General features: G+C 47.7%; 58 protein-coding genes and 1 riboswitch (2 of these 59 only partly in view). Of the genes, 37 read left to right on the forward strand and 21 right to left on the reverse strand.

The window, feature by feature from the left end:
• A protein-coding gene (locus LTAR_RS08925; protein WP_062421843.1) for an NADH:flavin oxidoreductase/NADH oxidase crosses the window boundary here: on the reverse strand, window positions 1-427 show its start. It extends 638 nt beyond the left edge of the window; 427 of the gene's 1065 nt are visible here — the first part of the coding sequence; its start codon is at window positions 425-427; its stop codon lies beyond the left edge, outside the window.
• A gap of 233 nt (window positions 428-660) precedes the next feature.
• Here LTAR_RS08925 and LTAR_RS08930 point away from each other — a divergent pair, with 233 nt between their 5' ends.
• Genes LTAR_RS08930 through LTAR_RS08940 form a run of 3 tightly spaced genes read left to right on the forward strand, consistent with a single transcriptional unit; the run spans window position 661 to window position 1859 of the window.
• Window positions 661-978, forward strand: coding sequence for a TIGR04076 family protein (locus LTAR_RS08930; RefSeq protein ID WP_062421844.1), 318 nt, complete (start codon window positions 661-663; stop codon window positions 976-978).
• Window positions 979-1016: 38 nt separating this feature from the next.
• Window positions 1017-1322: a DUF1330 domain-containing protein gene (locus LTAR_RS08935; protein WP_062421846.1), complete on the forward strand. Its 306-nt coding sequence runs from the start codon at window positions 1017-1019 to the stop codon at window positions 1320-1322.
• Window positions 1323-1346: 24 nt separating this feature from the next.
• Window positions 1347-1859 (forward strand): GNAT family N-acetyltransferase, encoded by a 513-nt coding sequence (locus LTAR_RS08940; RefSeq protein WP_062421848.1) that lies wholly within the window; start codon window positions 1347-1349, stop codon window positions 1857-1859.
• Between the two features lie 738 nt (window positions 1860-2597).
• Here the strand turns inward: LTAR_RS08940 and LTAR_RS17385 are convergent.
• Window positions 2598-2843, reverse strand: a complete 246-nt coding sequence (locus LTAR_RS17385; protein WP_236686595.1) for a hypothetical protein — start codon at window positions 2841-2843, stop codon at window positions 2598-2600.
• An 88-nt stretch (window positions 2844-2931) separates the two neighbouring features.
• On the opposite strand from LTAR_RS17385, the gene LTAR_RS08950 reads away from it, so the two are divergent.
• The gene (locus tag LTAR_RS08950; RefSeq protein WP_062421851.1) at window positions 2932-5622 is read left to right on the forward strand and encodes a right-handed parallel beta-helix repeat-containing protein; all 2691 of its coding nucleotides are present in this window, start codon (window positions 2932-2934) and stop codon (window positions 5620-5622) included.
• Between the two features lie 87 nt (window positions 5623-5709).
• On the opposite strand, the gene LTAR_RS08955 is transcribed toward LTAR_RS08950, so the two are convergent.
• On the reverse strand, window positions 5710-7635 hold the full coding sequence (locus LTAR_RS08955; protein WP_062421852.1) for an ABC transporter ATP-binding protein: 1926 nt from the start codon (window positions 7633-7635) through the stop codon (window positions 5710-5712).
• A 219-nt stretch (window positions 7636-7854) separates the two neighbouring features.
• Between LTAR_RS08955 and LTAR_RS08960 the strand changes: the two genes are divergently transcribed.
• The 4 genes from LTAR_RS08960 (at window position 7855) to LTAR_RS08975 (ending at window position 10731) form a co-directional block, all read left to right on the forward strand.
• Window positions 7855-8061 (forward strand): hypothetical protein, encoded by a 207-nt coding sequence (locus LTAR_RS08960; protein WP_062421854.1) that lies wholly within the window; start codon window positions 7855-7857, stop codon window positions 8059-8061.
• Between the two features lie 178 nt (window positions 8062-8239).
• Entirely contained in the window at window positions 8240-8812 is a 573-nt protein-coding gene (locus LTAR_RS08965) for a DUF2087 domain-containing protein (RefSeq protein WP_062421856.1), read from the forward strand.
• Window positions 8813-8921: 109 nt separating this feature from the next.
• Window positions 8922-9812, forward strand: coding sequence for a prenyltransferase (locus LTAR_RS08970; RefSeq protein ID WP_062421857.1), 891 nt, complete (start codon window positions 8922-8924; stop codon window positions 9810-9812).
• 22 nt (window positions 9813-9834) lie between these two features.
• Complete coding sequence (locus tag LTAR_RS08975; RefSeq protein ID WP_062421859.1) at window positions 9835-10731, forward strand: prenyltransferase; 897 nt, start codon at window positions 9835-9837, stop codon at window positions 10729-10731.
• Window positions 10732-10768: 37 nt separating this feature from the next.
• Here LTAR_RS08975 and LTAR_RS08980 read toward each other — a convergent pair whose 3' ends face one another.
• Window positions 10769-11218, reverse strand: a complete 450-nt coding sequence (locus LTAR_RS08980) for a C-GCAxxG-C-C family protein (protein WP_062421861.1) — start codon at window positions 11216-11218, stop codon at window positions 10769-10771.
• 104 nt (window positions 11219-11322) lie between these two features.
• Between LTAR_RS08980 and LTAR_RS08985 the strand changes: the two genes are divergently transcribed.
• From LTAR_RS08985 to LTAR_RS09005, 5 genes are all read left to right on the forward strand, one after another.
• Complete coding sequence (locus tag LTAR_RS08985; protein ID WP_062421862.1) at window positions 11323-12024, forward strand: hypothetical protein; 702 nt, start codon at window positions 11323-11325, stop codon at window positions 12022-12024.
• Window positions 12025-12109: 85 nt separating this feature from the next.
• Window positions 12110-15217, forward strand: a complete 3108-nt coding sequence (locus LTAR_RS08990) for a WD40 domain-containing protein (RefSeq protein WP_062421864.1) — start codon at window positions 12110-12112, stop codon at window positions 15215-15217.
• A 177-nt stretch (window positions 15218-15394) separates the two neighbouring features.
• Window positions 15395-17833 (forward strand): DUF3160 domain-containing protein, encoded by a 2439-nt coding sequence (locus LTAR_RS08995; protein WP_062421865.1) that lies wholly within the window; start codon window positions 15395-15397, stop codon window positions 17831-17833.
• A gap of 197 nt (window positions 17834-18030) precedes the next feature.
• Window positions 18031-18228: a hypothetical protein gene (locus tag LTAR_RS09000; protein WP_062421868.1), complete on the forward strand. Its 198-nt coding sequence runs from the start codon at window positions 18031-18033 to the stop codon at window positions 18226-18228.
• 127 nt (window positions 18229-18355) lie between these two features.
• Window positions 18356-19027, forward strand: a complete 672-nt coding sequence (locus LTAR_RS09005; RefSeq protein ID WP_062421869.1) for a hypothetical protein — start codon at window positions 18356-18358, stop codon at window positions 19025-19027.
• A 77-nt stretch (window positions 19028-19104) separates the two neighbouring features.
• Here LTAR_RS09005 and LTAR_RS09010 read toward each other — a convergent pair whose 3' ends face one another.
• A complete protein-coding gene (locus LTAR_RS09010) occupies window positions 19105-19623 on the reverse strand; it encodes a hypothetical protein (protein ID WP_062421871.1) in 519 nt (172 codons plus the stop codon).
• Between the two features lie 202 nt (window positions 19624-19825).
• Between LTAR_RS09010 and LTAR_RS09015 the strand changes: the two genes are divergently transcribed.
• Window positions 19826-20506 (forward strand): response regulator transcription factor, encoded by a 681-nt coding sequence (locus tag LTAR_RS09015; protein ID WP_236686596.1) that lies wholly within the window; start codon window positions 19826-19828, stop codon window positions 20504-20506.
• Entirely contained in the window at window positions 20503-21876 is a 1374-nt protein-coding gene (locus LTAR_RS09020; RefSeq protein WP_062421873.1) for a sensor histidine kinase, read from the forward strand. The genes LTAR_RS09015 and LTAR_RS09020 overlap by 4 nt, the downstream gene beginning before the upstream one ends.
• Window position 21877: 1 nt before the next feature.
• Here the strand turns inward: LTAR_RS09020 and LTAR_RS09025 are convergent, their stop codons facing one another.
• A complete protein-coding gene (locus LTAR_RS09025; protein WP_062421875.1) occupies window positions 21878-22918 on the reverse strand; it encodes a zinc-dependent alcohol dehydrogenase family protein in 1041 nt (346 codons plus the stop codon).
• Between the two features lie 143 nt (window positions 22919-23061).
• Here LTAR_RS09025 and LTAR_RS09030 point away from each other — a divergent pair, with 143 nt between their 5' ends.
• Window positions 23062-23694 (forward strand): HAD hydrolase-like protein, encoded by a 633-nt coding sequence (locus LTAR_RS09030; protein ID WP_062421876.1) that lies wholly within the window; start codon window positions 23062-23064, stop codon window positions 23692-23694.
• A 5-nt stretch (window positions 23695-23699) separates the two neighbouring features.
• Here LTAR_RS09030 and LTAR_RS09035 read toward each other — a convergent pair whose 3' ends face one another.
• Complete coding sequence (locus LTAR_RS09035) at window positions 23700-25742, reverse strand: diguanylate cyclase (protein WP_062421878.1); 2043 nt, start codon at window positions 25740-25742, stop codon at window positions 23700-23702.
• Window positions 25743-26125: 383 nt separating this feature from the next.
• Here LTAR_RS09035 and LTAR_RS09040 point away from each other — a divergent pair, with 383 nt between their 5' ends.
• Both LTAR_RS09040 and LTAR_RS09045 read left to right on the forward strand, forming a co-directional pair.
• Complete coding sequence (locus LTAR_RS09040; RefSeq protein WP_062421879.1) at window positions 26126-27085, forward strand: potassium channel beta subunit family protein; 960 nt, start codon at window positions 26126-26128, stop codon at window positions 27083-27085.
• A gap of 42 nt (window positions 27086-27127) precedes the next feature.
• On the forward strand, window positions 27128-27850 hold the full coding sequence (locus LTAR_RS09045) for a CDGSH iron-sulfur domain-containing protein (protein WP_062421881.1): 723 nt from the start codon (window positions 27128-27130) through the stop codon (window positions 27848-27850).
• A gap of 25 nt (window positions 27851-27875) precedes the next feature.
• On the opposite strand, the gene LTAR_RS09050 is transcribed toward LTAR_RS09045, so the two are convergent.
• Together LTAR_RS09050 and LTAR_RS09055 are read right to left on the reverse strand one after the other, a co-directional pair.
• On the reverse strand, window positions 27876-28319 hold the full coding sequence (locus LTAR_RS09050; protein ID WP_201775971.1) for an HIT family protein: 444 nt from the start codon (window positions 28317-28319) through the stop codon (window positions 27876-27878).
• Between the two features lie 117 nt (window positions 28320-28436).
• A complete protein-coding gene (locus LTAR_RS09055; RefSeq protein WP_139044474.1) occupies window positions 28437-29264 on the reverse strand; it encodes a hypothetical protein in 828 nt (275 codons plus the stop codon).
• 115 nt (window positions 29265-29379) lie between these two features.
• On the opposite strand from LTAR_RS09055, the gene LTAR_RS17515 reads away from it, so the two are divergent.
• Together LTAR_RS17515 and LTAR_RS09065 are read left to right on the forward strand one after the other, a co-directional pair.
• Window positions 29380-29889 (forward strand): LysM peptidoglycan-binding domain-containing protein, encoded by a 510-nt coding sequence (locus tag LTAR_RS17515; RefSeq protein ID WP_062421885.1) that lies wholly within the window; start codon window positions 29380-29382, stop codon window positions 29887-29889.
• A gap of 12 nt (window positions 29890-29901) precedes the next feature.
• Window positions 29902-30645, forward strand: coding sequence for a DAK2 domain-containing protein (locus LTAR_RS09065; RefSeq protein ID WP_062421887.1), 744 nt, complete (start codon window positions 29902-29904; stop codon window positions 30643-30645).
• A 49-nt stretch (window positions 30646-30694) separates the two neighbouring features.
• Here LTAR_RS09065 and LTAR_RS17025 read toward each other — a convergent pair whose 3' ends face one another.
• Window positions 30695-30883, reverse strand: a complete 189-nt coding sequence (locus LTAR_RS17025; RefSeq protein WP_139044476.1) for a hypothetical protein — start codon at window positions 30881-30883, stop codon at window positions 30695-30697.
• 133 nt (window positions 30884-31016) lie between these two features.
• Between LTAR_RS17025 and LTAR_RS09075 the strand changes: the two genes are divergently transcribed.
• Together LTAR_RS09075 and LTAR_RS09080 are read left to right on the forward strand one after the other, a co-directional pair.
• Window positions 31017-31706, forward strand: coding sequence for an AzlC family ABC transporter permease (locus tag LTAR_RS09075; RefSeq protein ID WP_062421890.1), 690 nt, complete (start codon window positions 31017-31019; stop codon window positions 31704-31706).
• Complete coding sequence (locus LTAR_RS09080; protein WP_062421891.1) at window positions 31694-32029, forward strand: AzlD domain-containing protein; 336 nt, start codon at window positions 31694-31696, stop codon at window positions 32027-32029. Before LTAR_RS09075 ends, LTAR_RS09080 begins: the two co-directional genes overlap by 13 nt.
• 203 nt (window positions 32030-32232) lie before the next feature.
• Here the strand turns inward: LTAR_RS09080 and LTAR_RS09085 are convergent, their stop codons facing one another.
• From LTAR_RS09085 to LTAR_RS09100, 4 genes are read right to left on the reverse strand one after another with little or no spacing between them, the layout of a single operon-like run.
• Window positions 32233-33093 carry a glycosyltransferase gene (locus tag LTAR_RS09085; protein WP_062421893.1) on the reverse strand — a complete coding sequence of 287 codons (861 nt, stop codon included), beginning with the start codon at window positions 33091-33093 and terminating at the stop codon, window positions 32233-32235.
• Between the two features lie 2 nt (window positions 33094-33095).
• Window positions 33096-34049, reverse strand: coding sequence for a hypothetical protein (locus LTAR_RS09090; protein WP_062421895.1), 954 nt, complete (start codon window positions 34047-34049; stop codon window positions 33096-33098).
• Window positions 34042-34944, reverse strand: a complete 903-nt coding sequence (locus LTAR_RS09095; protein WP_081419910.1) for a radical SAM protein — start codon at window positions 34942-34944, stop codon at window positions 34042-34044. Before LTAR_RS09095 ends, LTAR_RS09090 begins: the two co-directional genes overlap by 8 nt.
• Window positions 34916-35599 carry a hypothetical protein gene (locus tag LTAR_RS09100; protein WP_062421899.1) on the reverse strand — a complete coding sequence of 228 codons (684 nt, stop codon included), beginning with the start codon at window positions 35597-35599 and terminating at the stop codon, window positions 34916-34918. Before LTAR_RS09100 ends, LTAR_RS09095 begins: the two co-directional genes overlap by 29 nt.
• Window positions 35600-36068: 469 nt before the next feature.
• Window positions 36069-36206: riboswitch (FMN riboswitch) on the forward strand.
• A 73-nt stretch (window positions 36207-36279) separates the two neighbouring features.
• Here LTAR_RS09100 and LTAR_RS09105 point away from each other — a divergent pair.
• From LTAR_RS09105 to LTAR_RS09115, 3 genes are read left to right on the forward strand one after another with little or no spacing between them, the layout of a single operon-like run.
• Window positions 36280-37107 carry an ABC transporter permease gene (locus LTAR_RS09105; protein ID WP_062421900.1) on the forward strand — a complete coding sequence of 276 codons (828 nt, stop codon included), beginning with the start codon at window positions 36280-36282 and terminating at the stop codon, window positions 37105-37107.
• A gap of 12 nt (window positions 37108-37119) precedes the next feature.
• A complete protein-coding gene (locus tag LTAR_RS09110) occupies window positions 37120-38118 on the forward strand; it encodes an ABC transporter substrate-binding protein (protein WP_062421902.1) in 999 nt (332 codons plus the stop codon).
• A gap of 5 nt (window positions 38119-38123) precedes the next feature.
• On the forward strand, window positions 38124-38918 hold the full coding sequence (locus LTAR_RS09115) for an ABC transporter ATP-binding protein (protein WP_062421904.1): 795 nt from the start codon (window positions 38124-38126) through the stop codon (window positions 38916-38918).
• A gap of 360 nt (window positions 38919-39278) precedes the next feature.
• Here LTAR_RS09115 and LTAR_RS09120 read toward each other — a convergent pair whose 3' ends face one another.
• Window positions 39279-39737 carry a GNAT family N-acetyltransferase gene (locus tag LTAR_RS09120; RefSeq protein ID WP_062421905.1) on the reverse strand — a complete coding sequence of 153 codons (459 nt, stop codon included), beginning with the start codon at window positions 39735-39737 and terminating at the stop codon, window positions 39279-39281.
• Window positions 39738-39854: 117 nt separating this feature from the next.
• On the opposite strand from LTAR_RS09120, the gene LTAR_RS09125 reads away from it, so the two are divergent.
• Genes LTAR_RS09125 through LTAR_RS09140 form a run of 4 tightly spaced genes read left to right on the forward strand, consistent with a single transcriptional unit; the run spans window position 39855 to window position 44300 of the window.
• On the forward strand, window positions 39855-41027 hold the full coding sequence (locus tag LTAR_RS09125; RefSeq protein WP_062421907.1) for a DNA double-strand break repair nuclease NurA: 1173 nt from the start codon (window positions 39855-39857) through the stop codon (window positions 41025-41027).
• The gene (locus LTAR_RS09130; RefSeq protein WP_062421909.1) at window positions 41027-41647 is read left to right on the forward strand and encodes a hypothetical protein; all 621 of its coding nucleotides are present in this window, start codon (window positions 41027-41029) and stop codon (window positions 41645-41647) included. Before LTAR_RS09125 ends, LTAR_RS09130 begins: the two co-directional genes overlap by 1 nt.
• 14 nt (window positions 41648-41661) lie before the next feature.
• Window positions 41662-43395: a helicase HerA domain-containing protein gene (locus tag LTAR_RS09135; protein ID WP_062421910.1), complete on the forward strand. Its 1734-nt coding sequence runs from the start codon at window positions 41662-41664 to the stop codon at window positions 43393-43395.
• A 20-nt stretch (window positions 43396-43415) separates the two neighbouring features.
• Window positions 43416-44300 carry a CPBP family intramembrane glutamic endopeptidase gene (locus tag LTAR_RS09140; protein ID WP_081419911.1) on the forward strand — a complete coding sequence of 295 codons (885 nt, stop codon included), beginning with the start codon at window positions 43416-43418 and terminating at the stop codon, window positions 44298-44300.
• Window positions 44301-44457: 157 nt separating this feature from the next.
• Here the strand turns inward: LTAR_RS09140 and LTAR_RS09145 are convergent, their stop codons facing one another.
• The 4 genes from LTAR_RS09145 to LTAR_RS09160 all read right to left on the reverse strand — a co-directional run bounded on the left by LTAR_RS09145 (window position 44458) and on the right by LTAR_RS09160 (window position 48772).
• Window positions 44458-44919, reverse strand: a complete 462-nt coding sequence (locus tag LTAR_RS09145) for a divergent PAP2 family protein (RefSeq protein WP_062421913.1) — start codon at window positions 44917-44919, stop codon at window positions 44458-44460.
• Window positions 44916-45164, reverse strand: a complete 249-nt coding sequence (locus tag LTAR_RS09150; RefSeq protein ID WP_062421916.1) for an exodeoxyribonuclease VII small subunit — start codon at window positions 45162-45164, stop codon at window positions 44916-44918. The genes LTAR_RS09145 and LTAR_RS09150 overlap by 4 nt, the downstream gene beginning before the upstream one ends.
• A 9-nt stretch (window positions 45165-45173) precedes the next feature.
• Complete coding sequence (gene xseA, locus LTAR_RS09155) at window positions 45174-46394, reverse strand: exodeoxyribonuclease VII large subunit (protein WP_081419912.1); 1221 nt, start codon at window positions 46392-46394, stop codon at window positions 45174-45176.
• 125 nt (window positions 46395-46519) lie between these two features.
• A complete protein-coding gene (locus LTAR_RS09160; RefSeq protein ID WP_062421917.1) occupies window positions 46520-48772 on the reverse strand; it encodes an ATP-dependent helicase in 2253 nt (750 codons plus the stop codon).
• 43 nt (window positions 48773-48815) lie between these two features.
• On the opposite strand from LTAR_RS09160, the gene LTAR_RS09165 reads away from it, so the two are divergent.
• From LTAR_RS09165 to LTAR_RS09200, 8 genes are all read left to right on the forward strand, one after another.
• Window positions 48816-49838 carry a DNA polymerase III subunit gene (locus LTAR_RS09165; protein ID WP_062531886.1) on the forward strand — a complete coding sequence of 341 codons (1023 nt, stop codon included), beginning with the start codon at window positions 48816-48818 and terminating at the stop codon, window positions 49836-49838.
• A gap of 231 nt (window positions 49839-50069) precedes the next feature.
• Window positions 50070-51377: a DUF3048 domain-containing protein gene (locus tag LTAR_RS09170; protein WP_062421920.1), complete on the forward strand. Its 1308-nt coding sequence runs from the start codon at window positions 50070-50072 to the stop codon at window positions 51375-51377.
• Between the two features lie 13 nt (window positions 51378-51390).
• Window positions 51391-51918 carry a GrpB family protein gene (locus tag LTAR_RS09175; protein WP_062421921.1) on the forward strand — a complete coding sequence of 176 codons (528 nt, stop codon included), beginning with the start codon at window positions 51391-51393 and terminating at the stop codon, window positions 51916-51918.
• A 117-nt stretch (window positions 51919-52035) separates the two neighbouring features.
• Window positions 52036-53277, forward strand: a complete 1242-nt coding sequence (locus tag LTAR_RS09180) for a DUF3048 domain-containing protein (protein WP_062421922.1) — start codon at window positions 52036-52038, stop codon at window positions 53275-53277.
• 81 nt (window positions 53278-53358) lie between these two features.
• Complete coding sequence (locus LTAR_RS09185; RefSeq protein WP_062421924.1) at window positions 53359-53931, forward strand: DUF488 domain-containing protein; 573 nt, start codon at window positions 53359-53361, stop codon at window positions 53929-53931.
• A gap of 2 nt (window positions 53932-53933) precedes the next feature.
• Window positions 53934-54371, forward strand: a complete 438-nt coding sequence (locus tag LTAR_RS09190; protein ID WP_062421926.1) for a DUF488 domain-containing protein — start codon at window positions 53934-53936, stop codon at window positions 54369-54371.
• 21 nt (window positions 54372-54392) lie between these two features.
• Window positions 54393-55148 carry a dual OB domain-containing protein gene (locus LTAR_RS09195; protein WP_062421927.1) on the forward strand — a complete coding sequence of 252 codons (756 nt, stop codon included), beginning with the start codon at window positions 54393-54395 and terminating at the stop codon, window positions 55146-55148.
• Window positions 55149-55334: 186 nt separating this feature from the next.
• Window positions 55335-56090 carry an NBR1-Ig-like domain-containing protein gene (locus tag LTAR_RS09200; RefSeq protein ID WP_062421929.1) on the forward strand — a complete coding sequence of 252 codons (756 nt, stop codon included), beginning with the start codon at window positions 55335-55337 and terminating at the stop codon, window positions 56088-56090.
• 63 nt (window positions 56091-56153) lie between these two features.
• On the opposite strand, the gene LTAR_RS09205 is transcribed toward LTAR_RS09200, so the two are convergent.
• The gene (locus tag LTAR_RS09205) at window positions 56154-56723 is read right to left on the reverse strand and encodes a hypothetical protein (protein ID WP_062421930.1); all 570 of its coding nucleotides are present in this window, start codon (window positions 56721-56723) and stop codon (window positions 56154-56156) included.
• An 85-nt stretch (window positions 56724-56808) separates the two neighbouring features.
• On the reverse strand, window positions 56809-56976 hold the end of the coding sequence (locus LTAR_RS09210) for a M48 family metallopeptidase (protein ID WP_062421931.1). Its footprint extends 612 nt past the window's final position; only the last 168 of its 780 coding nucleotides appear in the window; its start codon lies off the right edge, out of view; its stop codon occupies window positions 56809-56811.

Raw genomic sequence — 56976 nt, forward strand, 5'->3', positions numbered from 1 at the left:
GATAATCATCGTTAAATGCGATTGGACTGGGTCCGGCCACCGGCCAACCGTCAGGTTCGTCCGGTTGGATGGGTGAACCGTTATGATCCCACGGTCGGTTGGTACTGGCTTTCCTTCCGGCATGGGCAATCTGTATACCGGGAACAGCGCCATTGCTTTTAATGGCACGGGTCACCCGGGTAAACGGTTCGATATGCGCATCCGACCAGATCCCCACGTCATGAGGCGTTATCCGTCCACGCGGTTCAACGGCTGTTGCCTCAGAAATGACCAAGCCGGCACCACCCACTGCCCGCGCTCCCAGATGAACTACCTGCCAATCATTTGAAAGGCCATCTTTGTAGCTGTACATGCACATCGGGGAAACACCGATCCGATTTCGGAGGGTAATACTACGAACGGTGAGAGGTTCAAAAAGATGGGCCATGTTTTTCTCCTTTTTCTGTATGCAAGTATATTCTCTGTAGAAATTCGTGTAATGGGTTTGTACAGACTCTGAACAAATAGAAAATGGAATACTCATTAGCATGAGATCCATTTTGTAAGCAAAAAACACATCGAGCACGATATAATCTTTGCAAGGTTCAGAAAAGAGCGGGTTGTATTTTGAATCTGTCACATTCCTTTTTTTAAACCTTCAATGTCCAATGGAATAACAAAATGAGTAAATGCAAAATAACCGTGCTGAAAACCATGTTTAACAAAGACCTGGTGGATGAATATGTTGAAAAGGAACGCAGGAAGACTCTGGGGCCCTGCGATGTGTTCAAAGAAGGGCAGGTGTTTATCGCTGATTCCGTCAGCGGAATGCCGCCAGGATTCTGCCCGTGGGCATGGGATGATATTTACAAGGTCATCACAGCATATTACGCGGGTGGCAATTTTGGGATGTGGTATGAAGGCGGCGATCACCTCATTGCCTGTTGTACAGATGGCACCCGACCGGTTGTGTTTAAGATCGAAAAACTGCTGGAATGACACTGCTGAAAATCTGACGTTCTGATTATGGAGTCTATATGTTAAAAGGTTACTGGATTGTTCGTATAGATGTAGATGATGATGAAAAATATAAAGACTATCTGGCAGCCAACGTTGAACCGATTAAAAGGTTCGGGGGGCGTCATATTGTACGGGCAGGCCGCTTTGTGAATCCTGAAGGCACCAGCCGGTCGCGTAATGTGGTGTTGGAATTTCCCAGTTACCAGGCGGCAATAGATTGCTATTATTCACCTGAATACCAGAGGGCTATTGAATTCCGCAAGCCGGTATCCAGCGGAGATTTGATTATTATTGAAGGGTATGAGTATCCTTCAACAGACTGAGTTTTTTTGTAAATTGAGGGAATAATGGAATTGAAATTGAAAAACTGTGTAATCCGGTCGTACCGACCGGAAGATGCCGGTTCTCTGGCCAAATATGCCAATAATCGAAATATCTCGAAAAATTTACGAGATGGGTTTCCTTATCCTTACACGTTAGAAAACGGCAAGGCGTTTATAGACCATGCTATGTCATTGAAACCTGAAACCAATTTTGCCATCTGCGTGGATGACCAGGTTGTCGGCGGGATCGGGTTTGTGCTGCATTCGGATATTGAACGAATCTCTGCCGAAATCGGGTACTGGTTGGGGGAGCCCTTCTGGGGTCAAGGCATTGTGACAGAGGCACTTGTGGCTGTTACTGAATATGCCATCAAGACACATAACCTGCACCGGGTTTTTGCCGTCCCATTTGCGCATAACAGGGCATCCGCCCGGGTTCTTGAAAAAGCCGGTTACCAATTGGAAGGCAGAATGCGCAGCAGCGCCATCAAAGATGGCGTGGTGATCGATCAATTCTTATATGCCTATGTGGTTTAAGCCCATCGCCTGAATTTTCGGTTTGAATAACCCTGTCGTAGGGGCGCACGGCCGTGCGCCCCTACGTTTGTTTTCGGGCTCCCTGACGTTAAGGCCGGGGCCAGGAAATCTGTAAAAATTCATGCATATCTGCTGGTAAGGCAAAGAGAGTCTTTCCGCGATGGTTTCATCCTGACCCTGTTGCAGGGCGCACGGCCGTGCGCCCCTACGTTTGTTTTCGGGCTCCCTGACGTTAAGGCCGGGAACAGGAAATCTGTAAAAATCCATGCATATCTGCCGGTAAGGCAAAGAAAGTCTTTCTGCGATGGTTTCATCCTGACCCTGTTGCAGGGCGCACAGCCGTGCGCCCCTACACTTGCTTGTTGGAACACATTGTCTAATTAGTAATGGCAGGTTTCAAACCCACCGTCCAGTTTTAACCTTCCGGATGATATCGCGGATGTTGTTTTTCCCCTACCTGGATTTATTTCACCAATATTGAAGAAATCCGGAGAGAACCTCTTATCAGGTGGATATTCAATCAAAAATGTGGAAAAACAAATCCAATATCTTCGACCGGGTTATAACTGGTAATCAATAAGTTTGACAACCTTTTCCTGTTATTTATAATGAAATTGTCATCCAGGGAACGAAGAGCATTGTATTGCTTCAGGTAGACATTACTCCTTTTCAACCCTATAAAGCCCTCAACATACTATTCCTGTTGAAAGCCAGGATCTGTCACCAATAATTGGTCGCTTACCCTGAATAACAGGGGTTGGTGGCAGGGAGCCAGTAGCGAAACCGGTCATGTAGATTGACCGGTTGTTTTTTATATGGAGGTACTGGACCTTCCCAGGCAAATTGATCCTTGGTGTTTGTAAGAATCAATCCCACCATCCCGAAAGCAAACAGGTTTCCCGAGGTGGGAAGGAGGTGATACAGGGCAAAAAAGTAAAGCCGGATTGCCAGCCGGCAGACAGGCCGCAGAAGTGTAAATGGCAATGCTGGAAAAAATGGCCTTTATAGGGTGAAAACTCCGATCTGGTTCCAGTTTTCTTGCATTGATTCATCTCAAACAGGAGGTTAATACATGGGCAAGAAAAAATGGTATGTGATCCTGTTTTATGTTGTATTTGTCTGCATCTATGCTCTGGGGCTTTCCATTCCCATAGGCATGGTGGTTTTGGCGGATGATACTGCTCCAGCTGACCCGGCCAGTGAGGAAGTCGCGCCGGAAGAACCACCTCCGGAGCAAGTTCCAGAAGATTCTCCAGCAGAAGGAAGTTCTGGAGAATCTTCTTCGTCTGGTACTGTGTATTATGAACCCGCACCGGTGATACAACCGCCTGTGGTTGTTGAACAGCCAGTGCAGCCTCCCGCATCGGTTGAACAACCTCCAGCGGACGTTCAACAAGAACCCGCCGCTCCGGTTCAGCCTGAGGTTGTGGTAACAGAACAGCCGGCAGCACTCGATCCGTCAGCCGCCACAACAACAGAATCCACCGCTGGTTCATCAGAGAAGCAAACAGGAACGGATGGTCAGGAGACCGGAAATGCTGAACCTGAAACCGGAGGTGCTCCTGTAATGGCGAGTCCTGTTATCCAGTCAGGATCAGTCCTCCCGGTTGATTCATTCCAACCCCCAATTAATGTCGAAGAAGTTGCTGAACTGTCTACAAAATCGCCGGTAGATTTGAGTGCAGCCCTGCCAGAAGGAACCAGCCTTGTGGTGCTGGATGAAACTGGAGAAAATCTTGCGCTGGGATCAACAGAAGCTGAAGCGGTTCTGACCACAGGTGATCCAATGTGGTGTCCGGGCCATGATGCCGCGGGGAGTGCCTCGTGCCATTCAGAAACCACCCTGGAAGCGATCATTCACTATGTCCAGAGCAGCCCGTCGAGAGGTTACGGAACGATCTATGTGCAGGATACCTATACATCTCCGACCCATAATACGATTAACATCGATCAGGGTTCGCATCCTATGACGATACTGAATTTGTTCATCATCGGCGGGGTAGATCTGGCTACGGGAAGTTCTACCTACGGGCAGGTGATTGGTACAACCACCCTGGCACAAAATATCTACATTGATGATATTTCTGGCTCGTTGTCCCTTTCGAACTTCATCCTTCAGCAATTCAGTACCAGCGGAAGTTCTGTTTATATATCTGATTCGAATCAAGTCACCTTAGACAATATGGCTATCAATAATCAGGGCTTGGGAAACGGTGTTCATATTGAAAACAGTAACAACGTTACCATCAAAAACTCAACCATTGATGATGAAGATGGCGGCCATGGCATTTATGCTCATAGTAATACGAACAATCTCCAAATAATCAACACTCATATCTATGAGTACGGCTATGAAGGTGGTATCTATCTGAATGATGTAGACAATGTTCTTTTGAAAGACCTGATTGTTGACTCCAATGGCAATACACCCTGTGTAAGCGGATGGCCCTGCTCCAGCGATGCCATTCGAGTTGTTAATGGCTCGAATCTTGAAGTGCGGAATGTGAATGCCAACAGTTCATCTTCAGGAGCCAGTGGTCTGGTGGCAAACGGCGTCAGCGGATATATTAATATCTTCAACAGTACATTTGACAATAACAATAATTTTGGCATTGATATCAATAGCCAGACTGCTGACGTTACTATCAAGAATACATCCACATCGCATAACTCTAATAACGGCAGTTCCTGGGGAATGTACGTGGAAGGAGCCAAGACCATTTCGCTCGATGGAGTCCACGCGGATCACAATGTAGACGGTGGTGCCTACTTAATTGCAAGTGATTGGATCAGCATTCTCAACTCTACGTTTTCAGACAATCCGAATTTCTATGGACTGGCTGCCTGGGCAATGAATCAGGGTATCACATTGAGCAACGTAACGGTGGACAACAACAATTTCGGCGGCTGGTTTAAAACTGCAACAGAATTATCCATCTCAAAAAGCCAGTTCAACGGAAATCATGACTATGGTATTCATGTAGAACCCGGTGCCGTCGGTGATATCACCCTGTACAAAGTGACTGCCTCTGAGAATGGAACCAATGGAGCTGAACTTCAAACTGCCGGCGATATTACCGTGACGTGCAGTGTCTTTTCGGCTAATGATTCTTACGGCCTTAATGCCGGGGCGGGTTCAACTGTCACGCTAAATTCCAATACCTTCAGTGCCAACGGTTCGGGAAGCATGAATATCTGGGATGGTGGTGTTGTCACGAATATGGATTATCCGTGCGGAACCAGCAGTGGCGGCGGTGATGACGATGGCGGTACGACAACAGTCACTCCGGTGGAATATATCGGAGTCATCCCATTTGTTTATCTTGGCCCTCCTGCCGGTGTTATTCCAGTAACCGGCGGTGAATTTGTGATGCTTTCCTGCACAGGGAACAGTACAATCCGCCTGCCTACCGGCGAAGAGACCATTTTCAACCAACCCATGTGCGGTTACATCGCCGGAATGGAATTGATTACTCAGGAGGAATTGCCTGCGCCCATTCCTGAACCCTGGATCTTCACAGATGGATTTACCCTCACATTGATGTTCAATAACGAAGTGGTTCTTGAGGCGTTTGCCGGTGCCACATACACGGTTACCTTCCCGCTCACAGAAGAACAAATTAATGACACCTTTCATATTCTGTTCTGGGACACCACCACCAATGATAACCTGGGCGGCTGGGTCGATCTTGGCGGAGAAAAAGAGGCTATGAAGTGGATCCGGACACACAACCGGACAGGTACATTTATCCTCGTCAAATGAATGTTTCAGGTCTATCAAACAAGTCCTCGCCTGAACACTGGCGGGGACTTGTTATAAAGATTTCTATATTATGTAAATTTCAGCAAACTAGACCTTTTTAAACTGGGTGTTGTACAGGTGTGTGTACAGGCCGTTCAGCGTAAGGAGCTCTTCGTGAGTCCCCTTTTCCACCACCTGACCGCGGTCTATCACGAGAATCTGGTCTGCCGCCAGAATGGTGCTCAGGCGGTGGGCAATGACGATGCTCGTTCGACGTGCCATTACGGTTTTCATGGCTTCCTGGATCAGAGCTTCAGATTCACTGTCCAGGCTGCTGGTGGCTTCATCAAGCACCAGAATGCGCGGATCTTTCAATAGTACACGTGCCAGAGCGATGCGTTGTTTCTCACCGCCGCTCAACCGGTAACCGCGTTCGCCTACTATGGTGTTGTACCCGTCCGGCAGGTTGGTTATGAAATCATGAATATTCGCTGTCCGGCAGGCAGCTTCCAATTCGGCCTGAGAGGCATTCATCCGGGCGTATTCAAGGTTGGTGCGAATGGAATCGTGAAATAAATACGTTTCCTGAGTTACCATACCGATCAAATTTGACAATGAATCCAGAGAGATATCGCGCAAATTGTACCCATCCAGAAAAATGCGGCCTTCAGTCGGGTCATATAAACGGGGGATCAGATAGGTCAGGGTTGTTTTGCCTGCTCCGCTGGGACCAACCAATGCTACAAGCTGACCTGGCTTCACATGAAAGCTGACGTGTTCCAGTGCATTTCCACGTGCCTGGTGATGTGCCGGGGTTTCTTCACTGACAGATTCGCCTGTGGGAGGTGGAGTTTCTGAAAATACTGCGGTGACAGCATCCATGCTGCCGTACCGGCGTACATCACTCAATACGTACTCATCACCAGCTTCGTACTTGAAGGTCACATCATCGAAGATGATTTCCCCATCTATTCTGGAAAGAACAACGGGATTTTTTGCTTCCGGTATGTCAACCGGCAGGTCAATGATTTCAAAAACCCGTTCAAAACTGACGATCGACGTGGCAAATTCCACAGGAGCATTGGATAAATTTTGCAACGCACTGTAAAGTATGCCCATATACGAGCCAAAAGCTACGATGGTTCCTACAGTAAAGGTGCCCTGAATTACGAAATAACCACCCAGGCCATAAACAAGGGCTGTTCCAACAGCACTTAAAAGACCAATGATCGATATAAACATGGAGCCTGTGTAAGACCGTTTTACACCCAGATCGGCCACATTTTTTGCTTTTCTGGATAGCCGGTCAATTTCTGTTTGACGCCTGCCGAACAATTTCACCAGCAAAGCCCCGCCGATATTTAATGTCTCATTCATCATGGCATTCATCTGGGCGTTGGCTTCCATTTGCTGATGGGCGATATTGCGGAGCCTGTCAGCCATTTTATTGGAGGCTACAATAAACAGCGGCATAATGATGATACTGATCAAAGTCAACCGCCATTCAAAAGTCAACATGATGATAAATACAACCACAGCCTGAATCAGATTGGTGATGATACCTACAAATGTATTGCTGATGGCATTCTGTGCCCCAACAACATCATTGTTAAGTCGACTCATCAATTCACCGACTTTGGTGTTTGTGAAGAACCGCAATGACATACGCTGCAGGCCGGAAAAGAGAGCCACCCGCAGATCATAGATAACACCTTCACCGACTCGGGCATTCAACCGTCGTTGGAATACACTCAAACCGGATTGGAGGGCCGGTAGAAACAGCAAGGCCAGAGATAACCAGATCAGGCGTTGAATATCTCGGTTGGGAATGGTTCGATCAATTAAATCACGCAATATCAGGGGAGAAAGCATGTAGATACCGGTGGTAGCCAGAATAACAAACAACATACCTGCCAGGTACCAGCTGTACGGTCGGGCATAACCCAGCACCCGTTTTAATAATGGCCAGGTGACTTTTGGCTTTTCGTCGGTTTCCCGTGTAAACCGGCCTAATCCCATACCATGATATGACATGTAATCCTCGTCTGACGCTTGAATTTCCTGCAGATTCCAGTAGACTAAAAGTAAGGATGATCGCCTGTTTCAAGAAAAGCGTCAATCCTTACCGGCCTGTACATTGTAGCAGGTCGGGAAAAATCCAGGTGGGTTTCAACCCCCGGTTCATATAGCTTCCATTGATCTGCCATCTCCGGGAGGTCTGATTCACACCAGACGTTCTGAAAGGAGAATACCATGATCAAACTGGATTTGTCTGTGGATGATATCCGTATCCTTGTGGATCTCCTCGATACGGCGATATCTGAGATTCGTATGGAGATCATGCAGACCGACAACCGCGATTACCGAAAGATGCTCCAGACGCGTGAAGCCATCCTGAAAAACCTGCATCTTGAATTGACTGAAAAACTTCCCGAGAAATTAATCAAAGAAATAGTGTAAGCTAAATTCCTTAAGCGGTATTCTGGTCTGATAACGATACCTGTCAACAGGCAGGAGGGTGAATGTGTATTACCCCCTCCTGCCTTAAATTTTGCCATATACTTTGCCACTTGACAAAATATAATATTACATATAGAATCAATTCGATAAACATCAATATGTATTCATAGAGGAAGAAATGACACAAGAAGATCAATTTGAAAAGTTGCTGGCTTTTTTCAAGGCCCTGGCAGATGAAAACCGTCTCAAAATCATCGGACTTCTGGCATCGAGATCTTATACGGTGGAAGACCTGGCGGATGCGTTGGGGCTCGGGGCTTCGACTACATCACACCACCTGGCTAAATTAGCTAAAGCCGGGCTTGTATCAGCCCGTACGGACGGTCATTATTACATCTATTCTCTGCAAACCGATGTGTTGAAAGACATGTCACGGCAGATGCTGCAGGAAGACGAGCTCCCGAAACTATCAGCACCGGTGAGTGAAGATGTTTTTGAACAGAAAGTTCTGGCCACATTCCTGGATTCAGAAGGACGAATCAAGGCTTTCCCCATGCAGGAAAAGAAATATCTGGTGATTCTGCGTCATGTGGTGAAATCTTTTGAAATGGGCAAGCGCTACACCGAAAAGCAGGTGAGTGAAACCCTGGCTGCCTTTAATGAAGATTTCGCTCTTTTAAGGCGGGACCTGGTGGATTATAAATTTATGGCTCGTGAAGGCGGCGGTCGTGAGTACTGGCGTCTTGAATAAACCCGACGTGCATCAGGTTGTTGCTGCGGGGTGTCCAATTCGATACAATAACGGATAATCGTATAACTGACGGTTATCCGTTTTGTTTTTCAGACGAAGGTAAAAACCATTGAAACCAATTATCATATCAGACCAACCGGCTCCACAAATGAAGGCCATCCGATTCATCAAGTACCTTCTGTTCAGTGCATCCATCATTCCGTGTCTTGAAGCGGCAGCCATAGCCGCAAAAGTGACACAGGTAAACATAAACTGGTTCCTGCTGGTTACGTTTGCTATCTTTATCGCGCAGGTAGGTGGTGATTACTTGTATTTCTATTTCACCCATTACCATACCGATCAGCGGGATGCCCATACGAAGATCTTTGCCGGTTGGAAGCCATTGTTTACCGATGTGTTGCTCAAACCGGAACACACCCTTTTTGCCGGTTTCGCCTGTCTGTTTGCGGCTCTGGTGATCGGTTTGTTCTTCTATGTGCAATTAGGCAACATGGTACTGGTTCTCGCGGCCGTTGGCGGGGCAGTGGCCATCTTTTTTACGCCGTTGATGTTACGGGGATTAAAAGAACCCGTTATCTTTGTCACTTTTGGTCCGTTGGTTGTGCTGGGTGCTTACTATGTCTTAACCAGGCACCTTTCCTGGCAGCCGGTTCTGGTCTCTCTGCCGGGAGCTTTTTTAGTGACACTGGTTGCTTACTTTAAAAGTGCCCGTTTTGATGTGCAGGATATGGGCAGCGGCCGGGTGGTGTTGAATGTTAATAGAAATACCATCTGGTGGCTGGCGGGGTTGGCCTACCTGACTTTAATTTGTCTGGCAGCCGCTCGTGTGGTACCGATCTGGTCTTTGCTGGCTTTGTTGACAGTTCCCTTTGCTTTTTTATTGTCTGTGAAAATCTCACACCAACAGAAAGTGGTAGATTACCTGTGGGCTACGGTATATAGCTTGATTGTTTATGTGGCTACCGGCCTGTTGATTTGTCTGGGGTTTTTAATTGTGTGAAAAATTTTAGGGAGTAACCTGAATGAAAGAATGGCTTTTAACCTGGATGAAAGCTGCCCGTGCCCCATTTCTGGTGGTGAGCCTGCTGCCAGCCCTGCTGGGGGGTGTTATGGCTGCCTCGCGCGGACCGATCAACATAGGTGTATTCATTGCGGCGGTTGTGGGTATCGTGATGGCCCATTCGGCTGCTGATTTTATTGACGACTACTTTGATTACAAGAAGGGCAACCTGGGTAACAAGGTTCAACAATTTCACGACAGTCCCCTGATTGATCAGCGAGTCACGTTGACTCAAGTATTAATCGCCACGGCGGTATGTCTTTTTGTTGCCCTGGCTGCGGGTATCTATGTGCTGATGCAAGCCGGGGTGGTGGTCTTGATTCTGGTTGCTATCGGTGCGTTTATCGTTTTTTTCTATACTTCACCCCCCATTATGTTAAATTACCGCGGACTCGGTGAAACCATGCTCTTTCTGGCCTTCGGCCCGATGATTCTGGTGGGTGTTGATGTCGTGTTGACTGGCCGGTTTAATGGAGAAACACTGCTTGTTTCTCTTCTCCCCGGTTTTTTCACCATGAATGTCGGCGTGGTTAGCAATACATTTGATTATCTGGACGATATCAAATCAGGTAAAAAGACCATCTCTGTACGCTTTGGCCAACCGGTAACCGTCCGGTTGATCGCCATCGATTCTGTCATAGCCTATCTGGCAGTCATTCTGGGTGTAATTCTCCAGCTTATTCCGGTCTGGACATTACTTGTTCTTGTGACCATACCACTGGCGATTAAAACCGTCAGGAATGTCAGCCAGTTTAATGATGAAGGCCGATACACCCCGGCCATGACCAGCGCCATTGCCCTTTCATCCATTGCCACAATTCTGTTAATTGCCGCATATGGAATTAAGCTCATGATTTAGTCATTCAATTATTCGGGAAGACCATCCAACCCCGGAATTATCTGGTGATCATCTTTTCCAGAATCTCAACACTATTCTGGATGCATCCATTACAAACCCGTGAAAAAATGCCCTTCTCTTTTGCAACTGTACGGGCTTCGGGATCGTTCATGTCAAACCCGAGGATATCATTGCAACGGATGGCTCCATTTCGCTCCTTGAATTCTTTCAAAAATTCCTGGTCAAGATCATAGACTTTTTCTTTAACCGTTTTATTGGCTTCGCCATCCATGCTGGAGACACCATTCTTCAAGCCGAGTACCATCACGCCACCTGAGAGCGCTCCGCAGACCTCACCGGAGCGGCCGATACCTCCACCCATGCCAAGCGCCATCTTCTGCCCGATGACCGGATCAACGCCAAGTTCTTCGCAAAAAACGCTGATGACAGACTGTGCGCAGCCAAATCCACTGTTATGCAAGGCAATGGCTTTCTCGACCCTGTTCATATTCTTATTCTCCTGTTGAAGTATTCATAAGGTTACCGGCTATTGTATCTAATTTTTGACTGAATTGGTTTTTATCCGGTACAATGACGGACGGAGTCAGCCTGATGGGCGCCTTCATACCGAAACTGGATGTAGCTTCTTTTTATCAACATTTTGATGTTCCGATAACCAGGGAAGATTGCGGAGCTCTCTGTTCACCGCATAACCCGAGCGGAAAACCTTTCTGTTGTGATATCTGCCGGGCAGTACCTGTCGCTTACAGGCAGGAATGGGACTACCTGTCTGCTAATACCGACCAGTGGCATGAGTGGCGGGGAGATGAGTGTACAGAAGAACCGGTCAATCCGAAAGAGATGCGGGCAGAAACCCCTGAACATTTGCTGTTACTGGCCTGCAAAGGTCCGCAGGCCTGCCAGCGGCAATACCGTGCCAGCAGCTGCCGGCAGTTCCCCTTTTTTCCTTATGTCACCGATAATTACCGGTTTATTGGTCTGGCTTATTACTGGGATTTTGAACCTACCTGCTGGATTATCAGTCACCTGGACCGGGTGACGGATGAATACCGGCGGGAATTTGTTAATACCTATGATGAAATTTTTAATATCTGGCCGGATGAATTTGAAAGTTATGCCGCCATGTCAGAAGAAATGAGGGATTTTTTCAAAGAACAGCATCGGCGTTTCCCGGTTTTACACCGCAATGGAAGAACTGTTCTGGTAAGTCCGGTCAGCGAAAGATTGCAATACATTTCTGTTGCCAGATTGCGCCGTTTTGGTCCGTATGATTCTAAAGAAGAGCAGCGATAGATTCTTAGTTAAGGTATTCATATACCCGTGTATATAATACTTGTACAATCGGTTGAACACGGGTGATTCAGGAGGTTTTTTCAATATGAACAAACGGTGGATGTTTCTCGCCTTAATTCTCTGTATGGCATTTAATTCGTTTGGATTTGCAGGCCATACCTATGAGAGCCAGGCAAATCTGGCAGAGACTGTGATTCCAACATCGGAAGAGACAGGTCAAACTCCACCGGCAGAAACCCCAACACCTGAAACGGTTTCATCAACTCCAACAGCGGAACAAACATTGACACCGGGCGATACATCTGCCCCTGTACAACCAACCACACCCGTAATGACTGCAGTTGTTCCAACCGAAGAGATCGCTCCAACGACCGCCCCGGAACAGGCGCAGGTGATCAATGCAGAAAACAGCTCCAAACTGACTCTCAAACGACAGGACGGAATCGGGTGGGGCTCCCTGCAGAAATTAATCGTTTCTCCTGATGGTAAAAACGTGTTGCTTTCGTATTCAACCCGTCTGACTCTGTTGAATCTGGGTGATCTTAGCACGATCTGGGAAGTGGACCCTGGCCGGATTCTTACGGATATCACATTCACCAAAGATGGCAGTCATCTGGTTTCCTGTTCTCCGGGTGGAACCGTTCAGATTATTGATGCCGCCACGGGGGCCATTTTGACCACCTCGATCCCGCAAAGGGAAGGCGTCAGGTCAATGGCATTATCAGATCATGGTGAATATTTCGCCATTCTGGATTACACCGGTATTTCCACAGTATGGAATATAAGCACCGGAAAACAGGTACAGGATAACAATGGCGCGGCCAATCCGGGTGGTATCAATGCTATTTTCATGTCTCCGGGCGGCGGAACACTGTTGATTGATGGCATCGACTCAAAAGTTCACAAACAGGTTCAGCAATGGAATGTGACCGACGGAAAGTTCAAAATTGGTTTGCTGGGTGTATTAAATGAAATGGTGAGATGGAAATTTTCACCTGATGCCAGGCGTATTTTTGGGATTAACACCCGCAGTTTGACGGCTCAACCAGCCAACACACTGGTCTCCTGGAATTCTGCCAATGGTGTATTACTCAAGACGTATGATTCAGTGGGGTTGATTACCGATTATAAAATCTCTCCCGATGGCACAACGCTATTGATAGCCACGGAGGATAACCAGATTCATGTGCTCGATGTTGAATCTGGCGGTAAAAAAGGAGTATTTGCAAAACATACCACACGAATTGCGGGTATGGATTTTACACCTGACAGTCAGGGGGTGGTTTCGTTGGGTGTGGATGGCAAATTGTATGAGTGGAATGTGGCCAACCAGAAAGCAGATTCAGAGCATGATCTCAAGTTTGCCACGCCACGAGATTCGATGATGTTTTCTTCGCAGGGACAGAGGGCGGCATTGCTATCCCCTGATCAAAAGAAACTGGGCGTCATGGATGTTGGAACCCTCTCAGGTGTGCAGATGATTGGTCCGGAGGAAATTTCACTGCGCATACCCGCCCTTTCTCCACGCGGCGATCTTGCGGCGGCCATAGACGCGCAGAATGGTTTGAATATCTGGGATGTTACCAGCGGTAAAAAATTACAGACCATACCGACCAAGACCCGGCAGCCTGTGAAAAAGATCAAGTTCTCCCCGGATGGGAAACTTGTGGCCACCCTAAGCGAAGGTCAAATATTTGTGTGGGACGCAGCCACCGGCAGCAAAGTCAGAGAAGTTGCCGGGCAGAACGATTTTGATTTTTCACCTGTCGAGAAGATTCTGGCATCAGACAGCACAGACAATCGTCTTTTCCTTACCAACCTGGATACCGGCAAGACGGTAACGGCTATCCCTGGCGACCATATCGATGCAATCAGTTATTCACCGGGTGGAGATCGGATCGCCATTGGTGGGCAGAAAGTGCAGGCCAAAGAGCGTGGTCTGGTTAACCTGATTTACCAGATCGATTTGACCAGCAAACAACGCATGCCCGTTGAGATGCCGGAATTGCTGGGAACTGTGAGCAGCATGGCCTATTCACCCAACATGGACCTGCTGGCTGCCAGTGATTCTCAGGGAAATATTTACCTTTGGAACTTGATGGATGGCAAACGGACAGCCTTTTTTGAAGAGTTGGCGTTCTCTCCGAGTGAGTTGGCTTTTAATAAAGAAGGAACCGAGCTCCTGGTTGGCGGCGGGGATGGAACAATCGGCGTGATTTCTACCACCGGTGGTGAAACAGCCGGACAGCCCAAAGCGGCTGAAGCACCTGGTGAAAGCACCATACCCGAACTTTCGAGTACACCCTATACTCATACGAAAGGATCTGTCACGGTTCAATTACCACAGGGATGGAATTTAAAGGAACCCTCTGATCTGGCTTTTGTCTCATCAGAAAAAAATAGTAACGGTATTGTGGCTTTTGTGGCCACCAATACTATCAATCCACTGACTGATGAGGGCTTCCTGAATTACATCAGCGGCTGTGAAGCGCAATTTGCCATCTCTGTTGCCAATTACAAAGAGACGGATCGCGGCATTGATACACGTAAGGGAAGTGGTTATGTAACAAAAACTGTTTCGATTTCTGGTATTGAATATTTCTTCGAGACGTATTACACCCGCGATGGATCCATTGTTTACCAGGTAAACTTCTTTACCCGTAAGCCATATATTGAAACCTATCTGCCCATTTATCAGGGCATATACGCCAGCCTCAAAATTAATAAAGCCTATATATCCAAACAGATGCCTTACGAGGAAGTGAATACGATAAACGGGGCAGACAATAGCTTTGTTTATGCCGTTCCAACCGGATGGATATCCGAGACAATGCAGGTCACCGATACAAACGCACGACAGTATTCTGCACCTGATAAATCGGCATTGATGCAGGTTTTTGCCATTCCATGGGATGACAAACAAATGATTGGTGATACAGAAATCTATGCCAGCATGCAAACCTGGCTGGAAACACAGGAAGGCACAGTGACCATTGTCAACCGTGAAAAAACGGAAACAGGCGGCTGGCAGATCACCTATGCCCTGCCGGAAAAAAACCGAAATGGAGTAATCACCGGGCTTAAAATCGGAACCAACCTCCAGACGTTGAATGTTGAATACCCCACTGATCTGGCGGCTCAATACTCCATGCTGGCGGCCAAACTGGTTGCCCGGTTTTCTCTTCCAAAGTAAATTGAGGCAGTCATGCACAATAAACATTAACAATGTCTATCAGACCTGATCAGATGAAAGGTCCGATCAGGTCTGGTTCAACTGGCGCTTTGCAGGGAAGAATTTGCCACGTAAAATAATTATCAGAAACAGTATCCAGTGTTCATAGATGGGGATTTATTTAGAAGGTGAATGGCTATGAAAAACCGAATGGCTCTGGTTTTAATGGCTTTATTACTGGTTTCCTGTCAGGTGGTTCCGTTTTCTTCTGTGCCAGATGAAACATTTTTCTCTGGAGCAGCAGGATTGCGGCGGCCTGTACGGCCGCAATCAGACACTACCTTTGGCACGACTCCTCTGAAAGAATGGTATGAAACCCCCTATAAATTGCAGGGCGATGACTTGCCTGTTAATCTGGAAATGGTCGAAAACTGGGAGGTGGCGGGTGATTTCACCTCTGCACAAACAGCATTCCTTTCGGCAAATGGTTTTGCTGTGTTGCACACTGGTGATGAACAGTTTTCTGATATCCGTGAACAGGTTTCCACCCGTTATGGGCAGCCGTACTATCTCACTACTGATGCCGCCTATCATGCCCTGCATATCAATTTTGATGCTCTGTTGAAGCAGCTTGAAAAAGAGGTATTCAAGACGGAAGCCTCAGAGATCATCTCGGCTATGCTTGATCAGGTGACAGAATATGCATCGGGCTTGAAGGGAACACCTCTGGAGGAAGACGCCTACCTGGCTGAAGCGTACCTGGGTGTGGCTTTGAAACTTTTTGATGACACCACCCGGCTTCCGGGCGATTTATCCAAAAAAATCCAACCACAACTGAATCAAATACAGGCCGGGAATGGCCGGGAAAAATCCGTACTCATTCCGGGCTTTGAAGACGATTATGGTGCGTATAAACCCGTGGGACATTATGCCGGTGATCCTGATCTGGAGAATTACTTCAGGGCTATGACCTGGCTGGGCAGGGTGGCTTTCAAATTCCGTGATGTGGAGAATCCACAATTCAAACCGTCCAGAACTCCTTTGATCCTCACACTGGCGTTGCGCGAGACAAAAACCGCACATGGCCCGGCGATCGACCGGTACCTGCATCTGATGGATACCCTGGGTTATCTGATTGGCCCAACAGACGATGGTGGTCCGGTGGAAACGGGCACACTGATGAATTCGATTTACGGCCGAAAGCTCTCCATTGAATCACTGGCCGATGACCAAAACTGGCAGGCATTCCTATCCAGGGTTGACGCTCTTCCCCGGCCAAAAATCAATTCGACATTCGTAAATACCACCATTGCTTTGAATAAAGAGCGCAGCTGGCGTCTGATGGGTCAGCGTTTTACGCTGGATGCCATGATTTTCCAGAATTTGATTTTCGACAAAGTGGGTACAGAGGCGAAAAAACGCGAATTCCCTTCTGGATTGGATGTAGCTGCCGCGTTTGGCTCAACCGCTGCATTGGAAGCACAGAAAAAGGCCGGTGAAACCGGTTATGAGAATTACCCCATCCAGATGGAAAAACTACAAAATCTGGTGAAAAACCAGCCGCAAAAAGAGTGGCTCAGCACATTTTATTCCGGGTGGTTGTATGCGTTCATACCCCAGCTGCAAACCAAAGGTGATGCTTTCCCTCCGCTTATGACCACATCGGCCTGGCAAAATCGAGAACTCAACAGTATGCTGGGAAGCTGGGCAGAATTGAAACATGACACCGCTCTGTATACCAAAATGCCTGAAATGATGGGCGGCGGCGGCCCTCCGGGATCACCATCAGCGCCTGGCTATGTGGAACCCAATCCAAACGTATTTTTCCGGCTGGCTTATATTGCCGGTGCCATTAAGGAGGGTCTGGAACGTCGCGGATATGCACAGGAAAATCAAAATTGGACAGAATCTGGAAACAATCTATCGTTTTCTGATCTTTGGGGTGGAATGGGTGACCTGTCTGAACAATTTTTGCATCTTGGTGATATTGCTGTAAAGGAACTTCAGGGACAGAAGCTTACTGGAGATGATTTTGACGTTATTCAATCTCCTCTGGGTAGAGTTGAATCGAAGGCTCTCTATGCACAAAGAACCGGTCAGGATGCCAAACAGGAGCCAGTGCCTGTGATCGCGTCAGTTTCAGGCGCAGGAAATAGTCTTCTTGAGGCGGGAGTCGGTAAACTGGACCGTTTGTTTGTTGTAGTTCCCATAAACGGCAAACTCCAGATCGCCCAGGGCGGAGTGTTTACCTATTACGAATTTAAACAACCCCGGACGAACCGTTTGACGGATGAAGAATGGCGATCCCGTGTGAATTCCAATTCGCCCAAATTGCCTGCATACACAGAGAACTATTTGTTGGCTGGCGGGAAAACGAAGGATATTCTGGCTTTTCGGATTGGAGATGTTTATCTCATCACAGAGAAAGGTGGAAAACCGCCGTTAAACCTGCGCGACAATCCATCAAAATCAGCGAATATTTTGGATGGACTAAAAAAAGACACCTATCTGGAGATCACGGATGGTCCAAAGACCAGTGGGGGACTGCAATGGTGGAAGGTCAGGGTTTTTGGCAGTGAAAAAGAAGGCTGGGTGGCTGAAAACCAGGAATGGTACGAAAGAGCGCATGGACAATAACCGTCTTCCAGTAAAATAATTAAATATCGGATGTATATTTGTTCGTCCAAAGAGGGAAGCAAGTACACGGCTGACCGTATTTGAAACAGCCGGTGGATGGAAAACTTGCAGGGATACTCTCGTTATACCTATACAGGAGCAAAAACTGGAAAACTCTCTCCCTTGATCAGCACAATATCATTGAATGGTTGAATTAGATGGATATACTGGCCGGAGAATTGTTTTCCGCCAATCTGTCTCCTCTGGATGATGAGGAAGTAACAGCCAAAGGGAGAGTCCCACGTCAAAAACAGGTCATACAGGTCGCCTCGATAGCAGCGGTGGTACTGCTGATTTTACCAGCCTGCATTTTCATGGTTTCCATACTGATTAATATGCTTACCGGGAATAATTAGCTTGAAAAGCATCAGTTTTAACTCCATGTATTGATTTAATGGTGCCTGTTTGATTCTCAACCCTGTCCAGAATCAGGTTTTGTATGATAGAAACATACATTGTTGTGATACCTGCCTGGAGATTTGTATGAATTCCGGAAGACGTTTTTCATTGATTTGGGTTTTGCTTATGCCTGTCCTGTTGACAGCCTGCAGCCGCCCGGGCATCTCTGGTTTTGCGCCCGCTCCGCTGCCCGTTTTTATTGAAACACCTTCCATATCTGCTGAACCGCCGGTTCCCACTGAACCGGGAAGCGTCGAATCGACTGTCAGCCCGGATGCCTATGATGTGGTATTGCCGACAGTCCGTCCGGGAGAGATTCGCCAGTGGGCAACCGAAGTCATCGCCAGTTCGCAATACAGCAGCCCGGACTGGGCAGCATCGCAGGCTCTTGGCAAACCTGACGTTTCTTTATGCGGTGACAACAGGCATGCCTGGGCATCCAAAGGAAACGATACGATTGAATGGATTGAATTGACGTATGACACACCGGTACACCCGACGGAGATTAACATTTACCAGAATTTCAATCCGTCACAGGTGGTGGAAGTCCAGTTAACGGCTGTGGATGGCAGCAAACACCTCATTTGGGAAGGATATCCTGAAAAGATCAAGGACTGCCCTGAGGTGATGACGATCGTAGTAGACCTAAACAGGCAGATTTTGGTGAACCGGGTACGGATCACCATTGATCAGCGGGTTCTGGGCTGGGGGTGGAATGAAATTGATGCCGTCGAACTGGTCGGCGCAAAAATGTAATGATGATCAAAACATAACAGCCGCCTGATCTTTCAGACGGCTGTTGAAAACTGGCTCATCCAATCCGGTTGGCGATGTTATTCCAGGCTGTTGAAAATACTGGTAAACAGTTCCTGAAGTTTCTGTTGGACGGAATTCTGGGCGGATGAGCCGAAAGCGACATCGTTCAAAGAATCGTTTTCCCGTTGGGCATACTGTTCATCCGGGGGCATCATACCCGGATTCGCAGGCGGTTCTGGCGGTTTAAGCTGGGAAATATCACCGCCGTTGGCGACATCGCGGAATTTTGTTGCCAGGTCTGAAAGCATGGAGCTGGCAGAAGACAGATCTTCATCCTCTGAAGCGGCCTCGAGTTTATCGGCGATGCTTGAAACGACCTCCTGGAATTTTTCGGGATCGGATTCCTGCAAGTCTTGAAGTTTACTGAAGAATTCTGATGGATTGGATGACTCCATGCTATCCATGCCAGAAAGACCGAACATCCCCATGGGAGGCGGCGGCGGGGTGGTTCCCGATACGCCATTGACTCCAGATGAGCTGGATGTACCGCTTAATTGCTGTAAATACGGATTGTTGCCTATGCTTGAAATTGTCATGATTACTCCTTTGTCCTGTGGATGATTGGCGGCTTACCCTGGGAAGATCCAAACACAGGAAGGTTCGTTCAGGTAATCCGTGATGGGTTACTTTCTATCTTAAGAATGCCAGCATAAAGAATCCATGAAGAAAATATCGAGAATTGTGGAGAAAAGTCTCCATAAACCTTCACATTTCAGGTCTATGGGATAATGATGAAGAATGATGGAAAAAACAATCCTGATCATAGAAGATGAGCAGCAGATCGTTGAAATTTGCCGTGATTACCTGCAGGCAGCCGGTTTCTCTGTGATTTCTGCTGCTGATGGATTAAGCGGATTTGACCTGGTCTGGAAAGCAAACCCATCCCTGGTGGTGCTTGATCTTATGCTCCCCGGTATGGACGGGATGGAAATTTGCCGTCGGATCCGGGAGAAAAGTTCGAAACCGGTAATCATCCTGACAGCCCGTCACAGGGAATTGGATAAACTGGAAGGATTGGAATCAGGTGCTGATGATTACCTGACCAAGCCATTCAGCCCCCGCGAACTGGTGGCGCGTATACAGACAGTATTAAGACGGGCGGGTAATGGTCAGGGAGATAAAAATTTTCAAAAAGCCGCCCTGCAGCTTGATCGCGACCATTACCGGGCTATTCTGCCGTGGGGTGAGGTTTCGTTGACTCCCACGGAATTTGACATCCTGGCCGAATTAAGCAGCCGGCCGGGCGAAATTTTTTCGCGGGGTGACCTGCTGAGTGCCGCCCGGGGTGTTTCTTTTGAGAGTTATGAGCGCGCCATCGATTCACATATCCGCAATCTACGGCGCAAAATTGACCGTGAAGAATTAGGTGAACGGCACATTATCACGGTGCATGGATTTGGATACAAATACGTCGAATGAATCAGTCTGATATTTCTTCTGCCGCCGCAGCGATTCGGAAACGATTGTTTCTTTTACTATTGCAATCGTTTGTATCTGTGATTGCCTTAATCCTGATCTTTGTGCTGGGTGCTTTATTCTTTTTGTTTTATCGGGTATCGAATTATTACCCCCCATTTCGACCAATGCTGTCTAATGTGCTGGAAGCCTATTATCAGGGCCGGGGAAGCTGGGAAGGTATTCAGACTTTAATCCCATCGGGTTCACACGACCCGGTTAGTATGGATCAGAATGAATGGAGGGATAGCATTCTTCTGGATCAACAGGGGAAAATTCTTATCGATCATGGCCAGATCGATTCTCCCAGGATCGGACAACCGTATTTTCCTCAGCCAGAGGATACCCCTGTTCCGATTCTGTTTCAGAACAGACAAATAGGCACACTGGTGGTCACACGGCTGCCTTCAGGTTTTGACGCCTTGAATTCCCTGATTTTGCCATTGGGTACGATGACCATATTTCTGGCCATTCTTACAGTGATCATTGGTCTATTGCTGTCACAACGGTTGATAAATCCGTTGGCCGAAGTGATTGCGGCATCACGAGCGGTCGCATCCGGTAATTTGTCGGCACGGGTAAAAGTGCAGGGTCCCGATGATCTGATGGTTCTTTCAGAGAGTTTCAATCAGATGTCTGGAACACTGGAAAAGAATGATCGCGAACAGCGTAATTTGATTGCAGATATTGCCCATGAATTACGCACACCTTTGGCCATCATTCAGGGCAAACTGGAGGGCGTGATGGATGGGATTTACCCTGCTGACAAAGCCCATATTCAACCGGTCTTATCTGAAACAGTACGTCTGGAGCATCTGATCAACGATCTGGATATGCTGGCACAGGCAGATTCAAACCAGCTTCAATTTAATTTCCTGCATGTTGATCTAAATATCCTGTGTCGGAAATCTATCAGTGATTTTGAAACGGAAGCATCTGAAAAGAAAATCACCGTTTTATTTCATCCGGATGCGACAATTCCAGAAGTTAAGGCTGATCCGCAGCGCATCAGTCAGGTGATGGATAATTTGCTGGGCAACGCCATCCGGTATATACCAGAAAGGGGAGAGGTTGTGGTTCAGACCCGCTCGTTGGAACATGGTGCCGAAGTGACCGTCAGCGATACCGGGCCCGGTATCGCTGACGAAGACCTGCCACATATATTTGACCGTTTCTGGCGAGGGGAGAAATCCCGGTCACGGGAATCGGGAGGAGCCGGTTTGGGATTGGCTATAGCCCGGCAATTTATCGAGATCCAGGGCGGAAAAATATGGGCCGCCAATCGTGAAGATGGCGGTCTGGTGGTCGGATTTAATTTACCGGCGGTAGATTAGTTTAAAACCGGTCAATCACTTTCACGCCAGTACCCTGGAAGCTGTCCATCTCTGTCAAAGCGACAGCGCCTTCTTCAAGCGTAATGGTCTTGCCGATCAATTTTGATGGGTCCACCTTGCCAGATTCGATCAATTCAAAGAGCTGCGGGTATTTGTGTGCTTGAATACCGTGGCTGCCAAGGATTTCCAATTCACGGGCAATCACTTTATCCATGGGAATGGCCGGGTGATTCTGGCCGCCCAGCATCAAGCCGACCTGGATATGTTTCCCGCGCTTTCTGAGATTCGCAATCGAATTAAAACAGGTGGTCGGGTTTCCGAGGGCATCAATGGAGACATGCGCGCCGCCCTTGGTAATATCCATTACTGCATTTACAACATCGGGTGTGTTCTTTGAATTAATCACGGCGGCAGCACCGATGGATTTTGCAAGGTCGAGTTTGTCATCGGCAATATCAATGGCCACCACATTGGCACCGGCGGCACTGGCGATCATGATGGCGGAAAGCCCCACACCGCCGCAGCCATGAACGGCCACCCACTGACCGGCTGCCACCTTGCCCTGTTCCACGACAGCCCGGAAGGATGTGACAAACCGGCAGCCCAGACTGGCGGCTGTGACGTAATCCATCGATTCGGGTAGGCGAACCAGGTTGCCATCTGCCCGGTCAATGGCTACATATTCAGCAAATGAACCCCAGTGTGTGAACCCGGGTTGGAATTGGTGATCACAGACCTGCTGGTTGCCAGACTGGCATTGCGGGCAGACACCACAGGCACAGACAAAAGGCAGGGTAACCCTGTCACCAGGCTTCCAGTTGTGCACATTTTTTCCCGCCGCCGCCACTTCCCCGGCCAGTTCATGCCCGGGAACATGCGGTAGAACCACATCGGTATCATGCCCCATCCAGGCATGCCAATCGCTGCGGCATAGACCGGTCGCTTTTACTTTTATAACGACACCAGTTTCGGCGGGTACGGGATCTGGCACCGTTTGAACTGAAACAGGTTGACCAAATTTCTCGATAACTACAGCGCGCATGATTTTCTCCTGTCAATTTAACGAGTTTTTAATGGATTGATAATCTCAAATATGTCGCATTATTATTACAATCATTGTAATAGCAGGCTTATTCTAAAGTAAAATATCGCATTCCGGGTTACCATTACTGGGGAATTGAACGCATGAAATATAAACTGGCGATTTTTGACTTTGATGGCACATTGGCTAATTCTTTCCCCTTTATTCTTAGCATACTCGATTCTCTGGCTGACCAATATCATATTCAACGGGTAAACGCAGATGACCTGCGAGAATTACGAAAACTGCATACCCGTCAGGTCATTGAACATTTCAATTTTCCTATGTGGAAATTACCTATTATCGGCCGGAATGTGAACAGGCAAATGTCTGAAAATATTCATGAAGTCCAATTATTTGAGGGAATTGACGTTGTACTTAAAGACCTGGCAGAATTGGGCATTATCCTTGTTGTCGTTAGTTCCAATTCGTATGAAAATGTTGTTCGGGTTTTAGGTAGGGAAACCTCCAGTCTGTTTTCGCATTTTGAATGCGGCAGTTCCATCTTTGGAAAAAAGGGGCGGTTCAAGCGTGTATTACGAAAATTCAAAATTGATCCGTCAGAAGTCATCAGTATTGGCGATGAGATCCGCGATCTGGAAGCTTCCCAAAAAGCGAAAATACCTTTTGGCGCTGTAACCTGGGGATATACAGATCCAGATGCCTTCGCATCGTTACAACCTAATCATCTTTTTAAATCCGTCAATGATATTCGGGCTGTTTTAACGGGTTTGTAATCAACTCATAATACTTCCACCCGGTTGCGTCCGCGTTTTTTAGCCTGATACATAGCCTGGTCTGCTCTGACTAAAAGATCTTCCAGGGTGGCGGTATTTTCATCTTTCCAGGCTACCCCAAGACTGGCCTGTAAATAATTATCATGACTGACACCGGGAACTTTGATCTGGTGAAATTCATCCAGCAGGCGGATGGCGGCAGCCCGGGCTTCTATCAATGTAGTATCTGGCAGAAGGATACAAAATTCATCTCCACCATAACGGCCTGCTGTATCGATCTTTCGGATAAATGCAGCCAGAACCTTGCCAACATCTGCCAGAACAGAGTCGCCAGCCTGGTGGCCGCAGGTATCATTAATCAGTTTAAAGTTGTCGATATCCAACATTATTATAGAGATTGGCGTATTATGTCTGCGTGATCGTTCGAATTCCTTTTCGGCGGCTTGAAGGAGACTTCTTCGATTATTGATGCCTGTGAGGGAATCAATGATGGCATTTTCTTCCATTTTTTGATACATACGGGCATTATCAATGGCAATACCCGCAAGATCTGCAAAGGCAATTAAACGGTCAGCTTCTTCATTGGAATTAAAGACATTGGCTTTATTAGAATCCAGGTTGAGGAAACCGATGACCTTGTTTTTTACCCTGATTGGTGCTCCCAGATAGCTCAACACATTTGGATTGGTAAAGTAATCTACTTTACGGGTATCGGGAATAAACATGGGTTGGCCGGTTTCATACATTTTCTTCAAATTTTCTACTTCCTCAACCTTGAATTTGGCTGCCTTTACCCAGTCTATTTCTTCAGGGCTGATATATCCATGAAAGATTTCCACATGAGCCACACCATTTTCTATTAACAAGATGTTAGCCATATTACAGGGAAGGAATTCAAACACACTCGAAAGAATTCGTTCAAGGACTTCATTCAAGTTCAAGGTGCTGTTGACAGCCATTGAAACATCACGCAGTGCTTCGGCAAACAGCCGTCGTTCAATTTCAACTTTTTCTGTTTTTTTCCTTGAAGTGATATCTCGAATGGCTAAAAGCCAACCGGCAAATCCCCTATTTTCATCTGTAATCAATTGACCGTCAATTTCTAATGTTTGTGAGGATTCCAGAGTGGATTCCAGATGAAATCCGGTTTTCATGCTCATCTTGTATTGAAGTCCGGGAATATTAATCAATCCTTCTTCCAGGTTGATACCCATCCAATTTTCCTGCGGGTAACGCAAAAGCTGCTGACCACTCCGGTTAATATCGACGATGGCATTTTGGCCATCGACAACCACAAGCGATTCCGCCAAATTATCAAAAAGCATGCTTCTGGCAATCGGCGCAATTTCCAACAGACGGTATTTATTTAAAGCGACAAAGACGAGCAATCCACTCAGGAAAAAGCCGATGGGAGTGATATCCAGATTCTTTATCAGCGGAATCCGCAGGACATATAGAATATTCGCCAGTAAAGGCGGAAGAATACTTAGGACAAAAATCAAGGATTGACTTTTGTGGATAGATAGTCGTGTGGCAAGATACTGCCTGGTGACAATGACAGACATTACCAGAAGAATCAGATAGTTGTAAATCAACCCGAGCCAGTACAACGGACCGCGTAAATAAACCAGCGTGTCATAGGGCGAGTCCGGGGGAGTAACAAACCCCGACCAGATTAAATGATGGTAGTCATTGGTTGCCGCCAACAAGATCACGCAGATTGGTACGGCCCATAACAGGGCTAATTGTGTACGCGTCATCTGGGGCCCGATTCTGAAGTATCTTGTAACAAACAGGAAGAAAAGTGGAAGGCAATTGAACACCCCAAAATAGCTGAATTTAGCAAAAAGCACTTTTAGTATCTGGTCTTGAACCGCGCTTTCAAACCCTACAAAGAAGCTCCATTCTGCGATGAGTACCATGGCGAAACCTAAAAGAAGGGACTCTCTGTTTTTCCAGCGTAAAAACACCTGAATGGCCACGACCATTGAAAAGACGCCGGTGCCAATCAAACTAAGCGCGTACGGGTTGAAATTCCAATTGATCAAAACCTTTCCATCCCCTTTTGGTTTGACATGATGAATGGATAAATTATAACGTGATACATATTGTAGGATAAGTAATCGGGGAAAAGGCTGATGTTTTCATCTTCCTTCCATTTTTCATTTATTACAAGTTAAAAGCAACTAAATAATAAATTAATGATAATAAGGACTTTAATAATCCGATATAGTAAAGAGCTATATTTACATTTATGGAAAAATACGGGTCAAAAGTCGGTCTTATCGAAAGGTTGGAGTGTATCTTCATTTTTTTACATCAAAAATTCTCTCATGCCAAAAAAGATGAAAACGAACTCCCGGAAGTTTGATCAGGCACCAGAATGATACAATCAATTTGTACCTGTTTATTCATTACAGGAGGTGATTGGATGGAATATCGACATCTCGGACGTTCTGGAATTCAGGTGAGTGCTCTTTCGCTGGGTTCATGGGTAACGTTCCATAACCAGATCGGTGTTGATTCGGCGGTAGAAGCCATGTCAGCGGCATATGACGTGGGGGTTAATTTCTTTGATAATGCTGAGAATTATGCGAATGGCATGTCAGAAGAAATTATGGGGTCTGCCTTGAAAAAACTCGGCTGGCGGCGTGGAAGCTACTTGATCTCGACCAAGTTCTTTTTTGGGATTAACGAATCGGTCAATGAAAAGAATACCCTTAACCGAAAATATTTGATTGAAGGGATTAACAATTCCCTGAAACGGCTAGACATGGATTATGTCGATTTCATTTACTGCCATAGACCGGATCCACATACACCGATTGAAGAGACCGTCTGGGCGATGCATAATATCGTGGAATGGGGCAAAGCTTTGTACTGGGGCACGTCTGAATGGTCGGCCGCTGAGATCATGGCTGCCATTGAAATTGCCGAAAAGCATCACCTGCATAAACCTGTCATGGAGCAGACGCAGTACAACCTGCTCAATCGCACCCGCTTTGAAGTGGAATATGCCCGATTGTTTAAAGATTATGGATACGGTGCCACCACCTTCAGCCCATTGGCTTCCGGCTTATTGACGGGGAAGTATAACAATGGCATTCCAGAAGGATCGCGGGGAGATTTGCCTGGTTTTGAATGGCTGCGAAACCGACTGACCAACCAGGATGGTATATCCAAAGTAAAAAAGTTGCAGGTCATTGCCGCTGGTCTTGGGGTGACCATGTCACAAATGGCACTGGCGTGGTGTTTGAAGAATCCCAATGTGAGTACGGTGATCACAGGCGCCAGTCGCGTGGAACAAATCCATGAGAATATGAAAGCGTTATCCGTGGTTCAAAAGCTCACTCCAGATGTTATGAAAAAAATTGAAGAAGCTTTATCGTGAACACGTAAAGAAATATATTCAAACAAATGAGGTTGGTATCTGATGCTGGAATCAAAAGATGGACTGCATGCCCGGAAACGTATCGTCATCGAAGCTGACGGCCCAATTCGAGTGGAAGGCGGTATTCCACTGGTTTACAAAACCCAGGTAGTCTCTGAATATGGGGAGCCGCTGACCTGGAAAACGGGTGAACATCTTGAAACCGGCGATGTGTATTACCTTTGCCGATGCGGACATTCGACGGAATGGCCATTTTGCGATGGATCCACCCATTGCGAGATCGGTTTTGATGGGACTGAAACCGCAGCCACTGATACCTTTGAAGACCGCAAAGAGATTCTTCCCGGCGGCTCAGGGATTGTCGTCAAGCTGGATAATCACCTGTGCATGGAATCGGGGTTTTGCGGCAATCGTCTGACTAATATTAAAGAAATGCTGTTTCGTACAGATGAACCTTCTGTGCGGGCTGAAATAATCGCCATGATCGAACGCTGCCCGGCCGGGGCATATACATATGCCATGAAAGAAAACGAACCAGACATAGAACCTGACCTGCCACAGCAGATTGCAGTGACGATAGATATCAACAGTGATGGACCTGTACGTTCTGCTTTCTGGGTTACCGGAAATATTCCCATCGAGCGGTCAGATGGCAAGCCGTTTGAAATACGTAACCGGGTGACCCTATGCTCTTGCGGTGCTTCCAGAAAAAAACCCTTATGCGATGGTGTTCATCGTTGTTTGGAATCAGCAAAGATAAAATAAAAATAGAGCACTACAAAAGGAGAAATTATTTATTCCAGGCCAGACAAATACGTTCGTATGTCTGGCTGAGCTCTTCGGGGATCACACGCACCATGCCCGTGGTAGTGATGAAATTGGTATCGCCTCCCCATCGGGGGACAATATGGAAATGGACATGACTGGCCACACCGGCTCCGGCTACACTGCCGATGTTGCTTCCTACGTTAAATCCTTCAGGTGTATACACCATTCGAAGAATTTTTAGAGACTTATTCACCAGCACCATTATCTCGGTGAGCGTTTCCGTATCCAGATCTTCCATGGAAGGTTTGTGTTCAATAGGAACAACCATCAGATGGCCGCTGGTGTATGGAAAACGGTTCAAAATGACAAAAGCTCTTTTCCCCCGGTAAGCGATCAGGTTTTCAACCCCATCGGAGCATTCCAACGCATCACAGAAGATGCAGCCACCCTTGTGTTCGTGGTTCATAATATATTTCATTCTCCAGGGAGACCAGATGTGATCCATCGTGTTGATTATTCTAACATAATTAAAACCCTCATTTTTTGATGAAAGGGGGTGACTTTAATCACTTATTTCAAAAAATCAGGGAATGAAATCGACAATGTACTCCAGAAATACTCCATACCCTTCCAATGTACCGGCTACATTCATCATCTCCCGGATACTCGGTCCGCGCGGTTGACCGACCAATCCTTTCAACAGGTTGATTTCGGTGGGAATGCGCGTGTAATAACTGCCCTGCCAAAGCCGCTGCATGATAGGGCTGAAAAACCCGGGACGAGAGAATCCAACATCCTGGGGATTCTGTGAAACCATATATCTCACCGTGACAGCTTTTCCGATACGATCTGCCAGATACGCCCGGGTGCCTTCTTCGGTTGTGACCATACCAGAGGCATAGCCGCTCCATTCACCACCCAGGGCAGCATCGGTAATTCCTAAAGAGACTTCCGGACCAATACCCCCCTGATAGATCAATACCGAACAGTGACCGATCCCTGGACGATCCGAAAGTTTTATCTGGAAGGGATATTCGCCTACCAACAGCATTTTTTGCCAGGTGACGGCATGCGCAAATTCATCGTTGTAATCGGTAGTTGAAGAAGTCAGGCTGGTTTCGCCATAATCTTCCTTAAATTTCTCCCAGGCCGCTTTAAGCGTGGGGAATCCTTCCCGCTGCAGCCAGCCTTCTACAATTTCATTTGCCATTGAAGTATCCAGGCAGGATGTTGGTAGAGTGGACGGGTCTAACGTTGGAAGCGGAGTATCAGTGGGTGTTGGCAGGGGAATAGGGGTGAGTGTGGCTTTAGATTCTGCGAAGGACGGCGCGACAGATGGAATCAGACCTTGCGTTGGAGAGCAGGCAGTCAATAGAACGAGAAAAATCAAAACCGGCTGAATTCTCTTCATGAGATGATTATATCCTGCACAGGATTTCCATATTGAACCATTTATGACTGGATTGGTGCGAATCATATAAATCTGTATAATGGTCATACAAATCCGTTTTGTGGAAAGGTCCATTATGTCACCCGAACAAAAGAAGAGTATTCTTGATCAGGCAATTGATGCGCTGACCGATCGCGATGAAAAAGCTGCCGCAGCTAAAGCAGCCGCTGAGGCACAGGCAAAGGCTGAAGCAGAAGCCCGGGCTAAAGCAGCGGCTGAAGAAAATGCCCGAAACGTGGCAGAAGCCAACCTGAAAGCCCAGAAAGAAGCAGCCGAGAAAGCGGCTGCCGAAGCACAGGCAAAATTGAAGGAGGCCGAACAAAAAGCGGCTGTTGAAGCCAATCAGAAAGCAGTCGAAGCCCGCAACGAACAGATTAAAGCCATGCTGGAAGCCCAGAAGGCAGCTGAAGTTCTCACCACGCATAAAGTGGAAGCCGGTGAAACCTTGAGCGGCATTGCTCTCAAGTATTACAAGAGCTCCACTCGTGAATCTTGGATGAAAATTTACGAAGCCAACAAAGCTATCATCGGTGATAATCCGGGCATGATTAAAGCCGGACAGGAATTGAAAATCCCCAAACCCTGACAGGAATGTATTATGGCAAAAGAGACGAAAGTAAACCTGGCATCACTGTTCGGTAATGTCGCCCAGGAATTGGCGAAAAACCAGAGCCAATTGAACAAAGCTGACACCGAAAACAATGACCACGGCGACAACATGGTGGCGGTATTCAACACTATCACCCAGGCGTTGCAGGAAAAACCAAAAGGAACGCCGACATCTCAACTGGAATATGCCAGTGAACAGGTGAGGCAAAACTGCCAGTCAGGCAGCGGTCAGGTATATGCCGACGGATTGGCACGTGCTGCTGAAATGTTGCAGGGACAATCCATCACCAGCGAGAATGCCATGCAGCTGATCACCGCCCTGATGGGATCAGCTGCCGGAGCCCAATCCACTTCACAGGCATCCGGTGATCCGATGGCCAGTCTGCTGGGCTCATTGCTGGGCGGCGGAACCGCACAGCCGGCACAACCGGCCGCCGGTGCAAATACCCAGGCAGACGCTCTCTCTTCGTTGCTTGGCGGCCTGCTGGGCGGGCAGTCTGCAGCTCAGCCTTCAGGATCGACGGGCACTGCCGGAGGCATTGGCCTTGAACAAATCCTGGCTGCCGGACTTGAATTCATGCAATCTCAGCAGCAAGGGCAAGATACCATGTCATCGCTGTTGGATGCTGTCATCGCCGGTTCACAGGCGGGCAGCGGTTACCGGGCGCAATCCGGAAAACTGGTGGCCGGAACCCTGATGCAGGGTCTGAGTGCTCTATTGACGAAAAAATAAGCGAATGCAAGAATAAAGTCCGGGGCAATCCCCCGGACTTTTCATTTATTTAATGCTCGTGTGGATGAAGTTTTTCTGCTCCGGGCAGTTTCCCGGCGAGCTTCTGGGGACTGTGGATCAACAGTGGGAAATGCTCCGGGCAGATATGGTAGACGTTGTTCTGATGGATCAACTGAATCAGTGGTACTTCATTCTGCCTGACCTGGCAGACCAGGCAAACAGGTTCGGATGGGGTCATAGTTTTTAACCTGATATTAAAGATAAGGTATATCTACTATATCACATAAAACCATACTGTAAAGATGAGAGAGAGAAAGTTTTTCCGAAAGGGCATCACACTGTTATTCCTCCTGTATAATCAGCCGATAATCATGGAACCCTCTCCCCGCACCCAATTTCTGGCCGGTGTACGCGACCTGCTCCCCATTTTGCTCGGAGTATTACCCTTCGGCTTGATCTACGGACTGGCGGCTGTGACGGCCGGGATACCGCCGCTGCAGGCCTTCCTGATGTCTTCCGTCGTCTTTTCTGGCAGCGCGCAGATTGCCGCCACCCAGTTGATCGCCAACGGTGCCCTGACCTCGGTAGTCATCTTTTCCATCGTGGTGGTCAACCTGCGGCATGTGATGTATTCTGCGGCGATCGCTCCCCATTTCAAGAACCTGTCTACCCGCTGGAAAACCTTTCTGGCATACCTGCTGACCGATGAAGCCTTTGCCATGACCGTCACACGCTTCAACCAGAATCCCGACATGCCGCACAAAGGCTGGTATTTCTTCGGCGCCGGAATGGCACTGTGGGTTACCTGGCAGGCATCAACGGCTGTGGGGGTTTTCGCCGGGGGACAGATCCCGGCAAGCTGGTCACTGGATTTCACCATTGCACTCACCTTTCTGGCGCTGTCCGTTCCGTCCATCCGCGATAAGTCCACGGCAACGGCTGCCGTGGTGGGCGGCGTGGCGGCCATATTGCTGCGGGGAATGCCCTTCCAGTTGGGATTGGTCACAGCGGCGCTGCTGGGGATTGCCGCCGGAGTTGGAGTTGACCGATGGGCACATTGAACCTGTGGCTGATTTTGATCATTGGCGGACTGGCCACCTATCTGATGCGCCTGTCGTTCATTTTGATTTTCCAGCATGTGCAGATGCCGCTATCGTGGGTACGTGTTCTGCGGCTAGTACCGCCGGCGGTATTTTCGGCGATCGTCTTCCCGGAATTGCTGGTGAGGGATGGGAGTGTTCAACTTTCACTCTCCAACCTGCGCCTGATCGCCGGTCTGCTGGCGGCGGTGATAGCCCTCAAAACCCGCAATGTGTTCATCACCATCGCTTCCGGTATGGTGATCCTGTGGTTGCTGCAATGGGTAGTACCAATGATTCATTGAGAAGAGGTATGGATATCAATGTTTGTAATTCACAAAAATAAACCATCAGTTGGCATTTTGAATACATGAAAATTTCAATTTTTGAATTTTTGGATAATATGAAGAATTCACCTTAAAGAAAACTTTTTTATAACTAGCCTTATTGGAAAATGAAATGAATTCGCAAATTAAAGTACATAAATATGTATTTTTGTATGTACTGTTTATCCATCAAGTATTGATATCTCAGAGTATTCAGCGGCAAATAATGAAGAATTTTGAGAAATCATATATATGAAAAATAAAAAAATCAATCCCAATATTGACCAACACCAATATAAATAGCTGAACTTAATAGATTTATTTGATAATGCTATCTTTTTTGCTGCACTAACTTGGGAAAATAGTCTATTTATTTCAGAGCGATTTTCCTTCATTCTTAAATGAATAAATTCCGCATCCTCAATAAGGATTAACTTGCCTTTATAGTTCACTTGGTATGAGAATTCAATATCTTGAAAGGCCGATAATTGTTCATTAAAACGGCAATCGATTATGTAGTCTCTTCTCCACCACATGCAACAGCCCCATAAAGCTTGTACTTCTTTTGGATAAATGGAAACATCTGGAAAATTAAAAAAGCCTGATTTCAATTGGTTGGAAGTTCCATCTTTTGTTGATATTGATAATCCAAAGAATTTTCTGTATATATGTAATATGGTTGGAGTTTTTTGGTAATTTACAACTCTTCCTCCAATACCAATTATCGAGTTTGAAGTCGAAAAAATATCTATTATTTTCTTTACATGATCTTTTTGCAGTATGGTGTCATCATCAAGAAATCCAATAATTTCTGCAGTGCTGTTACTCAATCCAAGATTTCTTTGATAGGAAATATTCTCCCTTAATGCCCCAATAAAACGAATTCGCGGATGATATATATTGATATTTGACAGAAACGGATGATTAATTGGGAGAACGACAATGATAGATACTTCTTCAGGTAAGATATTTAATAATCTATTTAAACATGCTTTAATTGTATCTGATGAACGATTTGAACAAATTATGATATCAATTTTCATTATTATCTCAATGATGGAATTTTCTCAAGTTGAATAACAGGATCATCAATAATAATTACCTTCTTTTTACAAAGAGAGGATGAGCAATAGAAACCATATCCTTTTATTCCTTCACCCTTATGTATTTCACCTCTGGCTGCGGTTCCTAAAATAATAAAATGATATTTTGCACCTTCGATAATTGTTGGAGCAAAAAAGGAAAAATCATCGTTTATTACAATGTCTTCAAAAGAAACAACAATTGTTTCATTTTCAAATTCTATAGAGTCCAAAAAATTGAACATTTCTTTGCTAGGTGGAAAGAATAAATCAACCTCAATATTTTTTCTTAATATTGCTTTCAATGGCCAAGTATTTCTATATTTAATATTAAGAAATTTATCTGTGATTAAACTAGCAATTCTTTTTGTATTCTCCAAAGATGTATCGATAACGAGATCAATATCTGTCATAGGTGAATAAATTCTAGGATCGATGAGAAGAGATCCTGTTATTCCAATTTTTTCAGTATTAAGTCTTAACTCATCATGGATTATTCTCATTGTCTGAGAAAAAGATTCATTAGTAAGTAATTTTTTAAAACCATCATAAGGATCGAAAATATTATGAACATATTTCCAATTAATCTTGCATAGATGTCGTCTTAAAAAATGATTTTCTTCAGGTAATTTAAGTATTTTTAAGCAATAGTCGCGTGAGAGTATTGTTGGGCAAATGATCTTTTGATTATTTGAATATATATACCGTAAATCCCACCATGTTTTATCTAATAAATTAATCCTTCTTGGAAAAGGGTAAAAATCATCTTCGGATAATAATTCTAAATAAAGCGGTTTTCCCCAGAAAAACATTTTATTATCTAACATCTTTGGATAAGGAGAAAAGAAAAGACAGTATCGTTTTTGAAAATGACATAATATGTAAGAAAAAGGATTAATTTCAAATTGCTTAACCAATGAATACCTTCCTATGTTCAGTAATTCTCTGAGAAATAAATCTCTTTATTTGAACAACATCGTGGATTTTCGGGCCTTTTTTTTCAGCCCATATAAAACCATCTGGTTCAATTCTGAAATAACCTCGAAGATATTCATTTAAATTAACATTTCTCATTTGTCCAGGTATATGAATTGTGACATTTCCGTTTTCTGATAATTTTTTTGCCAGATCCCTTATATAAATTTGATTCAATACTTGATTATCTAATTCTCTTCCTCTTCCTATTTGGGTGATTGAGCTGAGGCGAATTTTCTTTACACCCATTTGAACTATCTTTTGTAGGAATGTACTAGCTTTTTCTACATCATTATTCAGTAATAAATTACACCCAACATTAATTCCTGTATCGATATATTTATTAATATTCTCTTCAATTAATTCCATGGAATCCTTGCTAAGAGTATTACTCTTATGACTTTTATCATCAAATCCATGGAGTGAGATATCAATCCAATCTACCAGATTTGAACAATCTATGAATTTACTTCCATTTGTTGCCAAGACAATAATTCGTTCTCTCTTTTTTAATTTTTCGAGTAGCCATTTGATTTTCCAAAAATAAGTTGGTTCTCCCCCAGAAATGACAATTCTAGGAATTGTTATTTTTTCACAAAAATTAATTAACGATCCTAGATTGTCTTCGTTTATCCAGCTCCCATTTGTATTTGATTCTGCAAGGCAATATGGGCATGAATAATTACACCAATTTCCGATGCGTAAACAGATAGATAGGATATCGTATTCAGGAATACATAGATTTTTTTCATCTTTCGTATAATAGAAAGTATCCTTTTCAAAAGAGTAATAAATAGGTTCGTCATTCTCAGATGGAAAAAGACTCATCGACAGCATATTCAAAAGAGCTCCTAAGCAGTTCCTGATTCTCGATTTTATATGTTTCGATTAATAGCAATCTATTCTGTCTTGTTGTAATCCAAATTAAAATAAGTATTAATAAATAGGAAAAATAAAAATATAGTGGGGTTGTATTAGAGCCAAACCTAAGGATTTTATATATTCCTAATCTCCAATCACCTGAAACAAAGCCAATAATCATATGAATAAAAAAAGATATAAGCATTGCAGTGATTAGGTTGTACTCTATGTTAAGATGAGTCCAGATTTCATTTCGGAATTCCCTTGATTCTTTTTGTATATCTTCTGTTTTTTTTAATTTTTCCATTCTGGTTCGGAACAAATTTATTTGGCTTTGCAATTCATTGGTTATTATCCGGCTTTTTTCGAAAACATTGTTTTTATCAATTGCATAACTAAAAATACCCAATTTGGGTGAGATTCTGAAGAAGAACATTGGGAAAATATTTATTAAATACCCAAAGGGTAATATCCCACCTATGATCAATGTAGTAATTGTGTCGGAATAAACTGGATTTGTTAAAAAATGCCTTATTCTTTCATAGATTGGTGCACTTAATGATATTGAAAACAGAAGTAAAAACGACCATGAAAGAGAATATTTTGTTAATGTATCTGTTATTGAATTCATTTTCCCTCCTAATACTGAAATTATATAATAATTTCTACTTCTAAAATCTATTACTATATTTATGTAAAGGCATAGAAATCATTTTCTTAATAATTCCTAAATGGTAATACATGAAATTCCGAATGGTCGCAATCCATCTTCAAATGTGATGACTACTTTACCTTTTTTAATGACAAAAAAGGCAGCACAATAAGTGCCCATAGGATCCTTTTTAAATTACTTCTTTATGAAAAATTCACATTTACATTAAGCGATTGATATGTTTACTATTTAATGAACATAAAATCTCGGATAATCCCCAAATGCATATGGTGTTAAAAATGATAGTTAAAAAGTCAAATATAGGGATTTGAAATCCCTGTATTTAATCCAAAAACAGGGAATAACACTCCCTGTTTTTGGATATTGACGAAAATCCGATGCTGGAATTGTCTTCGCATTTTCAATTGTGCTATAATTCACAAAATTCAATTTCCTTCGGGGCAGGGTGCGAGGTAACAACCTCAATTCCCGATCGGTGGTGATAACCCACGAGCGCAGAACACCGCGCGCATGACCTGGTGAAATTCCAGGGTCGACGGTACAGTCCGGATGCAAGAAGGAAACACTGGCAACACAAGTCAGCATTCCGCCAGTCACCCTACCCCGAAAACCATCTCGTTTTTCGGGTTTTTTGTTTTATGGCTGCCATCTATCCATCACCCAAACGATCTCCATCACAGGCGGTACGCACAGCCAAACAGCGCCGCTGGTTTATGCCGGTGTCGCTGCTGGGGGGGCTGCTCCTCTGGCAGATTATTGTGACGGTCTCCGGTCTGCCGGCGTTTATCCTGCCTTCGCCGGTGGAGGTGGCTGTGCGCTTCTGGGATATGCTCACCGGCGGCCGCCTGCTGCTGCATACAGCTGTCACATTGAGTGAACTGCTGCTAGGCCTGCTGGCAGGCGGCGGCGCCGCCACCCTCACCGGGTATGCGCTGGCCAAATCCCCTTCGGCAGAACGGCTGATGTCACCCTACCTGATTGCCAGCCAGGCTGTACCGGTGGCCGCCATCGCCCCACTGCTGGTCATCTGGTTTGGACCGGGCATGGCTTCCAAGGTACTCATTTGCGGGTTGACTGTCTTCTTCCCGGTGCTCATCAATACCATTGTCAGCCTGCGGGGTGTTCCCGAGAACCTGCGGGATGTGATGCGCGCCATGCGCGCCACCCCGCGTCAGACGCTGCTTCTGTTGGAAATCCCTGCCGCACTGCCGGTGTATCTGGCCGGTCTGCGTGTGGGCGCCACCCTGTCAGTCATTGGAGCGGTGGTCGGCGAGCTGGTTGGTTCCAACCAGGGGCTGGGATTTCTCATCAACCTGGGACGCGGTCAGTACGATACCGCCCTGGTATTTGTGGCCGTTTTTGGCCTGGTCACCCTCGCCATCCTGCTATATGGCACTGTCTTGCTTGTGGAAAGACGCTGCCTGGCCTGGCAGTCAGACCCGGATAAAGAAACTTCTCTTCTGTAAAGGTCAATCATTATGAAACACAATTCTCTCAAATTTGGCTTTCTGGCTTTGATCCTGATCTTATCTGCCTGTAGGACTGGCACACAGGCTCCAACCAAACCAACTGCGCTGACTCCCATCAAGCTGCCGGTGGGGTATATCCCCAATATTCAGTTTGCTCCGCTGTACGTGGCCATAGAAAAAGGTTATTTTAAGAATGAGGGGATTGATATCACCCTGGATTACAACATGGAGAACGATTCTGTGGCACTTCTGGGAGCCGGACAATTGCAATTTGCCATTGTTTCCGGCGAGCAGGTCCTACTGGGACGCGGAAAGGGTCTGCCGGTGGTCTACGCGGCGGCCTGGTATAACAATTACCCGGTGGGGGTGATTGTTGATCCGGCGAAAAATGTGACAAAACCGGCCGACCTGAAGGGTTTGACGATCGGTCTTCCCGGACCTTACGGCGCCAACTACATTGGTCTGCGCGCCCTGCTGGCTGCCGGGGGCCTGACCGAGAACGATGTCAAATTGAGTTCGATCGGGTATACCCAGGCGGAAAACTTCATGACAAAAAAGGTGGATGCCGCCTCGATTTATGTGTCGAATGAACCCAATCTGCTGGAAAGCAAGGGGGTTCCTTTCACTTTGCTGAAAGTGTCTGATTACACCAGTCTTGTGGCCAACGGTCTGGCCACCAATGAAACCACCCTGAAAGAGCACCCCGAACTGGTACGCGGGATGATAAGCGGGCTTTTGAAAGGAATTGCCGATGCGGGAGCCAACCCGGAAGAAGCCTATGAAATAAGCAAGAAGTATATTGAAAACCTGGATAAAGCGGATACGACCGTTCAGAAAGCTGTGTTGAAATCGTCCATTGATTTCTGGAAGAGCCTTAAACCCGGATCCACCCAACCGGATGCCTGGGAGAATATGCAGAAACTGCTGTTGGATATGGGAATGCTCGATAAGCCTATCGACCTGACCAAAGCCTACACCAACGATTTCCTGCCGGTGCCAACAAAGTAAACCGTATGTGCCCTGCCACTTTACTGCGTATTAAAAATCTATCGGTCACCTTCCAGGATGGGAACGGCGGACTGGAAGCGCTGGATTCCGTCAACCTCGATCTGCCGGAGTGCCGTTTTGTGGCAGTGCTGGGTCCATCGGGGAGCGGGAAAACAACCCTCCTGCGTATTATTGCCGGTCTGATCCAACCCACATCTGGAAGTCTGCAATTTAACACACCGGAGGGTAATCCGCCGCGTATTGGTCTGGTATTTCAGCAGGCAAATTTGATGCCCTGGCGTACAGCCATCCAGAATATCACCCTGCCGCTCGAAATGCAGGGAATATCTGAAAAGGATGCCTGCGAACGAGCCCGAGGTTTTATCGACCTGGTGGGATTGCGGGGATTTGAAAACAGCTGGCCGCGTAATCTATCTGGCGGTATGGCGCAGCGGGTGGCGCTGGCGCGCGCGTTGATTCAAGAACCTGACCTTCTGCTGCTAGACGAACCCTTCGGGGCGCTGGATGCCCTTACCCGCGAACACATGGGCGCCGAGTTGCTGCGCATCTGGCAGGCACGCGAGACCACGGTGATGATGGTCACACATTCCATTTCGGAAGCCCTTCTGTTGGCTGACCGGGTGGTGGTTCTATCCGCTCGTCCGGGTCGGTTGGTACGCGAATTGGACGTTCCCTTCCCGCGCCCGCGAACGGACGAGATCCGTTATTCACCAGAATTTGTGGCGCTCTCGCATGATTTACGGGCCAGTATTAAAGAAGAACCCGAACCCATACCGGTTGCCCGGAAACCGAAAAAATAACGCCGAAATTTTTACCTGTGCCGGGCTGAATCAGGCGGAATGAAACGCATCTATTATTAATGATCAAATCTCCGCCTGCTTCAACCGGAGGCCTGGATTGGTCAGGTGTGCAGTAGATGCAACCGGAGCCGGGGGGACTATGTTTGGATTAGGCATATTTTATTTAAACACACCTGTGCAGGGTTGAAGCAGGCGGTATGAAACGGAACTGAAATCAATTTACCACTCTCCGCCTGCTTCAACCGGCGACCCGGTCAGGTACGCGCGCGGTAGATGCAAGCGGAGCCGGGGGTGTTTATGTAGAAGGAAGTATTGCCGCTTGCATCTACCCTGCATAGAGTTCTGAAGGGTTAATAAAATTTATAAATGATATTCCATCGGTGTGAACCGGATGCCGTTCACCGTTTGCTCGGTGTTGGTATCTACAAAACCCAACCGGTGATAGGCATTTACGGCATATGGTGATGAATTAACGGTGATCTTGCTCACGTCTCCGCGAGATTGGCAGGATCCCAAAACCTGGTTAAACAGAGCCCGGGCTATTCCCCGGCGGTGATATTCTTTTCGCACAAACAACAGGCAAATATGACTGATATCGCGGACGGCAATCACTCCGGCCAGCCGGTCATCAATGCGGCAGCCCCAGAAGCAGAGTTCGCCTTTTTCAAATTTTGAAACCACATCTTCATATCTGTTGAACGTCTTGAATTCGTTGATGCCCTCTTCGGAATACTCCGGGGCTTCAAATTCCATGAACACATCCATAATCAGGTCGAGTGCGGGTTTCAGGTCTTCTTTGGTCAGTGGGGTAATATTCATTCTTCTTTTCCAATGACAGGTCTTACAGCGATTTTACCCCGCAGACTTGATTCCGCCCATCCGGAAGGCTATAATTCAAACAGATGTTCGAAATCCATCATCAATCCGGGGAAGACCATGCCGCTTGACTATGCCAGGATACAGGAGCAATTGATTGATCTTTCCGAGCAGTTTGCCGAACGGCGGGCTGCCGAAGTGGGGAATGCCTCACATGCCGCCGTTCTTCTTGACAGTCTGGCCGGGCAGACTGCAGAAACGCGCGAGAAGATTATGGCGGCTGCAGAGGCCAATCCCGGCCTGCGCAGTGCCATCCCTACAGACGAAGATCTGACGGGCGTTTTTATGCCCCCGGTTATCCATAAACATTACACCCTGCTGGCGGCCGATGGATCTCAGGTCAACCCGAACCGGCATGACAGTATCCCTTTCGGGGTGATCAACATCGGGGTGTTCCGCCTTGATTCAACCCTACAGGTGCCGCCCCGTGAGATCGTGGAGACGGAGCTGCTTCCGTTGGATGCGATTTACAACGAATTTGGACTGGTCGGTGAAGAGGTCATTGCCCTGCGGCGTGATCTGCGCGAGCGGCAGACACTATCACGGCTGGCCGGAGAGATCGACGGAACCGTCCTGACTCTGACGGATGGCCCGCTCGAATTATTCCGCGACCCGCAGGGCAGCAGAGAGACGCAGCACGAATTTGAGCAATACCTGTCGGTGCTGCGCGAATTGGCGGAAATGGGGACGATCACTGCCGGGTATGTTGACCGCCCTGGCTCCGATCTGGTGGTTCGCATGCTTGAAATCGTCAGCCGGAAATCCGGCGGTGAGACCGGAGAAGAAAACACCCGTCCGCTGGCGCCGTTGACCGATGCATTCCTGTTTCAGAACCGTCTTCCGCCCGGGGCACGATCCGCCATTTTTGCCATCCAATCACAATCGGCTTCCAGTTTTACCGGAGAGACAGCCCTGCACTTCTTTTATCTGAATACCGGTTTCACCGATAAACCGTCACTGGCACGGGTGGAAATCCCGGCCTGGGTGGCGAATAATACCGAGATGTTGGGGCTGCTGCATGCCGTCCTTCTGGAACAATGCCGTCATTTGGGCGGTCAGCCATATCCCTATGCCCTGCACCGATCCCATGAAATTGCCCTGGTCACAATGCTTGATAAGGATCAGATCGAAGGGATGATCAACCGGGTGCTGGTGTCACAGGGGCTGCCACCGGCTATGCCTTCCAATAAACAATTTGCCAAAAATCTGTCAGGAAGAATGAGGAACCGCTGATGCTTCCGCTTACTCCCACATCCATTCAAATCGGCCGCCTGCTGCGAGCCTCAACCACCGGCTGTGTCATCGGCTGCCAGGTCAACCAGGTGGAAAACCTGACCTGCGGCGGCATGGTGCGCATACCGGCTGCCCAGGGGTATGAAATATTCGGTCTGGTGTATGACATCCATATTGATGATGACGGCCTGGTGCGTCAGCTTGTGACGGCAGAGCACGTCAGTGAGATGGTGATTCAAGACAACCGCCTGAACCGCAATATCCCGGCAGAAATCAGTGTGTTGTTTATCGGATACAAAAAAGATGGCAAGGTTTCCCACCTGCTGCCGCCGCGTCCGCCGCTTTCACTGGATGAGATTTTTTCATGCAGCGCGCAGGAAATTCTCACGTTTACATCAGGCAGCCGGTTCGGTTACTTCAGGCACATTCTGGGTAATCCAGACCTTCCGACCGGGGAGCTTCTGGCTGCCCATTTGCAGCAAACCCATGCCATCTACCGGCAAATTCACGATGAAACCTGGCTCGAAAGCGCGGTGAGCGAATTGATTGTGCTGCTGCGGGATGATTACGAGACCCTTAACCGGGTACTCGGCGCCATCAGCGAGATTTATCAGGATTGAACTGGAGAGAAATCATGACACCCAATCAACCCATCCAAAATCCCGGAGAAAATCCTGAAATCGGCTACATTGTCGGCGGGTCGCTGAAAGACAGCCTGAATGCCCGGTTGACTGTTCCGGCGCATGATGTACAGGAAGGCAGTTTTGTGGTCACCCGCAGCGGAGACTGGCAATTTTACGGCCTGGTCACCAACCTGGTACTCGGCTCGACCAATCCACGTTTTGCTGATGAACAGAGCGAGCAGCGTCTGCCTCCCAATGTGGCACGCCTGCTCCACGGTCAGACGCTGTTCACCAATCTCGAAATCCTGCCAGCCTTGATGCTTGACCGCGGTCCTGAACCCGGAACTCCTGCCTATGAACAATGGCTGACCACCCATCCCGAGGGACAGCACCCGCTGCCGGTAAAGACCGTCCCCGCGCATCATTCCCCCGTGCGGTTGGCGGCGGCTGGCGATGTGGCTGAAATCTTCGGCGACCCGGCAGACGGCGACGGCCGGCATTTCATCATCGGTCATACCTGCGAACAGGGTCACCCGGTTTGCATCGACCTGGAGAAATTTGTGCAGCGGTCTTCTGGCGTTTTTGGCGCCACGGGAACGGGAAAGTCCTTTCTCACCCGGCTTTTACTGGCCGGGTTGATCCAGTACAACAAGTCGTCTCTGCTGGTGTTTGATATGCACAACGAATACGGTTTTGATGACACCTCATCAGACACCAATACCAAAGTCCCCGGCCTGCGGACGAAATTCCCGGCGCGGGTGCGGGTGGTCGGCCTGGGTGCCTCAGCCGCGGTGCGCGGGCGCACACCGGATTACACGCTGGAAATTGCCGAAAAAGACATCCAGCCGGAAGATATCGAACTGTTGACCCGCGAATTAAACCTCAAAGAAACCACCCCCACCACACTGGATGCGCTGGTGCGCAGTTTCGGCAAGGAAGACTGGTTCCGGGAATTCCGGAACCTGCGGCCGGGAGCCACCGAAGAAACCGACGATGGAAAGAAAGTTCCGGCGGAAGACAGTGTGGAAGCCTGGGCGGCACGCGAAGGGATCCACCCGGCAGCGGCGGCCGGCCTGCACAGCAAATTGACGCGCGTCTTCAACCGTCCGTACATTTTGGAACAGCCGGCATCCGATGGATTGAGTGAGATCATCAAGTCACTGGAAGCGGGTCAGCATGTAGTGCTGTCATTTGGCAAGAACGAAAGCGACCTGGACTACCTGCTGGTCACCAATCTGCTCACCCGCCGGATCCGCGAAGCCTGGGAGAAAAAGACCAACGATTACCGCAGCAATCCGAACAATAACAATGAACCGCGGCCCCTTGTCATAGTGGTGGAAGAAGCTCACAAGATATTGAATCGCGAGATGGCCTCACAGACCACCTTCAGCACCATCGCGCGGGAAATGCGCAAGTACTACGTCACCCTGCTGGTGATTGACCAGCGGCCTTCACAGATTTATGACGAAGTCATGTCGCAATTGGGCACGCGCATTTCCGGCTGGCTGGGTGACGATCTGGATATTCAAGCGGTGCTTTCCGGTCTGGCTGGTAAAGAGTCACTGCGAGGGATGCTCTCTCGGTTGCAGCCAAAAGAGGAAGTGCTGCTGCTCGGCTGGGGTGTTCCCATGCCTCTGCCGGTTCGGTCCCGCCGCTATGACGACCGCTTCTGGGCGGAGCTGCTCGGTCGCGGCAGCACCGGTCCGATTGATGTGGATAAGACAATTAAAGAAATAGGCTTCTGATAGAAAAAGTAAACATTTTAATGAGCAGGCATCCATTAATATGTTATTTTGTCATTTTGATACTTCTATGCGCCGCCATCATCTTTGGCGCGCGTTCCATGGGAGAACAGGGTGCCTACCTGGCCCAATTCTATATGTTGACACCGGCTATTGCTGCTCTGATTACCCGTCAATTTTTTTATGAGCCCAAATTCTCGGATGCCTGCCTGGGTTTTGGACGATGGCGCGATTACCTGAAATACTGGCTGGCCGCCATCGGAATCACGCTTCTCTCCTATGGTTTCTTCACCCTGCTTGGCAGTGTGACCTGGGATTTCACCGGAAAGGTTTTTCTGGATCGTCTGGCCGCGCAGTTCGCGGCAACCGGTCAGGATATGAATACCTCATTACCTGAAGGTTTCACGCCGTTAACCATGCTGGTCATCTACACCATTGGCGGGCTGACGGTGTTCAATATTTTCCCCGGCATCATCACCGGCTTTGGCGAAGAATTCGGTCACCGCGGCTTCATGTTTCCACAGCTTTATCGAATCAAACCATGGGTTGGCCTGATCATTGGCGGCCTTATCTGGTATGTCTGGCACCTCCCGCTGGGGTTGGTTCTCCCTCAATCCATTGAACCGCTGACATGGCAGGTGGCGCTGAATTACCTCATCCTTGCGGTGGGTTCAGTTTGCGCCTTCATTTTTCTGGCGTATGTATATGTCAAGAGCGGGAGTGTGTGGGTCACGGCACTCACTCATATGACGTTGAATAATTCAGCATCCGCTTTTTCGTATTACGTGGTGATTCAGAACCAGTTGCTGGCCAACCTGGGTCTGACCCTGACGATGTTGGCGGTGGTGGCCTTCCTGTATTACCGGAAAGAATTGGATGTGTTCCGAACACAAAAAGTTATTACATAATGTGAAAGATTTTTTTCAAAAGTAACCGTAGGGGCGTACGGCCGTACGCCCCTACAACAGGTTGGACGTAACAATTCTAAAAATATCCTTGTTTGATCGACTAATTAAATACGCCGGTAGTATGGATCGTGTCCCATTCTACCGAAAAAGTTCTAGGTTATTTAGGCGCGGCCATAAAAAGCAGCCACACAATAACGGCGATGGCCATACCAAAGAATACCCCGGCAATGACCTGGCGCGGAGTGTGCCCGATCACTTCCTTGAGCTGTTTCTCATTGATCGGCTGCCCGGCAAAAATTTCGTTAATCATCCGGTTGATGCGTTCCGCGTGCATACCGGCCTGACGACGGACACCGGCGGCATCATATACCACGATCATGGTGATGGCAAAAGACACGGCAAACACAGAGGAATCAAATCCTTCAAATAAACCGGCTGCCAGTGTTGTGGCAGACATTAACGCTGAATGCGAACTGGGCATTCCGCCCGAACTGAACCACAATCCCCAGTTCCACCGGCGTGTACGTGAATAATGGATGAAGGGTTTGACTGCCTGTGCCAGGAACCATCCCAGCAGGGCGGAAATGAGTATGCCGTTACGCAGAAGAGCGTTGATCATACGTCGTCAGACTTGTCCTCCGGAAGCTCACCGCCCAGGGTGCGGATACGCAACTCCGCCTGGTCCAGCAATTGTTGACAGTGTTTGGCCAGCGCCTGTCCGCGTTCAAACCAGCCAATGGTGGCTTCCAGGTCTGTCTGTTCCTGTTCCAGCAGGGCAACAATTCCATCCAGTTCGGCATACGCCTGTTCGTAGGATAATTCTTCCACGGGTGTCTGCGTAATGGCAGTGGTTTTTTTCGTCATAGTCTGATTTTAATCCAGTCTGGTGGATTCGACGCGGCTTATGGCAGACCCGCGGGAAAATGTGGTTGTAATGTGGTCGCCGGATGAGATCTGGTCAGCCGACCGGACAATGATTCCATCTTCCCGGCGTACCAGGGCATAACCTCGCTGCAATATCCCCTGAGGATTCAAAGCCGTGAGACGTCCAACACGGTTTTCAAGCTGGGCTTTATACACCGTCATCCGGTGTGACAGGCTGCGTCCAATCTGGAGAGAAAGCATATCCACCTGCTGGCGTTCCCGTTCCACCCGACGCTGAGGGGATTCTCGGTTAAGGCGTGCTGCCGCCTGAAGAAGAGCTGCCCGGGCCGAATCAATGTTCCCGATTGCAATTGAATATATATCATCGAAAACATTCTCAATCTCGCGGGAAAGGTCATCACGGGATGGTGTGGCGGCCACCGCAGCACCGGTGGGCGTCGGGGCGCGCAGGTCGGCAGCAAAATCCGCCAGGGTAAAGTCTGTTTCATGACCGATGCCGGTGATGACCGGGGCTTCTGATTCGGCCACGGCGAACACCACCCGCTCATCATTGAATGCCCACAGGTCTTCCATGGAACCGCCGCCGCGCGCCAGCAAAATCACATCAGGATGAACTTCGGTGTTCAATTTGTGAAGCGCTGTGACGATTTCACCCGGAGCTTCCACTCCCTGAACGGCCGCGGGTGAAATGACCACCTCTGCAAGGCAATACCGTCCGCGCAGAGTGTTTAGCATATCCTGCAGGGCAGCTCCGGTGGCGGAGGTGACAATTCCGATAGTGCGGGGACGTTCGGGAAGCGGACGTTTGCGTTCCTCGTCAAACCAACCGTCAGCTTCCAGGCGGGCTTTCAGGCGCAGGAATTCCTGGTAAAGCTCACCCTCACCGCGCATCCTCACGGCATTGACGTATAACTGGTAGGTGCCATCACGCTCGTATACAGAGACAGCGCCGTGAGCTTCAATTTGAGACCCCACCTGAAACTCGGGAATGCGGAAGGCGGCAGACCGCCAGATGACGCATTTGATGGCCGCACCGCCATCTTTGAGGGTGAAATAAATATGACCCGATGCCGGACGCGAGAGGTTGGAGACTTCCCCGGCGATCCAAACATCCTGCAAAAGAGGATCACTTTCCAGCAGGGTGCGCAGGTACTGGGTGACTTCCGTCACCGTGAATGATGAAGGTCTGAGCAGGGTAGGTTGGAACATGCCTTAACTGTACCCGGAAATAGGATTTACAGGTAGTAAACCCTTATTTTCCCATGGCGAATCAATGGGAACCAAAGATCGCGTCAGTGATGCGATCTTCTTTCACCTCCTCTAAAAAGAAGGTCTTATTTCTTGATAATCTCCAATTTCGCCAGTGACGCGGCCAGCCGTTTGAACCCTACTGTGTCAAAGAATACATCCACGGTTTCATCACCGTCTTCCAGAACGCTCTTAACCACCAGACCTTCCCCCCAGACCTCATGCTTCACCCGGCAATTGGCCGGAAAACGCTGTTCGACGGCCGGTTTGGCCTGCCGGGGAGTGGGTTTGAAAGAGCCGTATGTCGGCGACGGTGTGGTCCAGTTGGCGTAACTTTCCGTCCGGCGTTCCCTCGGAGAGGAGTAAGAAGAGGAAAAACCGCCTCGGCTTGAAGAGACTGCTCCCTGCTGGAGCAAAAGTTTGGCAGGAATATCTTTGAGAAAACGAGACGGCGCGGAGTTGTCATATCCGCCGTACGTACTGCGGCGATCAGCGCGGGTGAGGTAAACGCGGTCTTTTGCACGGGTAATGCCCACATACAACAGACGACGTTCCTCGGCCATTTCTTCGGGGTCATCCAGCGACCGGCTGTGCGGCAGCAGGCCGTCATCCAGACCGGTAATGAACACGATGGGGAATTCCAACCCTTTGGCGGCATGCAGAGTCAACAACGTGGGAGCTTCCACATCTTCCGCCAGTGTGTCCTGGTCAGATACCAGAGCCAGCCGCTCAAGAAATTCGTCCAGGCCGCGATCTTCAAATTCTGCTGCGATCTTGCCAAGCTCGAGAACGTTTTCCCAACGCTGGTGGCCTTCCTCGGTGGTATCGTCAATATATTCCTGGTAGGCGGTATCTTCCAGAATCTGGAAGAACAGGCGGGTTAGGGGCATCCCTTTGGAGCTGGCCTCCCGCCAGGTGTTCAAATTCGAACCGAAATCGGCCAGACTGAGAGCACTGCGACCGCTGAATGAAGCAAAGTGGGCGGATTGCTGTCCGAGTTTGCCGAGGTCTGCCAGAACTTCTCCGGCAGAGATGTTCATCTCATGGGCGCGCTGCTGCAATGTGGTCACTGTCTTATCGCCAATGCCACGTGGCGGCACATTGATGACCCGTGTCAGGCTGACCTCATCACTGGGGTTATAGATCAGCCGAAGGTAGGCGATGATGTCTTTGACTTCACGCCGGCCGTAAAAACGCTGGGCACCCACCAACCGGTAGGGCAGGTTGGCTCGCAGAAAGGCTTCTTCCAGCAGGCGGGATTGGGCGTTGGTACGGTACATTACCGCCACCTGACTGCCTTTCCATTTTTTTGCTTTTAAATTCTGCCGGATGGTATCAGCCACGTAATCGGCTTCCAGTTTGTCATCAGCCGATTCAAACAGGGTGATGGCTTCACCTTTGCCATTATCAGAGAAAAGCCGTTTGGGGGTGCGGTTGATGTTGTGATCGATGATGGCTCGGGCAGCATCCAGAACCGTTTGCGTGGAACGGTAATTTTGTTCCAGCAGAATTTTCTGGCAATCGGGAAAATCGCGTTCAAATGACTGCACGTTTCGGTAATCTGCTCCACGCCAGCGGTAAATGGATTGGTCTTCATCGCCCACCACGAACATACTGGCATTGCCAACAGCCAGTGAGCGTAAAATCTGGTACTGGGCGGTGTTGGTATCCTGAAATTCATCAACAAGAATCTCGCCGAACCGGCGGCTGTACCGGTCGCGCACGGCCTGATTCTGAGTCAACAGGTTGACCACTTCATTTAGAAGGTCATCAAAGTCAAGTGCATTGTTAACTCGCAGTAATTCCTGATACCGGCGGTAAACCCGCAGATTGACCTCTTCACGATAATTCCGTGAAGTAAGGTCATCGGGAGTTTGCATATTATTCTTGGCCGTTGAGATGACGCTGCGGATGCTGGCCGGTTTGAACATCTTTTCATCGATATTCAATTCTCGAAGAGCTGTCTTCACAAGGCTTTGCTGGTCATCTTCATCATAAATAACAAAATTAGAAGAGAACGGAAGGTTCTCTGCTTCGCGCCGCAAAATACGGGCGCAGATGGCGTGGAAAGTACCCAGCCAGATACCCTGCGGTTTTTCTCCCAGCAGATCTTCTAACCGGCTTTCCATCACACGGGCGGCTTTGTTGGTGAAGGTGACTGCCAGAATATTGGATGGCGGCAGGTGATACTGGGTAATCAGATAAGCAATACGATGAGTGAGAACGCGGGTCTTACCCGAACCGGGTCCGGCCAGAACCAGAATGTGGCCGGGTGGGGCGGTGACCGCCTGTTTTTGCTGAGGATTTAAACCGGAAAGGAAATCAGGATTGGGTATCATAGCGGGGTGATTGTACCCCAGGAATCGAGTAGAATTTCAATCTATGTCATGGGAAATTATGGGACACGAATGGGCTGTTCACCTGCTGAGCGAACATATTCGCAGCGGCAGAGTCAGACATGCCTATCTGTTTACCGGACCGGCCGGCGTGGGAAAGCGAACACTGGCGTTGAAGTTCGCCCAGGCGCTTTTATGTACCCAACCACCGGCGCCAGGTGAATTTTGCGGAGAATGCCGGCCCTGCAAACAAACGGTACTTCAACAATTTTCTGATCTGACGATACTGCAGGCAGAAACGATCGGCGGCGAGATGAAGGTGGATGCCGTGCGGGAATTGCAGCACACCCTTTCGCTTACGCCGTTCGAAGCAGACCGCCGAGTGGCCGTGCTGCTGCGTTTTCAGGAGGCTAATGAAAACGCCCAGAATGCCCTGTTGAAAACGTTAGAGGAAGCTCCGGGAAAATCAATCTTATTATTAACGGCGGATACGGCGGAAAATTTGCTGCCCACCATTGTCTCACGTTGTGAACTTCTGCGGCTGCGCCCGCTTTCGGTGGAACACCTGGCCAGTGACCTGACACAAAGACAGGCAATTCCGGCTCCCGATGCACTGTCGCTGGCACGTATCAGCGGCGGCCGGCCGGGAATTGCCATTCGTTTGAACAGTGACAGTAATTTAAATTCCAATCGCAAACAATGGATGGACCATCTTCTGGGATTGTTACCTGAAACCCTGGCGCAGCGGTTTGATTTTGTGGAAAAACAGGTCAAGATACGCAATAGTACCAAAGAGGAACGTGACCTGCTCCGTATGCGGCTGCGAGAAGGTTTTATCTTCTGGCAAAGCCTCTGGCGGGATGTCATGTTGCAGGTCACCGGTCTGGGGGATGAAATAGCCAATGTGGATTACCGCACTCAGATTGAACAACTGGCCAGCAAAGTGAATGAAAACGAAGCCGCCAGACAAATCAATTTGTTAGAAACCACATCGAGCCGGTTGGGAAGCGCCAATATTCAGCTTTTGATTGAAGCTCTGGTGATGAACCTGCCGACAGTCCAGCTTTAAGATTTGTCCGCTGGCTAAGTCTGGTTCGATGGTTGAGCCAGTCGAAGCCCCGCTGGCTGAGCTCGTCGAAGCCCCGCTGGCTGAACTCGTCGAAGCCCCGTTGGCGAGCCGGTCAAAGCCCCGCTGGCTGAGCTCGTCGAAGCCCTGCCCTGGCCCTCGACAGGCTCGGGCAGCGGAAGTATTTCGACGGCAGCCAATATAAACATATTCGCTTTTGGTACAATGCAAATAATGAAACCTGCTTATTTAAACCTGATCCGCATTATTCTGCCGTTGATCGTCATTTCGGCTGCTGTGGTGTTATTGCTGCAAAACCTGCCAGAGACAAAACAGGCTGTTTCACCCACTCAAACCAGAGTTGAAATTACAGCTGCTTCCTCTTCCATCGAGAATACCCCCATCCCTCCAACACCCACGGAAACACCTGTCAGTACAAACACCCCGACGGAAGCCGTTACACCCACGGCAACCGCTCCAGTCGTCTCATACCCGGTTGGACCAGATACCTATCCGGAGGGAATTAACCCGTTGAATGGATTGCCGGTCAATGATCCCTCCACCTTAAAACTTCCACCGGCACTGCTGTCCATCAGCAATTCTCCGGTCACTGCGCGTCCGCAGGCCGGACTCTCCTTCGCACCGTTGATCTATGAAATGTTCATCGGCGCCGGGAACAGCCGTTTCCTGACCATCTTCTACGGTGATTTACCGAAAACTCCTGAAAATGATAATCCCGAAATTGGTCCCATCCGATCCGGACGCCTGGCTTATGAACACATTCGAAAACTACTGAATGGCTTTATTGTCATGGCGTATGCCTCGGTCTGGGTCACACCGGAATTGAATTACTTCCACAACCTGCAGACAGAACATCCGGATGATATCAACGGCGCTCGACTGCGGGTTAATGACCTTACTGCCTTGAAAGAGAATTATCAGAAAGAACTTGGCGAACCCAATCCGATCGGCTTGAAATTCGATCCGACTGTACCAGAAGGCGGCAAAGACGGTCACACCATCTGGCTGCCATACGCTTATGTAGACCAGGTCTGGTGGCATTATGATAAGGACAGCGGAACATACCATCGCTGGCAGGACAAAGAAAATGGCAAGGATTTTACCGAGCAGATAGACAGTTTGACAGGAAAACCTCTGGAAATTGAAAATGTGGCTGTGATTTTTGTCAACCACATCGCTTATCGTGAAACCCTCATTGATTTGACATTGTTGTATACCAACCGCGAACGGGCGCTGTTTTTTCGTGACGGTCAGGTTTTTGAAGGATACTGGACAACAAAAGGCGAAGAGTATGAGAAAACCACCGGCAGGCTCCGTCCTCTGCGCTTTCTGGACAAAAACGGCGATCCTTTCCCGTTGAAACCGGGCCAAACCTGGGTGGAAATTGTCACACAGGAAACACCAGTCTATGAAACCCAATACACAGATGATTATTACCGGCTGGTCAACAACAGAGAACCAGGCTCGGGTATCTGGGCTGTACGGTTTGTACATCCCGAGAACATGCAACCCAACCAATGATTATCCGGTAACCATGCCCAGACCCTATACCTTCAGCGAGTACTCTCCAGATTGGCCTTTGGAATTTGAACGGGAAGCCAGCAGATTGAAAGGTTACCTCAAAGAAAACCTGACGGCCATCTATCATATCGGCAGTACGTCCGTCCCTGGATTGGCTGCCAAACCGGTAATCGATATTCAGCCCGTTGTTTCGTCCATCGAGCAAGTTGATGAATTGACCCCTTTTTTAGAAAGAGAAGGATATAAAGCCTGGGGTGAATATGGCCTGCCCGGTAGGCGTTTCTTTACCAAAGACCGAAATGGATATCGCACGCATAACATTCGTTGTTATCCTGTAGGCCATCCGGATATCGAACGACACCGGGCTTTTTGTTTATACCTGTGTGCCCATGATGTTGAGCGCAAGGAATATGAGGCGGTTAAAAGAGCTGCTTTTGCCCACAACCCTGGAAACATCGATGGGTATATGGATGAAAAGAATGGCTGGATCAAACATCTGGAGCCAATCGCAATTGACTGGTTTAGAAAACAAGTTTCGTAATATTCTCAAATATGTCCTAAAATTAGCATAAAGAGAAATTACAGGATTGTAGATTGGATTTGCCAGGGTATCCTGTACAATGGATTTGTCGTGTTGGTTTTTATTCAGGATGAAATTATGCGCAAGACAGGAATAGTCCTTATTCTTCTGCTGGTTCTACTGATTTGTTCAGTACCGTTTGCAACCACACCGGTGGCTGCTTCGACACCGGAGCCTGATCAAAAGATAGCTGCCGTTGAACCAAGCGGTCCTACCAATTATCCACAAGGTGTGAACCCCCTGACCGGTCGGCCGGAAGAAAATCCTGATAATCTCTTCCTTCCGCCGGCAATGGTTTCCATTTCCACATTCCCGCCTTCTGCACGCCCGCAATCCGGTCTGTCCTTCAGCCCCTGGGTATTCGAACTCTTCATTGGCGAAGGCATGTCCCGTTACCTGGCACTTTTTTATGGCAGTTATCCTGAAGCAGCCGTCAAAGACAAAGACGATGTGTTTTCTGCCACTCCCACTCCAGAGATTGGCGATCCATCCATTGGCCCGATTCGCTCCGGCCGTCTTCCATATGAGAGTGTCCGCAAGTTATACAATGGCTTTCTTGTGATGGCATCTGCATATTCCAAAGTGGCTGAAAAATTGAATGATTTCACCAATATCTTTGGATCTGATAGCAGCGGGGCGGGCAGTTCCATCAAGGTGGCAGACCTGCAGGCTATCGCCGAGAAATACCGCGGAAAAATCAAAATCACAGCCGAAGGGTTGAGCGGAATGCGGTTTGATCCCCAACCACCCACGGGCGGCAAATCGGCAACTCAAGTCTGGTATCCATATGCCCTGCTTAATCAAATTGTGTGGCAATATGACCCGGCACTGGGAGCCTATACCCGCTGGCAGGACGATGCCGATGGGAAGACATTCATTCAGGCCACCGACCGGCTGAATGGGAATGTGTTGTCATACGAAAATATTGTGATTTTGTATGCTGAGCATCATCGTTATGCCGAAACCCTTCTGGATGTCGATCTGATGTATGTGAACAAAGGGAAGGCAGTCTTATTCCGCGATGGCCAGAAGTATGACCTGTTCTGGACCACACGCAGCGATGAATATGAGAAAAAGACCGGCATGGTACGGCCGATCCGATTTGTAGATGCCAATGGGGATCCATTCCCATTCAAACCGGGACAAACCTGGGTGCATCTGACTCCGGTCGGCGCTCCGGTATATGAAACCACCCCCTGGAATATGGCGGATATAAAGGATGCCACCCTGGCCTGGCAGCAACATAAGCGTTCGCGCCAGGATGGGTCAGGTTACTGGACGGTGGAGTTTTATCAACCGGCCATTGAACCGAAACAGTAAATTCAAGGTCATCTCTTGCAGAAAAAGGATTGAAGGGGCATAATAGCCCTGTTTAAACAGAACAAAAATCCGAGTTAATGTATGACACGGTTTCAAGGGATGGAAATCTATTCCATAGGTCATGGCAACAGTCTGGTTTCTCAGTTTACCGAACTGTTGAAAAAGTATGATATTCAAACACTGGTTGATGTACGCTCCACACCATACAGCAAACATTGCCCGCATTTTGACCGCGAATACCTGTCGTATTATTTACAGAACAAAGATATTCATTATATTCATATGGGTAAGAAGCTGGGGGGACGGCCTACGGATCCAACAGTGTATTTCGCCGGAGTGGTTCCACAGGACTCACATGATTTCCTTCATCTGGTAAATTACCCTGAAATTATGACGCGTGAGTGGTTCAAGAAAGGGATTGACGACCTTCTTGAAGTTGCATCCACCCAGCGGACAGTATATATGTGCAGTGAAGAGGATCCATCCACCTGCCATCGGCATTTCCTGATCGCGCAATATCTTCTTGGTCTGGGAATCGACGTAAAACATATTCGGGCCGATGGAACTATCGTGGAGGCCCACCAGCTTGCCAGGACACCTGAGAAGAAAAATAAAAAAGTAGAAAACTCTGATATGCAACTTCAATTATTCTGAGCATGAAAATTTTCACCATCGGTTTTACGAAAAAGACAGCACAGGAATTCTTCTCCATTTTGAAAGAAGCTGGAGTTAATTGTGTTGTGGATATCCGTTTGCACCCTGACGGTCAACTGGCCGGATTTACCAAGCAGGGTGACCTTCAATATTTTCTACGGGAATTGATTGATTGTGATTACCATCCAATTCCACGATTGGCTCCCACAGATGAGATTCTCAAGGCTTATCGAAGCGGTGGCACATGGGATGCCTATGAACAGGCTTTTTTTGAACTTATGAAGTCGAGGGGAGTGCCAGACGTAATAGACAAGACATTGTTCATGGAAAAGAATTGTTGCCTGCTATGCAGTGAACCCACACCGGAAAAATGCCACAGGCGGCTGGCAGCGGAACTTCTGGCGAATGCCTGGGGAGATACACAGATAATTCATTTATAAAACCATCATCAAAGAGGGGTTATGACACTGACGCACATCTTAATCACCGATGTAACCCGTATGCAGCATGGCCATGTTTGCGTGGCTGGAATTCAAAAAGGGGGAGGGAATATCCGTCCGGTTTTACCACATTGTGGCATTCCAGAAGACTGGCTTTATCAGGATGAGAAAGCCATTATCCGTCCATTTGCCTGTGTTGAATTGGATCTTCAAAAGGCTTTTCCGAATAATCCCCATACCGAAGACTGGGTGATTGATCCGGAGACACGTATATTTCATGAATTATTGCCTGAAGACATCAGGGAAAGTCAATTGACCCGTTATATCGACTCTTCTGTTGCAGACATATTTGGGGCCGATATTTATGATGATTTCGGCTGGTATATCAAAGAGGGTGAGGGTAACAGGTCTTTGGGAACGATAATTCCTAAAAGAATTGAGAATGTGGTTTATCGTCAAAATGATTTTGGTGATGGTATGGATTACCGAATCCACTTTAAGGATGCAGCCGGGCATCACTATCGATTAAAAGTAACAGATCTCTCATTCCGGTATTTTTTTGACCATCGCCATACAAAGGGAAATATTTCGTGCGAAGTATTGAGTTTTAATATGACAGAATATTTCCAATCGGCCGATGTCATCCTTCGAATCGGGCTGACCAGACCCACATGGGAGAAACATCCGCATTGCTGCGCTTTACAGATCACAGGTGTCTATACATTTCCTGATTATCTGGAAGGACGTTGTTTTGCTGATTTCCGACCGGAGAGTTAGTATTGGGGAAACTCTCTCCAGTTTGCCAATGGTGATGTACAATTCAAAACTGCTTTTTGAACCTTACACAACATTTGATGTTTAAGGTACAGTAGAATCGGAACAAACTGAAGCAAACGATCGTCATTAAGAAAGCCATATTTACTGACTGGTTGATACAACCATCGAAAAAAAAGGAAAATGTCTATGATTCACAAAACACGCACTCTGGCGGGATTAATTCTCCTGTGTCTATTGCTGGCAGCCTGTGGAAAGGCTGAGTCAAAAGAATCGCAGGAAGCCACCAAAGCCGCTCAGGCACAATCGGTGTTGTTGACAGCTCAATCCAATGTCAACGCCATACTCACCCAGACAGCCGCCGCTAAAAAACCGACCACAGCTCCCCTGAAGCCCACCAATACACAGGCGGCTGCCGCCGTTATTCCCACCCTGGCAGCACCCACCCAGAAACCGGCGGTTGTCAACAATAACACCGGAACAGACAGTGCCGCTATGGCCAGTGAAACAGTTCCAGATGGAACCACCTACACCCCCGGGAAAACCTTTACCAAAACCTGGCGGATAATGAATACCGGCACGGCAACCTGGTCAACAGATTACAAACTGGTGTTTGTAGAGGGTGACCAGATGGGTGCATCCGGCACTGAATACCGGATGCCCATTCCGGTGGATCCGGGAAAGATTATTGATCTTTCTGTTTCATTTAAGGCACCGGATGCTGTCGGAACATACCAGGGTTACTGGGCTATTAAAAACCCGAGCGGAAAAACATTCGGATTTGGATCCAATTCCAAATTCTGGGTGAAAATTGTTGTCAGCGCAGCTACACCCACAGTCACCGCTACTATCCCGGCTGCCACGGCGACCACAGTCGCCCCCACGGTTGCCCCAACAGCGGCACCAGAAGTTACTCAACAAACTACTCAAGAAACACCGAAATAAAATTGTTAGAAAAACACGCTTGCAGAATCTTCGGGATAACATATATGTGTTATCCCGTTTTTTTTATACTATTTCGATTTCAATTTTTTCATTAATTTTTTTTGAAATATCTTGAAGAATAGATTTTTTCTCGAGTGTACTACTGTGAGTAATTATATAATATTGACCTAATCTATACTGGCTAGGACCATATCTCTTGTCTTTGTATAAACAAACTAATGGAATTTTATTTACTACAAAATTTAGTGACTTCACACGCTCAACACCGATTTTATTTATTGCATTTACAAATGATAAAGCCGCGGTTTTTTCTTTTATCTGTGTTCCGTCTGAAAAAGTGATTCGTAAACCTGTTTTCCCCTTTTTTTTAGCAAGTGGAATATGTCTTTCAATTTTTTTACTATTTACTCTTTGTCTTGTTGTAATATCAAATCCGCGATTCCATTCATCTCGCAGTTTTTCAAGTTTCTCACGAAATGTACTTAATTCTTTTCCTACACTACCGAGATTCCCTGCTTGAGAATAATCACCATTCTTAAAAAAATTTGCACCCTCATCATTTAATTGTTCTATTACTAGTTGAATTTCATCCAGCATAAGCTCAAATGCAATATTAACCCCATCTTGATTCATTTTTGCCCCTTTGATTTGAAAAATTTACATAATAAATAATTACTCTTTGGGATTATACATTACTTATTTATTTTCCAGCTTAAGACTATCTTTGGTAATCTTGCAGCGCTTTGATTCGTTTGGCAATCATCGGATGGTCACTCAACACTTCACCCAGCACATTTTCCAGCGAATCGTCTTCGCGTTCAATAACAGCCAGGGCACGTTTCAATCCTTCGGCGGTATTGATATCGCCAACAGCCAGTTGAGCCAG

The organism is Leptolinea tardivitalis (assembly GCF_001050275.1).
In the GTDB taxonomy this organism is placed as follows: Bacteria; Chloroflexota; Anaerolineae; order Anaerolineales; family Anaerolineaceae; genus Leptolinea; species Leptolinea tardivitalis.

What these genes read in the sequence shown, in the direction of transcription:
- LTAR_RS09055 (WP_139044474.1), bottom strand. Translation starts at nt 29,264, where the DNA reads ATGAAGAGAATTCAGCCGGTTTTGATTTTTCTCGTTCTATTGACTGCC.
- LTAR_RS09005 (WP_062421869.1), top strand. Translation starts at nt 18,356, where the DNA reads ATGAATTCCGGAAGACGTTTTTCATTGATTTGGGTTTTGCTTATGCCT.
- LTAR_RS09175 (WP_062421921.1), top strand. Translation starts at nt 51,391, where the DNA reads ATGCCCAGACCCTATACCTTCAGCGAGTACTCTCCAGATTGGCCTTTG.
- LTAR_RS09120 (WP_062421905.1), bottom strand. Translation starts at nt 39,737, where the DNA reads ATGAATATTACCCCACTGACCAAAGAAGACCTGAAACCCGCACTCGAC.
- LTAR_RS09085 (WP_062421893.1), bottom strand. Translation starts at nt 33,093, where the DNA reads ATGAAAATTGATATCATAATTTGTTCAAATCGTTCATCAGATACAATT.
- LTAR_RS09205 (WP_062421930.1), bottom strand. Translation starts at nt 56,723, where the DNA reads ATGAATCAAGATGGGGTTAATATTGCATTTGAGCTTATGCTGGATGAA.
- LTAR_RS09170 (WP_062421920.1), top strand. Translation starts at nt 50,070, where the DNA reads ATGAAACCTGCTTATTTAAACCTGATCCGCATTATTCTGCCGTTGATC.
- LTAR_RS09050 (WP_201775971.1), bottom strand. Translation starts at nt 28,319, where the DNA reads ATGAACCACGAACACAAGGGTGGCTGCATCTTCTGTGATGCGTTGGAA.
- LTAR_RS09140 (WP_081419911.1), top strand. Translation starts at nt 43,416, where the DNA reads ATGAGCAGGCATCCATTAATATGTTATTTTGTCATTTTGATACTTCTA.
- LTAR_RS09125 (WP_062421907.1), top strand. Translation starts at nt 39,855, where the DNA reads ATGCCGCTTGACTATGCCAGGATACAGGAGCAATTGATTGATCTTTCC.
- LTAR_RS09015 (WP_236686596.1), top strand. Translation starts at nt 19,826, where the DNA reads ATGATGGAAAAAACAATCCTGATCATAGAAGATGAGCAGCAGATCGTT.
- LTAR_RS09065 (WP_062421887.1), top strand. Translation starts at nt 29,902, where the DNA reads ATGGCAAAAGAGACGAAAGTAAACCTGGCATCACTGTTCGGTAATGTC.
- LTAR_RS08995 (WP_062421865.1), top strand. Translation starts at nt 15,395, where the DNA reads ATGAAAAACCGAATGGCTCTGGTTTTAATGGCTTTATTACTGGTTTCC.
- LTAR_RS08960 (WP_062421854.1), top strand. Translation starts at nt 7,855, where the DNA reads ATGATCAAACTGGATTTGTCTGTGGATGATATCCGTATCCTTGTGGAT.
- LTAR_RS08930 (WP_062421844.1), top strand. Translation starts at nt 661, where the DNA reads ATGAGTAAATGCAAAATAACCGTGCTGAAAACCATGTTTAACAAAGAC.
- LTAR_RS09020 (WP_062421873.1), top strand. Translation starts at nt 20,503, where the DNA reads ATGAATCAGTCTGATATTTCTTCTGCCGCCGCAGCGATTCGGAAACGA.
- LTAR_RS09030 (WP_062421876.1), top strand. Translation starts at nt 23,062, where the DNA reads ATGAAATATAAACTGGCGATTTTTGACTTTGATGGCACATTGGCTAAT.
- LTAR_RS09000 (WP_062421868.1), top strand. Translation starts at nt 18,031, where the DNA reads ATGGATATACTGGCCGGAGAATTGTTTTCCGCCAATCTGTCTCCTCTG.
- LTAR_RS09110 (WP_062421902.1), top strand. Translation starts at nt 37,120, where the DNA reads ATGAAACACAATTCTCTCAAATTTGGCTTTCTGGCTTTGATCCTGATC.
- LTAR_RS09115 (WP_062421904.1), top strand. Translation starts at nt 38,124, where the DNA reads ATGTGCCCTGCCACTTTACTGCGTATTAAAAATCTATCGGTCACCTTC.
- LTAR_RS09190 (WP_062421926.1), top strand. Translation starts at nt 53,934, where the DNA reads ATGAAAATTTTCACCATCGGTTTTACGAAAAAGACAGCACAGGAATTC.
- LTAR_RS09185 (WP_062421924.1), top strand. Translation starts at nt 53,359, where the DNA reads ATGACACGGTTTCAAGGGATGGAAATCTATTCCATAGGTCATGGCAAC.
- xseA (WP_081419912.1), bottom strand. Translation starts at nt 46,394, where the DNA reads ATGTTCCAACCTACCCTGCTCAGACCTTCATCATTCACGGTGACGGAA.
- LTAR_RS09010 (WP_062421871.1), bottom strand. Translation starts at nt 19,623, where the DNA reads ATGACAATTTCAAGCATAGGCAACAATCCGTATTTACAGCAATTAAGC.
- LTAR_RS09025 (WP_062421875.1), bottom strand. Translation starts at nt 22,918, where the DNA reads ATGCGCGCTGTAGTTATCGAGAAATTTGGTCAACCTGTTTCAGTTCAA.
- LTAR_RS08975 (WP_062421859.1), top strand. Translation starts at nt 9,835, where the DNA reads ATGAAAGAATGGCTTTTAACCTGGATGAAAGCTGCCCGTGCCCCATTT.
- LTAR_RS09045 (WP_062421881.1), top strand. Translation starts at nt 27,128, where the DNA reads ATGCTGGAATCAAAAGATGGACTGCATGCCCGGAAACGTATCGTCATC.
- LTAR_RS08985 (WP_062421862.1), top strand. Translation starts at nt 11,323, where the DNA reads ATGGGCGCCTTCATACCGAAACTGGATGTAGCTTCTTTTTATCAACAT.
- LTAR_RS09150 (WP_062421916.1), bottom strand. Translation starts at nt 45,164, where the DNA reads ATGACGAAAAAAACCACTGCCATTACGCAGACACCCGTGGAAGAATTA.
- LTAR_RS08940 (WP_062421848.1), top strand. Translation starts at nt 1,347, where the DNA reads ATGGAATTGAAATTGAAAAACTGTGTAATCCGGTCGTACCGACCGGAA.
- LTAR_RS09195 (WP_062421927.1), top strand. Translation starts at nt 54,393, where the DNA reads ATGACACTGACGCACATCTTAATCACCGATGTAACCCGTATGCAGCAT.
- LTAR_RS17515 (WP_062421885.1), top strand. Translation starts at nt 29,380, where the DNA reads ATGTCACCCGAACAAAAGAAGAGTATTCTTGATCAGGCAATTGATGCG.
- LTAR_RS08950 (WP_062421851.1), top strand. Translation starts at nt 2,932, where the DNA reads ATGGGCAAGAAAAAATGGTATGTGATCCTGTTTTATGTTGTATTTGTC.
- LTAR_RS08935 (WP_062421846.1), top strand. Translation starts at nt 1,017, where the DNA reads ATGTTAAAAGGTTACTGGATTGTTCGTATAGATGTAGATGATGATGAA.
- LTAR_RS09105 (WP_062421900.1), top strand. Translation starts at nt 36,280, where the DNA reads ATGGCTGCCATCTATCCATCACCCAAACGATCTCCATCACAGGCGGTA.
- LTAR_RS09135 (WP_062421910.1), top strand. Translation starts at nt 41,662, where the DNA reads ATGACACCCAATCAACCCATCCAAAATCCCGGAGAAAATCCTGAAATC.
- LTAR_RS08980 (WP_062421861.1), bottom strand. Translation starts at nt 11,218, where the DNA reads ATGAACAGGGTCGAGAAAGCCATTGCCTTGCATAACAGTGGATTTGGC.
- LTAR_RS09165 (WP_062531886.1), top strand. Translation starts at nt 48,816, where the DNA reads ATGTCATGGGAAATTATGGGACACGAATGGGCTGTTCACCTGCTGAGC.
- LTAR_RS09200 (WP_062421929.1), top strand. Translation starts at nt 55,335, where the DNA reads ATGATTCACAAAACACGCACTCTGGCGGGATTAATTCTCCTGTGTCTA.
- LTAR_RS09095 (WP_081419910.1), bottom strand. Translation starts at nt 34,944, where the DNA reads ATGCTGTCGATGAGTCTTTTTCCATCTGAGAATGACGAACCTATTTAT.
- LTAR_RS09075 (WP_062421890.1), top strand. Translation starts at nt 31,017, where the DNA reads ATGGAACCCTCTCCCCGCACCCAATTTCTGGCCGGTGTACGCGACCTG.
- LTAR_RS08965 (WP_062421856.1), top strand. Translation starts at nt 8,240, where the DNA reads ATGACACAAGAAGATCAATTTGAAAAGTTGCTGGCTTTTTTCAAGGCC.
- LTAR_RS08990 (WP_062421864.1), top strand. Translation starts at nt 12,110, where the DNA reads ATGAACAAACGGTGGATGTTTCTCGCCTTAATTCTCTGTATGGCATTT.
- LTAR_RS08955 (WP_062421852.1), bottom strand. Translation starts at nt 7,635, where the DNA reads ATGTCATATCATGGTATGGGATTAGGCCGGTTTACACGGGAAACCGAC.
- LTAR_RS17025 (WP_139044476.1), bottom strand. Translation starts at nt 30,883, where the DNA reads ATGACCCCATCCGAACCTGTTTGCCTGGTCTGCCAGGTCAGGCAGAAT.
- LTAR_RS09040 (WP_062421879.1), top strand. Translation starts at nt 26,126, where the DNA reads ATGGAATATCGACATCTCGGACGTTCTGGAATTCAGGTGAGTGCTCTT.
- LTAR_RS09080 (WP_062421891.1), top strand. Translation starts at nt 31,694, where the DNA reads ATGGGCACATTGAACCTGTGGCTGATTTTGATCATTGGCGGACTGGCC.
- LTAR_RS09145 (WP_062421913.1), bottom strand. Translation starts at nt 44,919, where the DNA reads ATGATCAACGCTCTTCTGCGTAACGGCATACTCATTTCCGCCCTGCTG.
- LTAR_RS09130 (WP_062421909.1), top strand. Translation starts at nt 41,027, where the DNA reads ATGCTTCCGCTTACTCCCACATCCATTCAAATCGGCCGCCTGCTGCGA.
- LTAR_RS09160 (WP_062421917.1), bottom strand. Translation starts at nt 48,772, where the DNA reads ATGATACCCAATCCTGATTTCCTTTCCGGTTTAAATCCTCAGCAAAAA.
- LTAR_RS09180 (WP_062421922.1), top strand. Translation starts at nt 52,036, where the DNA reads ATGCGCAAGACAGGAATAGTCCTTATTCTTCTGCTGGTTCTACTGATT.
- LTAR_RS09100 (WP_062421899.1), bottom strand. Translation starts at nt 35,599, where the DNA reads ATGAATTCAATAACAGATACATTAACAAAATATTCTCTTTCATGGTCG.